This window comes from Segatella copri, assembly GCF_019249795.2.
Classification (GTDB): Bacteria; Bacteroidota; Bacteroidia; order Bacteroidales; family Bacteroidaceae; genus Prevotella; species Prevotella copri_B.
Map to the genome: position 1 here is coordinate 57,672 of NZ_CP156893.1, position 57,671 is coordinate 115,342.

The following is a 57,671-nucleotide window of genomic DNA, read 5'->3' on the forward strand; positions in this document are numbered from 1 at the left end:
AACATGACCCTCGACTGTAATGTGAGCGTAAAGGACTGGACTCCTGTAACGATAGAAGCCGACTTCAACCATACTACTTTGTGGGTAAGCAAGACGAACGCGAGCGTAACATCTACCACGGCAGACTCCATCGACTATAAGTCGAACGTAATGCTGACAGAGGCAGATTTCGGTTGCGATGAAAAGGTAACAACATCCAGTGGTGAGAAAGAAATTGTGTTGACCAAGCTAGATGCAGTGAATCATAGAATCACATTCAAAATCAACGAGGACATTAAGTTCTCCGAATATAAAGGAAAATACAAGGGTACGGCAAAGGTTTGGATTAAGGCTGGTAACATCAAGAAGTATCTCGATGTAGAGTATGATGCCTCTCCTTATTTTGAGGTAAATCCACAGGAAGTAACCATCTATTGGCGTAGCGACAGTACCAAAGTGGTACAGTTTAAGACCAACCTGGGCGGTTTGGCTTTCACCGGTAACGCCTCTTTCACCGGTAACGCCTCTTCCACCGTAGGTAAGTCAACCATTGAGGCATCTTGCGATAAACCTGATACTTCAGAAGGAACCTTCAAGATTAAGGCAACCAGTAACCCTGTTACCACGACAGTACATTACCTCACCGTGAAGCCAAAGGAATCTGCAGAAGGCTTCAACTTTGTCAAGAAAATCAAGGTAACGGTAAAGCCTGCAGTAGGTAACTATCGTATCAACTTTAGAGCCATCAACGACAGAATTCCATACGCCGGCACAAGCGACCCGAACAAATCTAACGTGACAGGAAACTTCTTGGGTGTTTTAGCCGAGGGAGGCAATAACAACTGGAACGACGGATGGTTTGAAGAGAGCTGGACAGGTGACAAGAATCAGGCACAAACAAAAAACCATTGCATCTACGTATATACCCAAATAGGTGAAACGGAGAATGCCATCACAGGAAAAGGATGGATATATACAGAAAAATGGGGTGGCAAAGATGATTCAGGTTGGCCAGGAGACTATATGAACGACGACAAAACCAATACGGGGTGGTACTACAAAGACTTCAGTGTAAATGCTGTGCAGAAACATACACAGCACGGAGCCACTGGTGACAGAAAGATAAAACCGGGCGAAACGCTGATAATGTTTAGCAACAACTACAACAACAGCGTAGGTTACTCTGTGCATCGCTGCCCACAACACTTGGAACCAGGTATTCCACTCTTCGACTATGAGGACTGCGAGGGTTGGATTGTCTATGATCCTACATCAGACCCTACTTGGAACATATATGATGCCATGCCAACTATTGAGAACATCAAGTTTACCATTTACACCAAATTCCAGACTTATGGATGGTTTAAGGTATATGGTGTCGCCCACGAAAACAATGGCAAAAGAGAACAATTCACTATTTTCGACAAAGAAAATAATAAAAGTTGGAGTTGCACTAATGCCGGCAATGGTTGGTATGAGACTGTGATTACCCTCAAGGCTGTTAAGGGAGACCACGAGAAGGACATCAGAATTATGAAAGATAATCAAATTTCTGACGACAAATCCATTCTCCTTTTCAATGGCAACAGCTATGAGAAGCATAATGACACAGGCTATTACGATGGCTCCTCTTGGCACGCTGGCAAACCATCTGAGGTGAATTAAATAAGATTAGAATCAGATTTGAACACTGTTATAAATCAGTTTAAGCAATGAAGAAGATCAAACATTTAATGATATGGATAGGATTGCTCCTCAGCCTTGTTTCCTGCAAGGATACGATGGAGGCTATCGGACTCGGCGGGGATGAAATCCCTGCCGAGGGACTTGTCTTGAACCTTCAATTGACCAACTTCACCAAGCAACAGATTGGTACAAGAGCGGGGGCCTCGGAGACATTCAATTCGCTCTGCGCTGTATTCTATGGAGATAATAACGAATACTTAAGCAAGACAGATTGCAGCAAATCTACTTTATCACAGCAGTCTGATGGCAGCTACAAGGTAAGGATAACCAATGTACCTGCTGGTACCAAGAATGTACATCTTGTAGCCAATGCCAGCGACATGACGGAGAGAGAGGCACAAAACTTGCAGTCTCTCACTGTTGCAGAGAAGAGAGACCCTCAGCTTGATGCCCCTATCTGCTGGGGTAAAATTTCAATTGATAGTCTTTTGAAAGCTAATCCTTCTGTGACGATGTTGCGCCAATGCGCCAAGATTAGTTTGGAGATAGACAAAGGCATCCAGAGTTATTTCACCAATGCAGGCTTATACGTCTATAACATGGCAACCAAGGCAGCCATAGCTCCTGCCAATTATATTGAGCCTAAGACCGATGACTTGGCAGAATCTACTGATCTCAGTGAGGAAGCCAACCCATTGGACGACGATACCGCAACCACCGTGGCAGTAAATGAAACTTCTGCAGGCAAGGCAATGGTGATTATCAAGGCGAATTATAAGGATAGTGAAGGACATGATAGAGAAGGATATTATAAGGTGGCACTCTACAAGGATGCCAACAAGACAACCCAATATGCCTTGCTCCGCAACCACCATTATACCATCAAGGTAACCAAGGTAAACGACTATGGCTTCTCTACGCTTGAAGAGGCTAAAAAGAGTCTGCCAGAGAATAGATTGGAAGTAGAGGTAGTGGACGATAACCCAGAAATCACCCAAATGATAGCTTGCAAAGACTATGAACTGGGAGTGAGCGATTATCAGGAGGTAGATGCAAGCACTACAAAGGCTATCGTAACCATTGTTACTACCTTGCCAGATGCAACGAGTAGTGATGATTGGCTGTATAGTGTCCAGAAGAAAGCGTCTTGGATAATCGCTTGTGATCAAGAGACTGTGAATGATACACCAGAGACAGGCAGAAAGTCTTCTAAAGGTAAGAAATATACCTTGAAGCTTACGCTTACAAAGAATAACCAATCAGAGGAACCACGTATAGGCACCATCACCGTTACTTATGGCGACCTTTCTCTTGATATAACCATCAAGCAGGCTGGTTTTGATTTTAGAAGAAAGGATCCTGCTAGAATCGTAACCATGCAGTATAATAACTCCACCGTAGCTGCCAACTATTTCTACTGGTTGGACAATGGTGTGCAAGGCATCACTCCTGAAGAAATGCAAGGGGCTGTGAGAAATGATGGTTTGCATTTCTGCGTGGGAACAGCCGATATCACGTATCTTATCCCTAAACTTAATGGTGATCAGATTACTAAAAAGGATGATAAAATCAAAGTGGAAGAAGATATAGGTAAGTGGAAGGTAAGCCTTGCCAATACTACGGTAAATGAAGATTTGTGGAAGTCTTCATTTACCATCACCAACCAGGCTGGCATCGAGATCACTTATCCTGTTTATCATACTGGTATCTTCCATAAGATAGATGAGAATTCCAAGGTATATAAGGATTATCAGTTGGCAGAAAACGGAGATAACGAGAAGAAGGTGAAGGGCTGGTTCTATTATGGTGTGGTAAAGGTAGAGGGAAAGAAGGCCGATGAAACCACCACTACTTATTATATGTTAGACCGCAACCTAGGTGCATCCAACAATGGTTACTATGCCCCAGATGTGGTGGCACTGGCAAAGAACAAGAAAGCCATTGGTGGCTATTTCTGTATCTCTGAAAAAAAGAGCACCAGCGATGCCACTCAGGATCTCTCCAGCACCTTGGCACCAGCAGGCTATACCATTCCAACTGATGCCGTGTTCGAAGAATTAGTTAATGCAGGCAATCTGGAGGTGGTACCACAGTCCACATCGTTAGGAGAAACCTACAACTGCGTGCGTATCAAGACGGTGGATTCCGAGTTGCCATACATCTATCTGCCTATGGGTGGATTCTTGGAGGGCGAGAGCCATAAGAACCCTATCCATGTAAATCTCTGGACCAAGACTTTGCTGTCAGGTACGCAGGGCTTCGGTACCAACAGTCCTGAATATGGTTTCTGGTATAGATACTTTGATGTTTACAACAAGAGGAAAGGATTATCCAATATGAGATTTGTGAGTGGTAGCAACGGCATGAACAATGGCCGCTACAAGGCGATGCCAATACGCCTGATTCTGAAATAAACATCAGATAAGTGATAAATACAATAACATCTTTTACTTATATATAATTAAAGTATAAAAAACAGCTGTTTTACAAAGAAGAGGGTGTGTCATAAGCCACACCCTCTTCCTTGATTCTTAGCTTCACTCAAATCTGCAACTTCATTTCATCAATACGAACGCCAAAATCATCCATATAGCGCTTGTATATATAAGAGGCAACTTGTAATATTCCCATCATAGTCATTATTCATTTTATAGTTTATTGCCGCAAAGTTCCGCTTTTTTATTGAAACCACCAAAGAAAACCACAATAAATCTGCAAGTTATATCAATCCAAAACGTTTCAACAACTTCATGGAAATATTCTCATAAGAACAAATAGCCTTTTTTATTTCTACCAAATCATTCTTATTAATTTTTCCCTTCATCTTATCTATTGAAAACAATTCTGCAAATCGTTCCTTTGAAATTCTTTTAAAATCAGAGCAATCGACAAATCTATCTTGGTCACCCAAAAACTCATACTCAGAAGCCTTCAATAAATAGTGCAATTTCCTTCTACTTTCAGGAAGGTGCTTATTGATTTCTGAGTTGATAAGTACAAAACCAATCGCATTTCCTTCTTGGTCTTTACCCACAACTACAAAGAACTTCTTTCTCCCTTCATCTCCTTTATTTTTAGGAATAATACCTTCTCCTTTTGTCAGGCAAAGACGATAAACTTCACCCTCCTCAACTGTATCAAGGAGTAAGTTTTGAAGCTGATTATCATTTCCCAGCAATTCTTTGAAGTTCACCATAGCCTAAGCCTCCAAAATAGAATCTATAAATTCCTGTTCCTGGAGATACTCTAAAAACTCATTAGAAGCATCACCTGCTTTTGCAATATTCAGAGAGGTCATAACAGCATTATGATTTTTATCCCATGCCTCATGCCAGGCAGAATCATGAGATAGCTCAGACAAAGTCTTGGTATCCATATTTTTGTATTTATCAATGGCAGCATCCAACGCTTCTATCTCAGCTTTACTCAATTCGTCCAAGTCAGGCTTTTCGCCAGCTTTCACAAAAAACCAAGCGCATTCCCCACCAGCAGGTAACAAAGAATCGCTAATAGCTTTGACATCCTTATTGTTTCCCTTGCCATTCATTAATTTCAAGGCATCATAAAGATGAGAGGGAACCGGTCCGTGTTCCATGGCGATAAAAGTATCCTTAACTAAATGTTGACCATATTTTGCATAGAGATTCCTTTCCGCAAAATAGATAATCTTAAACAAATGAATGAAATCCGTTTCACCACATTTGTCTAAGACATACAAAGCTACCGCTTTAAGCTTAGCGATATCCTCCGCCGACATTTTATTCATACTTCTCATAATCAATTCCTTCTATATTTAGCACTTCTGCCGCAAAAATACGCTTTTTCCTCGAAACCACCAAGAAAATCACAAGAAATTTGCAAATTATCAGCAGATAACCACGAAAATCTGTAAACGATAAACTATTAACTGTAAACTATAGACTGCTATTCCCAGGCGGTCCATCCCGCACAACATGGCGAGGGCTTTGATGCCCCGCCAACCTTAGAGCGTAGCGGTTCCGAGCGACGAGGAGGAGCGGTTTCCTCCCTCTTCCCTGAGGGTGAGAGGGTCGGGGTGAGAGGTGGAGCCTTCCTTAAGGGTAAGGAAGGACGGGTAGGTTTTCGAAAAAACTCCCTTTGGCTAAAGATTTTGCAAATGAGCGCAATGAAAGTTTGCTTTCAAATTGCCGAGTGCAGCTAATCTTATCTAAAGGGAGACGGAGGGATTCGAAAGACTCCTTCTTTAACGGTAAGGAACCTTATATCCAAGGTTTCAGGAAAGCGAAACAAGCAGTTATATCATTCATTCAACTATTAATCTTTATTAAATTATGAATACTATCGCCCCATTTTACGTCATAATGATGTATATTTGCAATCAGAATGATTATCAATTAAACATTATAAGCTTATGGCACAGATAGCAATGACAGTCCGTATGGACAACCAGCAGAAAGCACAGTTTGATAAACTCTGCGAGCAATTCGGCATGAGTGCGAATACCGCTATCAACATCTTTGTTAAGGCAGTAATTCGCAGTAAGAGCATTCCCTTCTCCATTCAAGCAAAGAATGAAGAAGAAGATGAAGTGACTGCAAAAGCAAAAGCTGCGTTCCAGTATATGTGTGACACAGCAAGAGAGAATAACATTGATATGTCACTTGATGAGATCAATGAAGAAATCAGAGAAGTCAGACGATTAAGAAAAGAACGCAATGGTATATGCAGTCATTGATACGAACATTATCGTGTCCTCGTTTATAACCAAGAACCCTTCTTCATCAACAAGAAGGGTCATTAATAGTATGCTCAGTGGTAAAATTAAGCCATTGTATAATGAAGAAATCTTGGATGAGTACTTTGATGTACTAAATAGGTCAAAATTTCATCTAAGTGAAATCAGAATCCATGAGTTATTGAACTTTTTTAAGCAATACGGCATTGATTCTTCCCGTTTTCCTTATGATGGCACCATGCCAGATGAGGACGACCGAGTCTTCTACGAAGTCTGCCTGAGCAAGGAAGATTCCTTCCTGGTTACCGGTAACCTCAAGCATTTTCCAAAAGAACCGCAGGTAATTACAGCTGCAGAAATGATGGAAATCTTAGACAACGAACTATAAGCGCATTTGAAATTTAAGCATTATGATGCAGAACAAATTATTCCGTGATTGCCTCGCTGCGATACCTGCCGAGCAAAAGGCTGAGTTCGATTTGTCTTTCGGTATTGCCGAGCGCATTAGTGAGATTCTGAAAGCCAAGGGTCTCACCCAAAAGGATTTCGCCCGCTTGCTCAACAAGCGAGACACAGAAATCTCCAAATGGCTAACAGGCAGACATAACTTCACGACTCAAACCATTGCTCGTATAGAAACAACTCTAGGTAGTAAACTCATCAGCATAGCCCATTGATTGGGCTATGCCCTATTTATAATATCTGCACAGCCATTCATAAATATTCCAGTAATAGGCATTTTCATTTTTCGTACTTAATATCTATTGTTTCATTACACCCTATCGTTATCTGACAACAATCCATTCCTTCTTTTTGACATCATAATAAATCTTGTCACGATATACATCCAAAAGCATTAATGCAGAATCAACCTTATTTGCTTGAAGATAATAAGACTTACCATCATCTATAACTTTAATTCCATATTCATGCTTTATAAGTTTCATTTTATTCTCTAAGACTGAAATTTTCCGTAACAGTTGATAGTTTTCATTTATTAATTCATTTGAATCTAGTGAGCCATTAGTTTTATGCTGTTTCGAGTTCCTGTTGGTGTCGATTCCAAGGGTTCTTACCATTTGCTCATAATTCTCTATAATTGCATTTTTATCACTGACATCTTTTTTCAAACTTAAATTAGACAAATTAACGATAGCTGCAAATGCAACTATTAGAATACAAAATATGCAAGAAATCATAGCAACAATTCGAGCCTCTCTCCTAGCTTTTTCTGTTGTAGACTTAAACTCTTCCATCAACTCATTTGCCCGTTTTTGGTACTTTGATACATCTATACCAGTAGCCTCCAATTGCCCCAATTCTTCCATAATGTCATTATACGTTCTACTTTCCATGTATTGTATCGTTTGAATATTTAATAAACTTTTCTTTTAACTCATAATAAGACTTCAAGAAGTTCTCTTTTTGCTCCAAGTATTCTCTTTGATGCTTAGTTTCTATTTCCGTTATTTCACGAGTCATCATTATTTTCTCGTAATATGTACCTAACCAAAAACAACTCGTACAAGAAACAAAAAAGAAAGAACCTACAACCTTATATTTCTTTATGACTGCAGTCAACTGCTCAATATTTGCTTTTTTCTTTTGCATCACATTGTTATGTATTAAAAAGGCAAATCCTTTCCCTGTTTTTCATCAATCATAGGCTCAAAGCCATTGACAGGAACAGGATTCTTGGGAAATGCAGGTTTATGGTTCAAACTATCCAAACCAAAAATAGAGCAAAAAGTGACCTTGTCGTCATCCACAATACTTACGATGTTTCGATAGTTTGTTGAAGAAGTATAAGAACGGACACTATTGACAGAATGGTTCACTAAAGAGAGGCTTTGACTATTTTGAATTAATACCACCTTATCAAAAAATTCCAAGATACACCCACTAGGTACAATACAGCTAGACAAAGGCTTGTCTATAATATCCTTATCAAATTTTGCAAAATTTGTACTTCTCGAAGATATATAATAAGAATCTGCCAATCCATTTGCTCTTACCGTAGCATTGAGTATTGATCCATCACTCATTACAAAGAAGCCCTTCTGCGAACTATTGAAACTATAAACTATATCTTCTTTATCTATGTTAGATTTATTAAAGAGAGTTTCCATACCATAGACTTCTGTTCCAAACTGCTTTATAATTTTCCTTTCAGAAATTTTAGCCTTGGAATAAAAATGTTTCTCCGCTGTGTCTTTTTTCAGCAAATACTCATTTCGATAATAGTCAAACTCAGAAGTACCCTCATAATTCATCAAATCAGTTGTCATCCAACCTGTACGTAGAGAGCGTTTACATTGAGGATGCCGCTCATCAAGCCTAAACTTTGAATCAAAATCTAAGATTTCACCAGTCAAAAGCCCATCCCAATCAGCAGAGATAACAACAGAGCCATAATTAGCATTCACCCCAATCACTTTGCCATCATAGCATTTTTCCAAATGAGAAGGATTTATCTGGTAGTTATCTTCCAAGTTCAGTCGAGATTCATACAGACCATCCTTGCATCCAAGAAACAACCGATAGCCATAGAGTCGTATATCCAGAGGTATGGATGAATATTCACCGATGCTTTTACACTCTTCTTGAATATCTTTAAAATTTAATTCAAATTCTATTTCTTTGGCAGCTTTCAACCAAATTTTTTCTACCACCTCTCTTATCTCTGTTACACCAAATATAATCTTGGCAGCTTCACCCTTAGAGTACTCATTATGTAAGAATATCAATTCTATCAAACTAGAGTACTGAGGATATTCATATTTTAAGCGATTTACAACCTTATGATAAGAAACGTATAGCAATTGTCCATCTGCCATAACAAGAAATAGATACCCACCATAGAGATAACAATCTATAGCTTCCACATTAATTGAAAATTTAACGACAGGATTCATAAGATATGTTTTAAAAGTTTACGATAAATTCCTTTAGAAATTACATTGATGGAGTACCAATGTTCCACAAGTTCATCTCCAATATATTGGCTATTGGTAGGGTAACCATGCCATGCGTCTTGTGCATTAGGAGGAATCGGGAAAAAGGCAAGACGTTCACCAGTTTGACCAAGTAAGTTTTTTCCTTGATTCAAAATGGCATAAAGACCTTTACCATCATCATTCATCCATCTTTTATCTATCACCTTTATGTTCTCAGGATATGGCAAACCAGTATGAACATCTGCCAAATTGAATATAGAGTACTCAAAATTAGCATCATCAACCCATCTAGTCTTATCTTTCCTTTTTGCAGCTTTATAGCTATGATAAGGAGCAGGTTTATAAACATGTCCTTGTCCGTTTGGACCAAAAACAATCCCATGATTTTCTTTTTCCCTTTTTCTCATAACCAAATTGTATATTCTATTCAGGCTACTAAGCTCCCATCCTCGAAAACTAGTTCAAAAAAATGGGGAGAGTAGAGCCGTTCACCGTATATTTATTATTTCTTGTTCTTCATCCTCCAGAAGAAGTGCCAAGTACGGAACAATGGTTCACAAAGCGCTTCAGCAGGATAATATCGAACGAAGTGCATATTCCTCCATATCTTCAGGAAATACTTCTTCCTCATACTCTGATGCGTAAACCTAGCATACTTTGTAAAGTGCCTACCGAAGTTACCACCATCCAAAATCTCTGCCAACAGCAACCTCCCACGCTTCTCATCAATTGGCACTATCATCTTATCCTCAGCCAATCCAAGCACCTCATGAAGCACAAACATTACCGCCCCTGCGAACTTCCACAATCCCAAATACTTCAGTTCTCTCTGTACCACATCCAAAGCAGTAGAGGCAGAAGAATCTGTAGTGAAAGCAGAACTGACAGAAGTAATAGAAGAACCTGAAGAACAGGAAACAGAACCCGTATCCCCACTAACACCCCGGCGGTCCCATCCCGCACAATCTGGCGAGACCTTTGATGGTCCGCCATCCTTAGAGCGTAGCGGTTCCGAGCACCGAGTAGGGCGGTTTCCTCCCTCTCCCCTGAGGGTGAGAGGGTCGGGGTAAGAGGTGGAGCCCTCTTTAATGGTAAAGAGGGACGGGGTGATTTTAGAAGAATTTTGATAGACTTTATAAAAGTCGCAAACAACGTAGTAATAGTCAATGATTTGCCTCATTCCAATCCCTTCGTCAAAGAAATGGTGATACAGATGCGTCAGCTGATAAATCACATTAAATGCTGTCGTTGGCACAGCAATATCCCCTGCCCCATCGGGCAGACTCACAATATGCGAGCATTACAAATCCGCATTCCTTCGAAACCATTTCTGCAATCTAGCATGATAGATAGGATTATTCATGGAGCAAGGAAAGAAATGCAACTCTACAGGCACACCATCCAAGGAAGTCTCTAGATGCTGCAGTCTGATATCATCTTCCAGTTCAAACTTCTTTTGAGCATATTCCATAATCCTCTCCATACTAACATCAATCCAAACATCAATATCTCCAGGAGTACGTGAATAAGGATTCGGATACATCAAGGCATTCCCCTGCCCTTTCAGAATGCAGCACCTCAATCCATCCTCCCTGAGCATAGAAAAGAGCTTGCTCGCCACAGCATTCACCTTCATGTTCTACCTGCGAATCTGTTGCGCCTTACCCATCCAAGTCATCAGCAGTTCCCTCCCTATCGGGTTCTGCTTCAACTCCTCAGGATACTCCTTTCCCAGTCTCTCAATACCCTCAAAACAAAGCCCCAGCAGAGCTTGCTTAGAAGCAAAGGAATACAGCTCCTGCCAGTCCATACCAGTAATCACCCTACTCATATTCTCCTTACTTCCAAGGCAATACTTCAGAAAAGCGAAAATTGCAGTTATATCATTCATTCAACTATTAATCTATAATTAAACTATCAATACTACTCCACCTTTTCACATCATAATGATGAATATTTGAAACCAGATCATTTTCCGAGAAGAAAAGTTCAAAATTATCATTTCTGTTCATAAATATTCATATTTTAGAAAAACCTTTAATAAAAAGAATTTAGTTACATGAACTGGTTATACGTTCTATTTCTTCAACTAGCTTCAAATATATTCTTTCCTGAGCCGATTTTTCAAGCTCAGAAAGTGTAGTTTTTGGATCATTAATAGCCTGGAAATCTCCCAATTCCGTCTTTTCAAAAAGACTAGGTTCCACAAGCAGACACAAAATTATTGTATCTTCTCCCTATTGCATTCTTCCATTTTCTCTAGTATTTTTTGCACGATGAAGAGTTCTTTCACACTCTTTCTGCCAGTCTCGCCATTCAGCGAACCCAGGAAGAGTAAAGGTGACAGCAGGAGTACCACAGTGTAGGATATTAATCTATTTTGTAATTTCATGATAAGGGTCAAAGAAGAGAGGATAAATTACACCATACAACCCTTGCATAAAGTATATTCTAGGCGAACGAACACCACTTTCTCTTGAAGCCATTTGCTTCTTATCCGTATATAGTCCAAAATGAAAGATGATTGGCTGTCCTTCAGTTATACCAAGTTCCAATTTATCCAAAGCCGACTTCAAAGGCTTGTGTAAAGCAGAATGCCTACGTAAGCGAAAGCCATCATCCATCAAAAGTTCATCAATGGTTCGACCAGAAATATATTTCATGCAGTCAAAGTACTCAAAGGTATCTTTTTCAGAGAAATTCTGATTAAAACCATATTCTGTATCTCCCATATCAACAAATTCATAGCTGATGCGAATCGGTAACAGACAAGAATTCCTGACGTCATCATTACTGATGACATTCCAAGGTTCTACAGATAAATCATCTCGCAACTGTTCGATGTCATCATCAAAAATCTCTATACTCATGCCGTTACCATACCTTTTCTGCGTTCTACATTCTTGGCATGACGCTCAGCATAATAGCTATACATCGTGTCCAATGACAGAGGATTTACCGAGCGTTCATAAGGTTTCAGCCCCTCGCGTTTCTCACACCAAGGCAATTCAGAGTGAGTCAAGAATATGAGGTAATTCTGTGATTTGCTACCATATTTCAGTACTATTTGTTCCAACAATTGGATTTCATCATCGCCAAGCCCTAATTGCTTAGTCACCTCGCCGAGAGCTTCATCTATAACATCCTCAGTTGTTTCAAAATCTGCTGGTGTAAGATGCTCACACATGTTTCTATTCTTCCACATATTATATATAGTAGGGTAAACCGGACCATTTACCCATGCTTGCGGAACATCTGCAAACAGTTGTCTTTGGCGACCAAAGAACACCATACTCCAAGCTTGCGCATAATAAAGCAACTTTTGGAGTTTCAAAGGGCTAACCGTCATCTGTTTCGTCAACAAAGACAAAGCGATATAGCGTGCAACCTTTTTTATATCGAATATTCTTTCATTCATTATAACCTTCTCCTTTTAAACGTTTAACTCTGCCGCAAAAGTACGCTTTTTTCTCGAAACCACCAAGCAATTAACAAGAAATCTGCAAGTTATCAGCAAATAACCACGAAATCAACCGTAAACTATAAACTATTAACTGCTATTCCCTACCTCAGCAAGCTATAGTAAGGCGGTCCCATCCCGCACAACCATGGCGTAGACCTTTGATGGTCCGCCAACCTTAGAGCGTAGCGGTTCTGAGCACCGGAGGGCGGTTACATCCCTAATCCCTATGGTAGGGATTTAGGGGTTGGGTATAGGGTAAGGACCCTCCCGCGGGGGAGGGACAGGTGGGGCATCAACAATACATCTCCTCATAATACTTCTGATACTCCCCAGAAGTAACATGATCCATCCATTCCTGGTTCTCGAGATACCACTTCACCGTTTCTTCGATACCCTCCTCAAACTGGAGAGATGGCTCCCAGCCGAGTTCCTTCTGCAGTTTTCTAGAGTCGATGGCATAACGCATATCGTGACCCTTTCTGTCTGTTACATAAGTAATCAAATCCAAGTCAGCACCCTCAGGGCGACCGAGCAATCTATCAACAGTCTTGATAACCACCTTGATGATATCGATGTTCTTCCACTCGTTAAAACCGCCGATGTTGTAAGTCTCGGCAATCTTACCCTTGTGGAAAATCATATCGATGGCACGGGCATGATCTACTACATACAACCAGTCGCGCACGTTCTCACCCTTACCATATACTGGCAATGGCTTGCGATGACGGATGTTGTTGATAAACAGCGGAATCAACTTCTCAGGGAACTGGTATGAACCATAGTTGTTAGAGCAGTTGGTCACGATGGTTGGCATACCGTATGTATCGTGGAAAGCACGGACGAAGTGGTCTGAACTTGCCTTAGATGCTGAGTATGGAGAGTGAGGATTGTACTTGGTAGTCTCTACGAAGAACTCCTCGCCGTAAGCCTCTTGGTTCTTATCGCTGGATGCCTTGGTAGTGAAAGGAGCAGGAATACCCTCAGGATGAGTCATCTGCAATGCACCGTAAACCTCATCAGTAGAGATGTGGTAGAAGCGCTTACCCTCGTATCCTTCAGGAAGACTCTCCCAGTAAATCTTTGCCGCCTGAAGCAGAGACAGGGTACCCATCACGTTGGTCTGAGCGAAAGTGAATGGATCCTTGATACTTCTATCTACGTGGCTCTCGGCAGCGAGATGGATAATGCCATCCACCTTGTAGTCCTGCAGCAGTTTCAGCATCAGGTCAAAATCACAGATATCACCCTTTACGAAAGTATAGTTAGGCTTATCCTCGATGTCCTTGAGGTTAGCCAGATTACCTGCGTAAGTCAACTTGTCGAGGTTGATGATGTGATACTCAGGGTATTTGTTCACGAAAAGTCTTACTACATGTGAGCCGATGAAACCAGCACCGCCCGTGATTACAATATTTTTCATTCTAATCAATGTATATATTCGAACACAAATTACACGAATCATTCAGGAGAAACTATAACCTCTATATTCGTGTTATTCGTAAGATTCGTGTTCAAAAAATTAATATTCCAAATTCTTTTTTAATGTTTGCTCTTTCTCTTCAAGAATTGAAAGGAGATATTTGCCATAGTCATTCTTCAACATTGGCTGAGCATTCTCACGCAACGTATCACTATCTATCCATCCTTGGCGATAAGCAATACCTTCCAAGCAAGCTACCTTCAAGCCCTGTCGCTTCTCCAAGACTTCGATATATGCTTAGCTACTTCCACCACCTTGTTAGGATAGAAGTATAAGCCCACTACAGCATAATTGCTCTTCGAATGCTCAGGCTTCTCTTCGATACTCAGGCAATTGCCTTGCTCATCAAACTCTGCCACGCCATATCGCTCAGGATCACTTACACGATAGCCAAATACAGTAGCTTTGTTATTGATAATATATCATCGGTTTATCGAAGATAGGAATCAGCTGCTTGCTGATACCCTTTGTAATAGGATACAAACGAGTACCGCTACCACCTGCTAATACGATTCCTTTCATATTTATTGATAATTATTTTAAACCCTGTCTGTCATTATCCTCGAACCAGTCAGCGAGAACTTCCTCAAAACTCCACTTAAACTGATAGCCACAGTTCTTCAACTTCTCACCACAGATATTAGTAGAAATCTGGAGTTTCTTTACTCTCGCAGGACAGATACCCATTGGCGAACCAAGAAGCATGGCAGCTCTTGCCATAGGCATGATAACCCAGTTAGGAATATCAGGCACAAACTGAGTCAATCCAGTTACCTTCTTCATAGCCTCAACGATATGCTGAATGGTATAAGCAGGTTCGAAGCAACAGTTATAAATCTCCACGCCCTTAGCAGACTTCACGTCTGCCCCATTCGTGTTATTCGAGTTATTCGTGTTCACCCCTTCTTCCACCTTCCATAGCATGAAGCGAACCAATTCCTTTACATAGATACAAACCTTGATAGTATCCTTTCTGCCAGGGTAAGCAAACTTATGTCCACGGATAGCCCAATACAATCTGGTGAAATTACCATTTCCCTCCGAATACCACACTAGGGCGAACAATGGTAAGCAGGCGATTTGATGCGCCAGAAATGGAAAACATAGATTACCTTTGCAATTTGAAAAGCAGAACTGAAATCTTTGTACCGATTGGTTAGCTTAGAACAATATTTCTAATTCGCCTTACATTTTGTTTTTCGTACTCATCGAGTAACTCATAACCTGCATCATTCTGATGCGAATAAAGCTTATCAAAATAATCTATTACAGCAAAGGGAGCACCTGCATCACTCGCCTTTCGTCCATAAGGCGTATCAGCATTATACTCCATTCGCATCAAAAGGCTATCAATACCGACAATTTCTCTAGTTTCAACATTTCGTTCCTGTGCCAAGGCATATTTATAACAGACATTAAAAAGTCCCAAATACTTGACAACTTGATACCTCAACGTATTAAACACGAATTTTGCAGCATACCTTACAGCTTCATCTACACCCATGGAGTTTATATAATAATTCACAGATCCAACAAAACCTTGCTTCAAAAAGACCGAAACAAGATTAGTCATTAGACAATATCGGTCTCGTTGAATTTCAATAAGTTTTAAAAGTTCCCCCTGCTGAGGTAAAATAGATTTTATTTTACCAAATATAACCTCCAAACCACTTTTCTTAATATATTTTGATCCATTATAAGATGAAATAAAACTACGCATTTCCTCCTTTTCTTGTTCTGTCATTCTTTTTACTGACTGAAACAAATAGTACTTGTCCTTTGGCGCAATCGTCTTATATACATCCAATATTTGACTTGGTAATTCTCCGCTATTTGCCATGTCAGCAATCCATTTCTTTTCAGAGATTTCTCGTTCTGTTAGATAGCAATTATCTATAAAAGGAATATCAACTGATGTCTTTGGAGTATTACGGTCAAAGAACTTATGTCCTAGCTCATCTGTCGCTTCATTTTTTATGGTTAAGAATTCCTTATCAAAAACAAACACACGCCCCATATAATGGTGAATAAACCTTCCAGCCCGCCCTTCAATATTTTTGGCATCGAAAGGTTTCAGTTCTTTCCTACCTTTTTTATGAGATAAAACAACCATGTTTTTTGCAGTTGTATTCACCCCTTCTGTAATTGTTGTTGTTGAGATTAAGACTTTAAGGACACCATTGTTGAACAAATCTATTATTTCGTTTTGAATATATTTTGGCACAAGCCCATGATGCACCCCTATGCCTTTTTTCAATGCCATGGTTACAATCCATTGCGCCCCCTTCTTATTTTTAAACAAGTTTTCTAAATGTTGCAAGAACATACCCATGTTTTCAGACTCAACATCAGGTAGTAAATCATCTGCTAAAAGTTCCCTTGCATAATTCTCTACTTGAGCTTTTGTTGCTGTATAAACTATAACATTTTCATTATTATTAACCAAAGAGCACACTAATTCCTTAAAACGTTCTTTTTTGCTTACTGAGGTAAAATTTATTATAGTTTGGGTATCTGGTAATTTTATTTTCTTCGACGATTTCAACTCTACCTCTTGTTTTCCTACGATTTCTAATGTCCCATAATCAACAAAAGACATGCCACCCCAATGAAGAAACCTTTCTATGGAAGACTCTGGATTATTCTCGTCAATTTTGATATATGGGCCAGTTAATAAGCAATCTCTACTGCACTCCATACCAATTTGAGTCGCAATTCGATAAGCAACATCCCTTTCATTTTCTCTTTGTTCATCATCTACCAAATACTCATTATCAATTTTATAAACTTCGTCAACGAAAAAGAAATCGAACTTTAGTTCTTGATGCTTATCCATAAAAGACAAGAATCGTTCTGGAGTATAAATAAACAAGTTATGATGTTCCTGAAGTTCAGTATCACTCAGGGTATGTACTTTATATCCCTGTTTAACCCATTGATAAGATGTACTATTATATATCTTCAAGAGATTTTCAGAAAGCAACGCTATTGTTGGAAATATAAAGCAAACATTATCATATTGCATCTTTCGCAGAATTTCATAAATCAAGAAAGTCTTACCAAACGATGTTGATGCAGACAAGAAGTAACGATTACTTTTGCCATTTTCAAATCTATTTAAGACATTCATTTGATACTTATGCAATTGCACATCATCCGCAACACATAATGATGCCTCTCCAACAAGTACCGGCAAATCCTTGATATGGAGATCCACTTCAGACTGTTCTAAGTCATGCTGAAATTTACTCAACATAACATAGTATTGAGGAACTCCAGCTTCATTTGCTATATATCTAAGGAAATGCAAATCGGAACTTGATAACTCATTGCCTTTTATCGAGTCAAAGTACACACAGACTTTTTGCACCAAATCTGCATCTACATTTTCTCCTCGCCTCTTTGCATATATTAGCTTAATTATATTACTTGCTGATTTGATAATATCCATTTTCTTACTTGATCTTTAATATCTTTTGCTACGCTCACAGGTAGCAAGATGAAAAACAACGAATATTCTAAAGAAAAATTTATGTTTAACTGAGTGAATCTATTATTTGTATAGTCAACTACACTCTTTATAATTTCATCATAAGACTTGCCTTCATCATTAAAAACCACGAGCATCGGATACACAAAAGACATTCCATTATTACGTGCTACCTCTGCCAAGTTAACTGTAGGGTTATTCCTAAAGGCATCTAGTATTGGAGAAATTGACACTTTAGAATTTACAAATGTCTCAAAATCCTCCATTGCGATAAAATTTTTATTTAAGTAATCATCAGAAAGACTAATGTTTATTTTTTCTAGAATTTGATTTACACCAGTCCTAAAAGACTTATGAAATTTCACTTCTCCAAACCAGAGTTCTATACTTCCATCTGATTTTAGCAACATTTGATAAGTATCAAATCCTTTTGTTTCTGAACTTTCTAAAGGATTATAAAAATGTCCTCTTGATATAAAAGTTTCTGCACCATAGAAATGTTGCAGCATAAGAAAAAGTAAGACTTCGCCATAAAATCCATACTTAAGTTGTTGTTCCTCTGTTGCAGCACGATCAAACTTCATTCTACTAATTAAAGCTCTTTTTTGAAGGGTATCTAGCTTAGTTAAATCAATAGAACTCTCATCGAAAGAATATTCAATAATACCATAATAAATAATCTTAGACAAGTCGCCATCAGAAGTCAACACTTGATAACATTTGTCTGACAATGTTGAAACTGTAATCTTAGGAATTGAACTTCCTGTATTGGGCAATGAATATTTTAATCCTATACAATGCTCCATTAAACTTTTTAGTGAATCTCTCATCTTTCAATACTGCGTTAAATTAACATTTAATCGTCTGTAAATCAATAACTTATATTAATAAATGCTTATGAAAACTTAACTATAAAAAGTTGGTCAAGTCGCTGATTTTCAGTAACTTTGCAAATCACGACAAACGCAAAATTATATGAATACAGGACTTGACCAATATATGGATATCTTTAAAGATGCAGTTGAAGATTCGGCTGCAAAGTTAACAAAAAGTTTCGAGAAAATACTCATCGAGGTGATAATTTTGTTCATGGTAATACCAAGAAAGATAAATTTCACCCAAATGGGGAGGTATGGCTCGCATGTTGAGCAAACCTATCGCAACGCATTCGGCTTAAAAAAGTCGAAAAGCATTGACTGGCTCAAACTTAATGCCTCACTTGCCAAGCGCTTCTTTGGTAAACAGGGAAGATGGGCTATTGCCATTGATCCCAGCTACATCAGCAAAGCTGGCAAGAAGACTCCACATATCGGTCGTTTTTGGTCGGGATGTGCACAGTCTGTTAAACATGGTCTCGAAATCATGGGTATTGGCCTCATTGATATTGATACCAAAGACTGCATGATGTTAAAAGCACACCAGTCGCTAAGTAATAAAGAACTGAGTCTTAGAAACAAGACTATGGTAGTTTTCTATATCAGCGTCATTAAGCGTTACCGCAAGGAACTTCTCAAACTCTCAACCCTCATAGTTGCAGATGCTTACTTCTCTACAAGTACATTTGTTAATGGGATAAAGAAAGAAGGGTTCTCTTTGATAAGCCGCTTTCGTGACAATGCTTGTCTCTTTTATGTCTATGCTGGTCCACGTACTGGAAAACGTGGTCGCCCAAAGACCAAGGATGGCAAGATTGATATGAAGAATCTTGACCTCACTCGAATGGAGAAGATGGAGATGAAAGATATAGAAGGAACAGCTTATACTTTGATAGCCTATTCCAAGGCACTCAGGTGTAAAGTTAGACTTGTCATCTGGCAGATGCCGAATGGCAAGAAGAAACTATTCTTCTCTACAGACACCTCACTTTCGGGTGAAGAAGTACTTCTTTATTATAGAACCAGGTTCCAGATCGAATTTTGCTTTCGTGACGCCAAAGGCTATACTGGTCTTATGGACTGCCAGGCTCGCGATAAGTGGAAACTCGATTTTGCTTTCAATGCTTCGTTCACATCACTAAATGTTGCCAAGGTAACTATGAAGGAGATGGGAATGGAATATTCTATGTCTTCATTCAAGTCACTGATGACCAACATTTATCTGGTGAAACGAATTTTTAAAGCAAGCGGGTACACCCCGAACCGAACTTTAATTAGCAAGATTTTCAAAGATTTCTCGTGCTTACAGCGTATAGCTGCTTAGCACATTATTGAATTATTAACGAACTATTGAATATTATGATTATAGTGTAAAAAACTATCAATTAATCTCATAAATCAACCTATCATTCTTTATAGGTTAGAAATAGCAGTTTCCCAACTACGTCATAAACCAATTGAAGAGTTTCCTTTTGTTGCAGCATACCCTCCAATCACGGCTTATGATTATTTCATTTTCTAAAATTTATATGATTGATTAATGTAAACTCAAAAATTTCTCATGACAAGCAACTCGCATCAAAAAATGTTTTTCTTTATATCTCAGCATACTTGCACTTATAACACCTTCCTTAACTATGGTCGCAAGGAAAAGAATGTCACCATCAATGTGTACATTTTCGTTATCAGCCTTTCGCTTTAATAATTTACTAAAGATACCTATAGCATACGAAACAGATGGGATAACAGATAATACAAATCTGCGAACATTCTTTAAATGCTCGTTTCCTGTTGATTGAGGTAGCAATTCCGATATATCATGAAAGTTTTTACCTTCCATATACGCAATTGTCAAATCTTTCAGTTTGTCTATATCTAGGTCGCCTATGTAAAGCGAGTTTTCCTCTTCTATTTGAAGTATTCCTTTTATCACTTCAACTACAGTTGGATTTGCCATCAGAGATTCAAGAATCCCATCACTTGTTTTGGTTAATTCAAAGAAAGCCCCGACCAATTCTACAGGACGCATTCCCATCAAATCGTCAAAAGTCTGTGCATCAACCCACTTCTGAATAAATGAAAGCGAATCCATATTAACACCATACTTTACAGATACATTCTGTAAAAAGTTATCTTTCTCTTCTGACTGTACCAGTCTGGCTAAAGCTTCGGAATCATTCTCCAAAGGTTCCTTGTTCTCTTTTCGTCTAAGATATGAGCCAAAAGAATAAGATAGTTTTCTCTTGATGTTTTTCTCGTCATCCCCTAAACGATACAACAAAATTTCTTCATCACGATTTACTGCTTTACCATAATTCAGGACCTCACCTACCATCCGCTCAATAGGATCTTTGATGACAAAACATTGATCTCCTCCGGCAAATACTCCATCTTTAATTTTTTGCCACTCTTTTCCAATAGTGTTATCTTGTATAGCAAGCACATGGTTTGGAATCAAAATTACTGCACCATATGAGTTGAATCCAGCACGACCGGCACGACCAGCGGCATTTAAAATTTCATGCGCTTTCAAAGTTTCTCTACCGCCAGTATTGACATCATACCTGTCATAACCAGCAATAATAACAACATCAGCAGGAAGATTAACACCTTGAGCTAAAGTTGGAGTTGCAGCAATTAAATGCACACCATGTTCTTGACGATAACTTTGTTCCATCAGATCACGTTCTTCTGGCAAAAGTAAGCCATGATGCACAGCACATGGAGTTTGATTCAACAAATACGAATAAGTAAAATCTCCAAGTTCCAATGTTAATTGATCAATCTTTGCTTGATTCTGTGCAAATAAAGCAGACAAATCCACCAAAGGTATTGCATCTTTAGCATTCTTTTGAATAGACTGAGCACTTCTTGGTGTATCAACAAATATCATCACTCTAAGCCCATTTTGCACAAAGGCTGAAGCAATCTGGCAAGCAACTTGATTTCTATTAGGAGTTAATTTTCTTGTTGTAGGGCTTATTCCTAACGAGATTTGATGATTCAACAACTTCACTTTACTATAATCCCTTACTTTTTGTGAATTCCAAACCGTTTTTAAACAAAACAAGCACCAAGGTGTTGCAAGCATAGAAGCCACCAATTTTTTCTTACTCTTATGCTGAGGATAAGTGCGAGCTTTATTTTGTAACTGCTTGATTTCAGTTTGTTCATACACCAAACACCCTTGCAATTGACGGGTTGGTTTCCACTTATCATCAAACACCAAGCACTCCCGATGCGTCACACTTTTCAGCCAATCCGCTATGTCATGGCTATTCTTGACCATAGCAGAAAGCAAGACAAAATCCACCTGAGGTAACTTTTCAAAGATTTCCAACATAGTAAACATGGCTGTCAGACTCCTTGAATCATTGCCACTTTCCTGAGCTCCCATCAGATGGAACTCATCAAAAACCACCAACCCTACATCATTGAACTTATCTGAAGCATCTCCCAATACTGTCAGACATCTTTCTGGAGTCATCACCACGATACTTTGCTTATTCTCCTCTTCAAAGTATTCAGAGAATTCTCCTCCTGCGAACATTTGTTCAGAAAAGTTTTCTTTGAATATAGCAGATAGTTCTCGTTTCATTTGGCTTTCCAAAGCATGGGTAGGAACCAATACGATGACACGCCTATCAGCCAAAATTGAAGAAGCAATTTTTAACTGTACAATCGTGGATTTTCCTGCACCTGTAGGATATGTGAAGATAGAGGATACTCCCAAATCTAAGAAACGATTATATATAGCAAATCCGTGATTTCTCCAAATAAAAGGTCTTCCTTGCATACACCTTTTATATAAGAAACTTTTCCATTGGTCTGCATCTACCCCTTCTGGCACAGGAATATTAATGAGGGCAGCTCGTTCCAAATGCTTTGTTACCCCCAATAGGAGCCTTGCGATTTTTCTGATGCCAACATAAGTATCTATTTGGTCAAACTTTTTTATTTGAAAACTCGATAATAAAAGAACTTGTTCTAAACGCTCAGTAGGTTTTATAGTTGTATTTCCCAAGAAATGAAGAGCTACATCCTTGATGCCCTCGCATAATTCATTCATCAGAAGATTGATGGCATACTCTTGATAATCACCATGAAATTCTTCTTTAGTAGTTTCGCTTTCTACTATTTCTTTTAATTTACCTTCCGCCAACATTCGAATATAGCGTAGCAAACTACCTTGAATATCATCAGCCGTATGAAACTTTCGTGCCACTTCTACAGCATCTGTTACAGCATCAGCTATCAAGTAATGCAAAACTGTACTAACATCAGAAGAAATATAATCCATAGAGACTACACTTTCTTCTTGTTGCTGTAAAAGCATGTCCTTCAGGGAATAAGCTGTCGCTGTCACAAAAGCAAGCGATTCAACATGCTTTTGATACAGGTCTTGAATCATCAATGCTTCAAGTCCAAAAATCAATTTGTTTAGTGTTCTAACTGTTTTGTCAAAGTCACCTATCAAAAAAGGTAACTGTCCATTGGCAAGCTGTGATTTTGCACTGACAATATGAGCATAAACACTTGAAAGCAACTGAGGCAATCGCTCAACATCAATATCATCAAACTGAGGAATATCTTTTATCAGTTTTTCTGTAATAGGATCAAACATAGGCTTAAAGAGCTTCTATTTTCTTTATAATTTTCTCAGAGAAAGCTTGCATCCACTCCCTCAGATTGTCAATATAGGTAGAACTGCCTGTACGTCTTTTAACATCACCGCTAACATGCTTCTCGTAATCTTTATAAAGCTTAGCTATATTTTCACCATCCTTATGAGATGCATCACGAGTCACGCAGATGCGGTAAACCCAATTAGCAGAATCGTTCACCTCATTCTGCAAATCAGCATATTTATCAGATATTTGTTCGAGTAAAGTTGTCGCAGAATCAAAAATCGCCGTCGTATCTTTAAAATTTTCATACTTATCGAACTCAGGAAAAACTTGCTGGGTGATTTTTCCACGTGGACTTGTCGTACACTTATCCTCGGTAATAAGAATCTTTTTCAGATGTCCATCCTTCACGACAACAGCAAATCCATCAATGCCTTGCTGAGCAGGATGATGATGAGGAGCTTGTTGGCGGAAGTTCTCGCCATGATGATTGAGATATACTATAATCCAAGAAATCATTTGGAAGATCCAACCATCTCTTTTATCTACCGTCATGCCTTCTTCCAACCGCAAGATGGAAATAATTGACTTCTTTTGGTTTTCATGAAACTGAACAGCCAGGGTAGAGTCCAAAGCATCTAGCACCTTACCAACATGACGATATTGTCCCATTAACAATTCAGCTACATGCTGTGCCAAGGTATCTTCATCTTGGATGGTAAAGTTTTGTTCTTTACATGATGGTGAACAATCAGAATCTACGAAATTAAAAAGATCTGCCATAAGCTTATATAATTGTTTTATAAAACTCTATATACTTCTTTGTAATGACTTTCCACGACTTATCACCCACAAAGTTTATCTGCCGTTTCTCACGTTTTGCTTCATCTTTGAGTAAAGCGATGATGGCATTGGCAAGGGCAGTAAACCTCCTCGCCACAAAGAATGCGAGTAAGGATATCCTCAATGTACTCACCAAAGTTCACTTTGTTCAATTTGCAACTTTCCAACAATCCGAACATAAATGCCAAATTCTGGGCAGAGAAGTGTCTTCCTGTCTGAAGCCAATTGCGTCTTCCCATAGCGATATGTCTAAAAACATCTCTCTATCACCTTATCAAAAAGTTGTGATAACTTGTATGAAAGCATCTTGCGATGGTTCCTGGTGTTTCTCCTGTAAAGGATAGTTCGTAAGTATCCGCTCAACTCCGTATTGCATAGCTCAAAAAAATGTTGTACCTTTGCACGGCGGCATCATTTTTCTAATTTTGAGACAAAAAAACGCAATTTAGCCCTCCATCAGCACAAGCTAATGGAGGTTATACCTTAATTTGACTAAATATTAAATTCATTTTTATTGTTCCTCATCTTCCCAGAACTCAGGAAGAAGAGTATAATACTTATCCTCAGGCGTAGAATCTATGTGCTTCAACACATAACAAAGCCAACGCTCAGGATTTTTATCTAGCACCTTACATGCTCCAAACAAGGAGTACATCATTGCTGCACGCTTACAGGCATCCAAGTCACGGCAGAACAAATAAGCCTTCTTTCCCATCACCATGTCACGGATCAGGCGTTCGGTATCAATGTTATCCAATGGCATGTCTGGGATGTCTATATAATTGGTCAGCTCTGTATAGTTGCGCAACATATAGTTCAATGCCTGGTATATATTGCTGTCTTTTGGCACATCCAAGATGGCACTTGCAGCCCATAGCTTGAAGTCCTCCCATAGCGGCTCGGCATGGTCCTTCCTGAACTGTGCCTTCTCCTCGCCCTCAAGTTTCTTCTCCTTTATCATTTCCTCAATCAGGTTAATGTTCTGGTAGAAGAGAATACCTATCTTTGCAAGATTAGGATTTTCCTTCAAGGCTCGTTCCATTGGTCTTCGGGCATGAACGACACAGCGACACAATATACGACCATTTATCTTCTTCAGCCAATCATAGCCGGAGTAACCATCACACATCAGCGCCAAGCAGCAAACTGGACATTACCCGATCCTTCTGCAGATTGTAGAGAGGTTCTATCTTGTCACATACACCCTGATGCCAGTCATCAACCGTTGAAGGAGCGAGTATCAAGCCATCCTGTTTCATCTTCTTTATCTGCCGGTTAAACGGCTTATGAAGGACATACTTATTACACTCTAACTGCGCCAATAACTCAGCAGACGCATAACTCTTCCAAAATACGTCCTCATAGCAAGGAGACTGCAAGAGCTTCTGCATTGGATCATCCTTGCGACGAACTACAGGACGACGATATGGCTGAACAAAGTAGCGTACTTTGGCTGGCACGATAAACTCCTGCACCTTGCCTTGGTAAACAATTACATATTCATCCTCATGTCCTATGTAGCCTTCAGGCCAAAGTACCTTTTCCTCCAAGCGAGGCATATCCTCCGGTATAGGATTTCGCCCATGCCCCTTCTGTTCCTTCTGGCTATTCAAAAGCTTCTTTATAGCCTTGCGCTTGCGATATTCCTCACAGAATTCACGGCACTCCCGGTAACGTTTCTTTTCCTCATCAGTGAACTCAACTGATGCCATTACCTTATCATAGATGGTTTCACGTTCTTCCTTACTAAAGACTACCCGCTCACGCTTTTGAGTAAATATCATTCTGACAAGAGAGGCTATCTGCTCGGTCTTAGACTTGCTTTTAGCTTCAACCTTGGCCAGTTTATCCTTGATTTCATCCGTCAAAGACTCATGCGCTTCCTTTGCCGCAAGCTGATACTTCTGCAACAGTTCCTGACCTTTGGAAGAATCCTTGTCACCAAGGGCGATGAACGCCTGCATGAACATGTCAAACATATCAGCCAAACGATTCAGCGCAGTTTTCTCGAAACGGGTTTTAGCTGCAGATATCTGCTGGCGAACCTGTTCACTTACATTTTGGGCGATTGTCTCCGCTTTCTTATCTACATCAGACTCACGCTTATCCAAAGCCTTATTACGTTCCTCCAATTCCTTGGTCTTATCTGCCAATTGAGCTTCCAACTCTTTTCTGATACGTTCTTCTGCTTCAGCAACACGGCGAGCCACCTCCTCGTCAATCAAGTCTTGACGAGTGATGCGCTCCACCTGCAGGTCATGCTCTGCATGCGCTGCCCGATCATTGGCATCGGACAACTGGCCTACGGCATTGGCATATTTCTCTGCCAAAGACGTACTTTTCCCTGTATTTTGTTGCTGTTCAAACATATCGTTTACCTTATTGTTTACCATTTTTTCCTCGCATGTCGACTGGCTCCATGCACAAGTAGTACTTCAAGTCATCCGTCAACTGACAAACTCTAGCCATAAGCCTACACTGTTATACTAATGTAGGCTCGAAGCTGTTCGATACTGATGTCAGCAGGGAGAATTAGTGTCACACCATTGGGATAGCTTAATTTTAAATAAGGATTGCGACGGTTGCGAACTTTTGCAGACTCACGCATCTCCTTCGCCTCATTGTTGCCGATTACAACCTCGGCGAACTTTGGCTTGCTGTTTAATTGTTTCTTGCCTTGTACCATAATTTGAATTATTTAAAATCATGGTGCAAAGGTACGAAACTTTATCTAGGCACACAATACGGCATTCACCGAATACTTACGGAGCAACCGCTCCACCCACTATCGTCATGATAAGCAATGAAGAGGCAAGTTTGGTCTTTGTACCCGCATCCCTCAATGCCAGCGAGAAGATAGTCGGAAACATGATGCTCTCTCCCAGATACAGGGCGAAAAACGCAATGAGAGATAAGGTTCCGCTACATACCACCACAATCAATGTGGCAACAAAGGTGAGGATGTCCCAGTACCGTAGTATAAGGATTCGCACTCGTTTCCAGACAGGTCAGTCCGCATCCTATCACAAACAGCGACAGAACGAAGAAGTAGAAACTGTTGATCCTGCTTCCCGGTCTTCTCGGTTCCATCGGAATCATCACCAGATGGTTTTCCAGGAAACGGAGAGTCATCTCATCCTGCGTACTCTCAATCTTCTCCGGCCAGAAATTGTTGTCATAATAATGACGCACCAGGCCGGGAACACAGATACCGATAGAATCCTGGGCACCAGAGATGATACCGTCGTGACGCTCCGGATTGTTCTCGAAGCAGAAAACCAGTCGGGCAAGCATCTCCGGATCTATCACCATACTGTGATGCCTGCTGGAAAAACTCCACATGACCGGAATGTAGCAGGTCATAGCAATCGCTTACAAATACTTTTTTGCATAACTTATTGAATGTTTAACATAGATTACAATTCACCAGAATGCCTGATACTCTCAAAGTTTCTGTTTGATAGCCCCTTAAAATGTCGCCACTTTAAGGGACAACCATTTATCCCTCATACCCGTTCGGATTATTCTTCTGCCAGTTCCAGCTATCTCGGCACATTTCCTCGATGCCATACTTAGCTTCCCAACCCAGTTCGGACTTTGCCTTGGCTGGATTGCAATAACAGGTGGCAATATCGCCAGGACGTCTTGGCTTGATGGCATACTTGATGGCCACACCATTCGCCTTCTCAAATGCCTTCACTACATCCAGGACTGAATAGCCATGACCAGTACCCAGATTATAAATCGCCAAACCACATTTACGCTCAATGGCCTTCAAGGCACATACATGACCGGCAGCCAAATCGCAAACGTGGATGTAATCACGAACACCTGTTCCATCAGGAGTATCATAATCGTTGCCGAATACACCCAGTTCCTCACGCTTACCTACAGCCACCTGCGTGATATAAGGCATTAGATTGTTTGGAATGCCGTTCGGATCCTCACCAATCTTACCACTCTGATGCGCGCCGATAGGATTGAAATATCTCAACAGAACTACATTCCAATCCTGATCTGCCTTCTGCACATCCATCAACACCTCCTCCAACATCGACTTAGTCTGACCGTATGGATTGGTACAATGACCCTTAGGACATTCCTCGGTGATAGGAATGATAGCAGGATCACCATAAACGGTAGCAGAACTTGAGAAGATGATATTTTTGCAGTTATGACGGCGCATCACATCCAGGAGTATGAATGTGCCCGTCATGTTGTTGTGGTAATACTCCAGAGGCTTTGCCACCGACTCACCCACAGACTTCAAACCAGCATAGTGAATCACTGCATCAAACTGATTCTCATCAAAGACCTTGTCCATAGCCTCTTTATCCAAGACATCAGCCTTATAAAACTTGATATCCTTACCAATCAGTTCAGACACACGCTTCAAAGCCTCAGGCTTAGAATTTGAGAAATTATCCACTACAACCACGCTGTGACCAGCCTTATCCAACTCGATAATAGTATGGGTGCCGATATAACCGGCACCACCACATAAAAGAATATTCATTGTATCTATGATTTTTAATTGTTCTTAATTGTTCTTATTCCACCGTCACACTCTTCGCCAGATTTCTCGGCATATCCACATCCAGTCCCTTATCCACAGCCACATAGTAAGCAAGCAGCTGCAGCGGAACCACGCTCAGCAGCGGAACCAGCGCATTCAGGGTTCTTGGAACCTCCAATACATTATCTGCTATTTCCTTCACCTGCTGGTCACCCTCAGTCACCACGGCAAGGATGCGGCCGTTTCTCGACTTCACCTCCTGCATGTTCGAGATAATCTTTTCATACAACTGATGATGCGTAGCAAGGAAAACGATTGGCATATCCTGATCTACCAGAGCGATAGGACCATGCTTCATTTCGGCAGCAGGATAGCCCTCGGCATGGATATAACTGATTTCCTTCAGCTTCAAGGCACCCTCCATCGCCACAGGATAGTTCACACCACGACCCAGATACAGGAAGTTGTGCGCATAAGTAAACATTCGGGAAATATCCTTGATTATCGGAGCCTGCTCCAATACCTTCTCCATTTTCTGCGGAATCTCAGAAAGTTCCTCTATCATCTGATAGTAGTCAGCATTGTTTAGGGTTCCCAACTCATGCCCCAAAGCCAAAGCAAGAAGCGTAAGAACCGTCACCTGACCGGTGAATGCCTTTGTACTTGCCACACCAATCTCCGGACCCACATGGATATAGATACCCGTATCCGTTTCACGGGCGATGGAAGAACCCACGCCGTTCACGATACCGAAAATCAGCGCACCCTTCTCCTTTGCCAGCTTAATCGCAGCCAAGGTATCCGCCGTCTCACCACTCTGACTGATTGCAATCACCACATCCTCAGACTCAATCACAGGGTCACCATATCTGAACTCACTGGCATACGCCACCTCCACTCTCTTGCGGAACATCTTCTCAATCAGCTGCTTACCGATCAGTCCGGCATGCCAACTGGTACCACACGCCACGATGATGATATGCTTCGCCTGAACCAGTCGGTCACGATAATCACGAAGCGCAGAAAGAACGATGCGGTTGTTCTCAGGATGTTCCTTGTCAGCAAAGAGGCGACCACTCATACAATCCTTCAGACAGTTAGGCTGGTCATAAATCTCCTTCAGCATAAAGTGATCAAAACCACCCTTGCTCAGTTTGCTGATATCCAGATCCACAGTCTTGATATCGTAATGACATGCCGAATGCTCCAGGTTGATGATGTTCAACTCCTCGCCCACTCTGATATCGGCAATCTGACCATCTTCCAGATACACCACCTTATCCGTATGCTCCACGATAGGAGTCGCATCACTGGCGATATAGAAGTTCAGATTATCCTTACCCACGCCAACAACCAACGGACTAGACTGGCGTGCTGCTACCAGATGGCTAGGATTATTCTTCTCGACAACAGCAATGGCATACGCACCGATGGCATCGTTCAATGCCTGGCAAACGGCAGAAACCAAGTCCTTGCCATTCTGCTGATAGTAGAAATCAATCAACTGCACCAGCACCTCGGTATCAGTAGTACTTTTAAACTCATAGCCCTTCTCAATAAGCTGTTCCTTCAAAACCTGATAGTTCTCGATGATGCCATTATGCACCAAAGCCAAGTCACCGCTCATGCTCACATGAGGATGCGCATTGGTAGCAGAAGGCTCACCATGGGTAGCCCAACGGGTATGGGCGATACCTACATGACCACTGCAATCCTTCTCGGCAGCCATCGCCTCCAGGTTGCTCACCTTACCCTTTGTCTTATACACATTCAGCTGGTCCTGACTATTAATCAATGCCACACCAGCGCTGTCATATCCACGATACTCCAGTTTCTTCAACCCCTCAATAAGAACAGGATAAGCATCATTCTGTCCTATATATCCAACTATTCCACACATAGTTTACTTTCTTACTAAATTATTTTTTTATTTGTTTCTTCCAATCCAGGAATCTCATGATGAGCGAGATCTGTTCCTCCCACTTATCACTCAATCTCATCGCCTCCTCCTTGCTGTAAGCAGGATGGCTTTTGGTAAATCCGCTGAAAATTTCATCAATACATATATTCCCCTCCGTTTCATAGAGGGAATTCACAAAATCAAACATCCGCGCCTCATCACTGGGATGAAACGACTCTGGATGTTCAGACAGCCAAAGATTGAATTTACTTTTACTCTCTTTGTTCATAAATTTACATTAAATATGATATACTTTTCTTTGTTAGTATGCGATATCACCTCATAAGCATTTGCAGACTCCCGCATCTTCTTCGCCTCATTGTCACCGATTACAACCTCGGCGAACTTTGGCTTGCTGTTTAATTGTTTCTTACCTTGTACCATAATTTGAAAAATTTAAAATCATGGTACAAAGGTACGAAACTTTATCTAAGCACACAATACGGCTTGCACCGAATACTTACCATGAATATTCTTCCACACTGCAAACCACGTTCTGAACAATGGTTCGCTCAATGCCTCAGTAGGATAATGCTTCACGAATCTGAGATTCCTGAGATTCATTCTGAAGTAACGATGAATCTTACTTTCACCGACCTTACTTCCCATCCTATCATCATACTGTCCGAAGTTTCCTCCTCGCATGATTTCATCAAGCAAAAAACTACCTTCCTTTTCATCCATCGGCGCTATCATTCTATCTTCTGATAGTCCGAACACCTCCTTCATCACGAACATCACAGCCTGAGCAAACTTCCATAAGCCAAGATATTTCAATTCATGCCGTAAGGTATCCAAATCTGTGTTAATCTGTGTCATCCGTGGGAGACTTTTATTAGAATCCGTGAGATTTGTGAGATCCGTGTGCCACTTCACTAACACAAAGTAGTAATCCAGAAGCTGTCTCAACCCAATACCCTCCGTAAAGATATGCCGATACAGATGAGAAAGGATATAGATAACGTTGAATGAAACCTGAGGCACATGAATCTCCCCATAACCATCAGGCAATGAAACCCGATGATTACACTGTTCGCCCATCACTTCTTCAAACCACTTCTGCATTATCCGATTATGAATCGGACAGAACATATACGAAGGAGTGAAATGCACCTCTATCGCCGTCTTCATCACAGGAAAATCAACATGATGATACCGCATCAACTGATTCGGACACACTTGATCCACATACTTCATGATTTTCCTGCGACCACCCGAAAGATAGATATCGATGTCACCGGGAGTACGCATATAAGGGTCAGGATAAAGCAACGCATTCCCCTGTCCCTTCAAGATACAGTTAGCAAAGCCCTTGTTCTCGAAGTTCTTGCAAACCTTCACGGAATCCTGAAACTGTCTGATATTCTGTTTTCGTATCTGTTCCGCCATCACCATCCATTGCATCAGCAGCTTCTGCTCTGGTGCCAACTCCTTTGGCAACCGCTGGATACCATAAAACAGCACACCAAGCAAGGCCTGCTTTTGGGCAATAGCATATATCTCCTGCCAATCCGCTTCCTTCAAGGAATCAGGAATATCCTTGGCTGAACCAATGCAGAATCGCAAGAAATCAAAGAAAATCTTTTGTTGTTTCAACATAAAGCTGTACTTTTGCACGCATGAAAGATAAATTACAAAGAGCCATCGGTCATATTATACCGACGCTCCTACTCATTATATTACTTCCTATATCGGTAGTCTTCACTCCCATTCACTGGCTTTACAAGACTATCCGAAGATTTTTTCTGCGATGAATCTTGCAGGAAACAGCAAGCCTGCCATCACATAACGCTTACGGGTATGAGGTTCCTTCCACATTCGATATACAAAGCGAAGATTTGTCCTATCCACCCATGCCGGATAATAATCAATCTCATTCTTGGAAGTTTGATGGATAAATCCACCACAGGTAAACCCGACACCCTGATAACCAGCATTCTTCACCTTTAGCAGGAACTTCTCTTGCATCAAGGCTCCCATACCAACTATCAAGAAATCTGGATTTAACTCCGTAATATGCTTTGCCTCTTGTTCCATCTCATCCTCATTAGCAAAGTACCCATTCCGATACCCCGCAAACTTAACCTTAGGATACCGCTCATGAAATATCTCTACCGCCTTCTCTACTTGCTCCCGCTTCGAAGCCACGATATAGATAGTCTTTCCATGCTTGGCAACGTAAGCAAACAACTCTGGAGCCATAGAAGTCATGTCGAAGCTTCGGCGAGTCACTTGTTTGCCATACACCATCTTGATGGCTTTAACCAACAACCCACCATCCGCAAATATACCATCCATCTTACCAAACAGTTCCTTATTATCCAGAGCTGTAAGATAAGATACTGGATTGAGGTAAGTATAAACCTTACCTTTTGTCCCAAATATCTGATTGACAGAATAGTTTTCCGTTGATAATATTTTATCTACCAATATGCTCATTATCTTTTGCAGATCTAACTATTATAAATCTTCAGCAATTCATTTGCTTCATTCTCTATGTTATATCCAGCTTTGGTAATCAGCTCATAATTATTATGGCATCTTACCTCACGACTTAATGCATAATCAAAAGAATCTATTGAGTCTGCCCAATCCTTAACCCCATCAGTCAAATCCTTCATCTTTACATCTTGACCAATATTAACATCATTCGTCACATTAGATGATATCAAACATGGAAGACCAGAAGCCTGAGCCTCAAGCACTGTTAATGGCATTCCTTCATATATCGAAGGAAATACAAAAATATCCATGGCTTGAACAATAGCTGGAATATCAGAACGTAAACCTGCTAGAATTATAGAATCAGCACAGCCACTATCAGCGACCCAACTTTCAACTTTCGAACGCCATTCGCCATCACCAACAAGAAGCAATTTAGAATTAGAATGCTTCAAATGATATTCAGCAAATACCTTTATCAAAAACTCATGATTCTTTGCATCCATGAATTTGCCTATATGCCCAACAACAAAATCCTCTTCTTTTATGCCAAACTCATTTCTTATAAGTACACGTGCATCATTATTATATTCAAACTTTGCTATATTTATTGCATTTCTCAAAATCTTATAGTTATTCTTTCCAAATAACCAATCTCCAGCCAATTGAGAACAAGCGATTGCATCGGTAAACGAGTGCATAAAGAAAGGATGTAAAACAGCATTAATAAACGGATGCTGAGTTTTGCTTGTGTGATTATGGTGAATACGCTTAGGAACTCCTGCTGCAATAGCAGCAGAAAGTTCGATTAAAGCTGTAGAACTATTAGCATGAACATGAAGAATATTATAATTCTCTGAAAGAACCCGAACAGCATTCCAATACTTCAAAACATTTCCTCTTCTTGGCAATTGAAAATATTTACTACCATATGCTGATATTTCAGAAAGCAATGAAGATTCGATTTCATTGGTCGAGGCAAAATCAATATGAATCTTTGACTTATCCAACACACGATAATAATTCATCATCACCGTAGCTAACCCACCAACAGGAGAAAATGCCGTTGTTATAATTACTAATACTTTTTTCATAAACTCATTCCACTAAGTTTTACTATACGCTCACAACTTTTTGCATCTTTATATTTAAAGATCTGATTACAAACCCAATGACGTTTATCTTTATAAACATCTCGCTCATTCGCAAAATCATCTATAAATTGTTCAAATTGCTTTTTTGTTTTAACAATATGTCCTCCCATATATGCTTCGGGATCATCATACACAAAACCACGAGTATTTTTATAGTCTTCTAGATCTGGTACAACATAGGCCTCAGGTCTATCCAATAGTAAATACTGTAAAGACGCAGAGGAGTAATCACCAATCAACCCATCTGCATGCGCCATCAATGTATACATATCATATTCAGTCTTTATAAACTCATCATGAGAATATACTCTTAAATGACTAAAATGACGTTGACAACCATTAGGTGCACTCTGAGCAGGATGCAACTTGACTATAAGAAGAATATTATATTTAGCAAGCAGCTCATTTAAATTCTCATAATCGTCATCTGCAAAAAGAGGTATTAATGTATCTAAATGAGAATCATTATAATTTAAATAATCCGATTGTCTGAATGTTGGCATCCACAAAAGGACTTTCTTATATTTACTAAAATCATAAACATTTTGTGGAACGGTCAGCAACATATCACACATTGGGTCTCCTAGACCAACAATGTTTTCTTCTTTACACTTATATGCCCTTGCATTAACCTTTATATTCAAGTCTGATGAAATAATCATATAAGTAAAAAAGAATTCGTCACCATTATTAATTTTAGTGTTTGCTCCCATGGATTTAAAATCCTCATTACCATGCTGCATGTGAATTACACACTGCTTTCTTGAAGGCTTGATAGGAAGCTGACCCGCAGTATAAAAAACATGTTTTGCATGCAAAAAAGTCCACACAGATTTAACTCCACTAACAAACGTTACATTTTCAGTATCATCAGCATAGCACATATTTTCTATGCCACAAACTATTTTATACTTTTTATCAAAGCGATTTCGGAGTAAATAATCTCTTAAAACAAGATTACAAAAGACAACCCCCTTATTGGCTGAATATAACAACACCAAATTCTCATCCTTTGGTATAATCTTATTTATTTGAGTGAAGATGGGAAAAACAAGACTCTTCAGCATCTTCTTTAATCTGACATTGTTAATCATCTTACCTTATTTAAATAATACCATTTTTTTTCAAATCATAGAATGCTGCAATTAACTTATCATAATCTTCATTCGTCAATGCTCCAATATGTCCGACACGGAAAATCGTATCTTTCATGTCACCTCCATTAGGACAAATCCACATACCATACTCATCCTTAATTTTCAAGAAGATATCGTAAGCTGAAGCGGTTGTAGGATGAAGCGGTGTTACTGCATTCGATAAAGATTCTGATACAATTTCAAAAGGCAAATCCTTTATTTTCTCTCGGAAATATGAAGCCAAAGCACCGATTCTAGCTATTTCTCCTTCAACACCACCATTAGCGTCAATCTCTTTCAAACGAGCATTAATCTGACGAAGAATACCAACAGCTGGGGTCCAAGGAGTCTGACCACGCTCCATATTCTTCAATGCTATCTGCAAATCAAAGTATTGACATACACACTTGGTGTTGTTAACACGACTAATTGCATTTGGAGAAAGAACCATTACAGAAATTCCAGGAGGGCACGCTAAAGCTTTCTGGCTACCAGTAATCATAATATCAGCCCCCAATTCCTTCATATCAAAAGGATCAGCTAAGAATGTACTAATACAATCTACAATCAAAAACAGATTATTTCGCTTACAGAAATTACTAATCAAATTAATATCATAGTGAACACCCGTTGAGGTCTCATGCTTATTAACCAAGAAAGCCGTATATCCTTGTCCCTCATATGGAGCAAGATGCTCAGCTTTTAACGCCTTACCATGTTCTAGCTTGATTTCCGTATAAGGAACATGATGAAGTTCTAGCAATTCTACAAAACGATGGCCAAAACTACCACCATTCACTACCAAAGCCTTATCATTTGGTGTAAGGGTATTCATGATAGCTGTCTCCATCGCTCCAGAACCTGAAGAAGTCAAGAATACGACTTTAGAATCATCAGAAGCTTTTGCAAACTTCTTAATGAGTCTCTCGTTCTCAAACATAACATCAGAAAATTCTGATGTTCTGAAATAAGGTACCTGTTCGGCACCTATTGCTCGTACAGCTTCACTATACTGTACAGGGCCTACTGTGAAATTAATCATATCAATAATATTTAAATTTCAAAAAAGTTTTTTCGATTCATAAATTGTTCCATCACTTGTGCCATGCAAATACTCTCTTTTCTACGCAAGCGGGCAGAAGAGAAACGCTGATTGACTATACAACTGACGAATTCCTGTATCTCATAACGCAAACCGAAACCATCCCATTTATAGAAATACTTTTTATTATCGTTCTGATTTTCATAACGTAACTCGAAATAATCCGTCTTCCACCAAGGTGCCGGCACATAAGCATATCCCTTGGTTCCCGATATTACCAAACATCCTTCAGTTTTTACACCCAATCCTACCTTAAAAGAACAAGTAGCTTTGGGATAATGGAAAACTCCACGTGTATAAACATCAATACCATTCTCCATGCGAGAATAAAGATTCAAATTCTCATAATTGATACCCATCAACTTGATTATAGGTAATAATGGATAGCTTCCTTCCTCATACATAGAACCACCCGCTTGCTTAGGATCAAATTCACGACCATTCTTGTCTAGAAGTTGTGACAAAGAAGCTTCTATGTCAACCACATCACCTATCAAACCAGACTTAATGATAACCATCAAGTGATTAAAAGCAGGACAATGAGCCGTTTTATTTGCCTCCATCAAAATAACCCCATTATCTTCAGCCAACTGATATAGTTCTTGTGCTTGAGACTTTTCTAATACTAATGGAGTTTCACAGAGCACATGCTTATGAGCCCCAATAGCGTCTTTAATATTTTGGTAATGAGAAAGATGAGGTGTTGCAATGTAAACTGCATCTACAGAATTATATAATTCTTTTACATTTTGACAAGCAATTACGTTTTCATGATTTAAAACATAATTTTTGCCATTAGTCTCATCTATATCATAAGCAGCAACAACATCAACTCCACTAACTACAGATGCTTCTGAAGGAAATCTTTCTGCCACTCGACCACAACCGATAACCCCAACCTTTACTACATCCTGCGATTCGTTACGAAGCATTGTAGATGATATACCTTGAGTTCGTGGTAGATAAACAACCTCACAGAATTCATTAAGGTAATCAAATTTTCCTTCCCAATCCGAACCTATAGCGAATATGTCAACGTTATATTTTTGTATATCATCGATTTTCTGACCGACATAATCCTCTATAATAATCTTGTCTGCATACCCAGTAGCTTTAACAGCTTCCACACGTTCCAAAACATTATTACGGACATTCAATTTACCTCTATCTCGATCAAAGCTATCATTGGTGACACCCACAATCAGATAGTCGCCAAGTTCTTTTGCTCGACGAAGGAGATTAATATGACCTTGGTGGAGAAGGTCGTATGTTCCGTATGTAATAACTGTTTTCATAATCAAAGTATAGTAAAAAATACAAAAAAATATTATCACAAGTATAAATTATACTCAGCCTATATGTACTAGTTTCTCGTTATAATATTTGTTGCAACTTAGCTAACATCATCATTATAAAAGGAGAGTCAAACTTTACTATCTTATAATATACACGATTTTTAAGAGGTAATCTATCAAAAGGATATAATGCGAAAAGCCTTTTCCAAAACTTATCTTTCAGGACATAACGAACATCATCCTTAACATTACCATTATTATGCACAAATCCAGAAATAGAATTTCTGAAATAAAGCATTTGAGATCTGAGAAGATGTAATTCATACTTCTCCTTTGGCAAAATACCAGCCAATTTCGTCTCTACTATTTCGAAAAATTTATAGTTTCTTTGATATTTTTCTCGAGAATATTGATGCGTCAAAGATGAAGGATTCATACGATATGCATAATGACATTCAGGAACATAAACCACACAATTCATCTTAGAAAATAAATCTATATCCCATATTAAATCCTCTGATAAGCATTCCCTCTCTGATAAAAATCGGATGTGGTTATCCTCAATTACCTTTCTAGAATGAATGCAACAGCAAGAAGACATCATATACTTAACATCTCGCTTACACTCAGGAAGTGGACCAACGACATCAAGCATAAAATCTAAAACTTGCTCTTTTCCTCTGAAAACCGTAAGCTTATCAACATCATGCCGCTCAGTAAACTTACCATCAACATAAAACTTGATGCCACATCTCACTTCATCAGCATTGTACTCAGTAGCTACATTGTAGAGATGTTCCATCATATCTAAATCGATAAAATCATCAGAATCAATGAATGCAACATACTCTCCAGTTGCAACATCAAGTCCTGAATTACGAGCCAAACCGAGTCCACCATTTTTCTTATGGACAACCTTCACTCGCTTATCTTTATTAGCATATTCATCACACATTTTAGGACAATTATCAGGAGATTCATCATCTACCAGAATAATTTCAATATCCTCAAGTGTTTGGTTTAATAAAGATAGCATACATTCATCAAGATATTTCTCGACATTATAAATTGGAACAATTATAGAAATCTTTGGTTGTTTCATAAAAACAATTTATTAAATTATTAAACACTAAAATTTACCTTTGATTACATACCAATAACCTGATAATTACTAAGCTATATCAAACTATACTATATTTAAAAGAATTTAATTTGACAAATAATACCGTTTGATCCTTTTTATCGAATCAATAACAAGGAAAAAACTCATATTAAAAGAACAGATATAAAGACAGATTCGACTAAATATCAAGTAAGACCCGACAATCTTAGACAAAACCTGTCTAATCATTAACGATTCTCCTGTATACCTCCCCATCATTGCCAAAGAATATATCATTCTTGTCGTAAACTTATTCTTGTAAGGACTAAATGACTTTAAATCATACCATCTCCAATATGGAAAAGATAAGCTTAATGATTTCAATCCTTTAGAAGATAAGTTTTCTTCGCTATCTTTTCTATAATACATAAGACACTTATTACTATAAACAATCGGAGCATAAGCTGCAATATGAACCCAAAAATCAATATCTTCACCCATACTTATATCATGAGCAAAAATGATAGAATTTTCGGAAACGCAAGATTTCTTTACCACAACACCACTAGTCAAAGCTATAGACCTTTTCTCTTTAACAGAATAACAAAAATAATCTATAAGTTTATCTTCGTCTGCGAAATAACTTCTAAGGTTACACTGTTTGCTAATATTATCTATTTGCTCCGAAAAGTTATTATAGCTAAAACAAATCATGTTTATATCTGCATATTTATTTAATAAATATGCAGCTTCGCTAAGATAATTCTTATTCCAAACATCATCAGCATCTAGAAAACAGATATAATCGCCTTTACAAACTGAAATACCATAATTTCGAGCTTTTGAAACTCCACCATTTTGAAGATGATAAACCTTAAAACGAGAATCTGTCTTATAACTATTCGCAATAGATAAACTTCTATCTAAAGAACCGTCATCAACAATTATCACTTCAAAGTCCTTATAAGTTTGTCCTTTTACAGAATTTAATGTCTGTGACAAATAACTTTCCTTGTTATATAAGGGTATAATAACTGAAAATTTCATGTTACATAGCTTTATTATTATAAGAATCTATTAATTTATATGATAATACCACAAAAGTCAACAACAAATTATACTGAATACCAGCATCCGGTGATAGAGATAATATCAAAAAATAACCGATGGGCAAAAATGCTAATCGTGGTTCTTTTTTATATAATAAAATAGTTGCAGACACTATCATAATCAAATATGTTATAACCCCCATTATTCCATAATCAACAGTTAAAGAGAAAAATATACTTTCTGCACCTTGTATGATAGGATTTCGAGGAGCCACTTCTTCCCAAATATACATTCTCCCATTACCCCATATAGGAGATTGCTCAAAATAAGGCAAACAAGCTTCCCATTGAAGCATTCTCATTTCAGAAGAGCTACCTGTAACAGCTTTATTTGAATCAGAGGAAATCATTGAATCAAGAATATCTCCCACATAACTAACAACAATAGGCGAAAGTAGTATACATAATCCCAGCAATATTTTAAATATATTATTCTGTTGAAATTTACTATCAGTAAACAAGCCTATTAATACACAAAATATTCCTAAGAAAGTAGCACGTGATCCTGATGAAAAGGACAAAAACATCATCAATAATAAGAGGGCAAAATAATAGTTTTGTCTAATTTTATACTTAGATCCTATTATCCACAAAATGTATGCAGACAAATAACCAAACATACCACAAGTTGAAAAATATGAGAATATAGAATTTATACGTTTAAGACCATAACGTATTGTATTTGCATCTATAACAAAATCGGATATTACACATGTATGCATTATCAAATCTGTAAAATAGTTATGTTTAAATACTTGCTCCGGTATCATAACCAAAATTGAAATCACACACATATAGCAGAGTAACTTTACTGCTGTTTTTAATTTGTTATCGTCTGTCAAAACACACCATAATATAACTGGAAAAATAAATTGAGTTATAATATTTGAAATAATTAAAACAGTATGTGGCTTTCTGCATATTGAATTAGTTACTAAATATGAAATGGCCATCAAACAAGTTGGAATTAAAAGTAACTTAGGATAAGTTTTGATATTTTTTAAATAGGGCGTCATAGGAAACAGAATTAAAGCAAAGAAAGCTAAAATATAATATAAGCTTATTTCACCAATTCCTGATCCAATATACGTTAATGGTTGTACTATAAAAGCGGTAAAAATCACTCCCTTTTTATAATCTCTTAGCAAGAGAAAAATAAAAACTAATAATAAAGCATAACTTAACATAATAACGATTCTATCTTTAATTTTATTCTTTCACTTTTTTGAAACAATACGCTATTAATTTGGAAAGGAAATTCTTCATATAAAATATCACTAATAAGAAAATCACTAAAAATCCGATTCTCCAAACTTATATCTTTCAATAAAGACTCAAATCTTGCAACTCCCCTACCTTTATTAGGCAATACCACAAATGGTTTATTAAAGATTATTGAAAAAACTGTTCCATGGAAAGAATCAGTAACTACAAAATCCGCTTGTGCAAAAGATGCGAGCCATTCTTGAATTGAAGGATATGTCAATGACTTTAATTTAGACATAGGTATTTTTGAAATATCCTTTTCTAGCTTAATCTTTCTAACAGGAAGATTAAGTCTTTTACTAATATCCTCTAATATATCTATCTTTTCTTCTGACTCATCCAAAAGATAAGAAAACACATAAGGTGAATCGCTAATTTTTAATCCATCAATTAGTTTTTGATAATCATTTGCAGAAAGCAACAATGTTGGATCTAATACATGAGTAGCTTCAATCCCCAAATGCTCTTTACATAGATTAACAGCAGTATCTTCACGTACACTGACAAAATCGAATTTTTGAACGAGTCTTTTACATTCTTCCGTTTGTTTCTTAGTAAATTCCCAGTTGTCAACACCAAAGGATGCTGCATATGCAATTCTCTTAACGTTTTTCCAGTTCTCGGTAAAATTAAGGAATGCTTGCTCTAAATGCTGATTATAAGAAGGTCTCCATACTTGGTCACTACCAACAATAAATGCATCATATTCTCCTTCTGTCAAACTTTCAAAATTTACAATTCTCCGATGTATATAAGTATTAATAAACTGATTAATATTTGAAGCAACTCTAGGTTGCCACTTACGCATAAAACCCTCATAATTGATAATAGAACGCTTCCCAACACACTTTTTAAGAATACGTCTAATATAACGATTTAAAGAGGCATGTTTATATACTAATGGTTCCTCAAGAATATCCACTTGATGCCCCATTCTTTCCAATAACGTTTGCAAGGCATAAGCCTGCAATATCCCTCCATAGTTTGTATGTAGGGGTAGTGTTATTATTCCTATCTTCATTGTGTTTTGTATATCTCATTAAAATGAGTCTCAGCATGCTCCCTGCCACAAGCAGAAAAGTAGCTTAATAAAATTGCTCATGACAGTTTGCATGTCTGAGACTCTATAAGTTATTAATTCATTATTCTATCCAAGACTCTCCATTCGCCCTTCGTAAGCATCCAACCCCTATGGCAATACAACTCCATCCCCAGTATTACTGGGGATACAGGTTATTTTAAGAAATTGGACGTGCACGGTCACTTTAGGTACGTTAAGCCATAAAATAATACAGCGTCACCACTATATAACACAGATTTCTTAGACCTATTCGGTCTCAGGTGGTAAATCTCACTCTGCTCTTAAGGATTCTATCACAAACCTTTCGAAGCTCGCCTTATAGCCACCGTCCATCGGGCAGGGATCGTCGGGATATGACTTGTGATACTCCTCTTCCATGTTGTCAAGATAGTCCATTATCTGCATCACCTGGTCTTTGGTGCAGTGATGCTTCTTCAGCGAAGAACGAAGAAGGCAGTAGGACTGGGTATGACTGGCATAACCCTCTTAGACATGCTTGACTGAATTCTCATTCATGTGGCCAGCCACCTTTAAGGTACGTACCACATTGCTACTGCCGCCGAGGATGGTATCCGTCAAAGCGCGCAGTGCCTTTTTGGTTTTTGTAAATCGTGTCATCTTTTAATATATTAAAAAATTTGAATATCTTTTGTTAAGCTATTATAAAACCATCGCCTTTTTGTACCTATATATGTAGGTACAGGATTCTTGGCGGTATCAACCTTTTTTCTTAAATTCGCAGCAGCTTTCAAGAACGAGGGCTGAAGCAATCTTAAGTTACCGATTGGTGAACAGCGGGGTGAACACTTGCCCCAAGCATTCACCTTTTCGGCTCCGGGGTGAACCCTAATAAAAAGAACTTTGTATATACAGCGCATGCTAGAAATATAAGAGTCTCTATTATAATGGGTTATATAGTGTTTTTAACACATTATTAACGCTAAAGGTTGGCATCAGGGTTCACCCTTCACCGACTTCATCGCCAGTGTTCACCCACACTCTTTCTTAGAGAACGTTGCAAACAACAGATTAGTATATTAACAACTGATAATTTTAAAAAATGGAAAAAGACCCTAACAACAGTATGAATGGGACAGCTACGATGCCATCGTACTTCCCTTGTATCAAATCTTCGGAGAGCCATCCACTCGCCGACTGGTTGTATCTCAAGAGCGTGATTACCTCTAGCCCTGAGCTACGAATGATGACTGAGACTTACCGCAAGCGCCTCGCCATCAGCAAGCAGTTTGCCGACCAGTACAAGCCTGAAATGCCTGCCATCACGGTTTCGGCACTCATGAACGGCTACGGCAGACAACTTGCCGACTTCCTCAAACCTACCTACATGCTCCAACTCGACTTCGACCATGTGAAGAAGGAAGATATGGAGCAGCTTATCCAACTGGTGAGAGGCGACAGTCATACGATGGTTGAGTATATCACCGTGAGCGGCAGGGGATTCAGAGTATTCTGTGCCTACCGTCCTGTGGATGACGACGACATCAGTGTGCTCGAACTCTTCGATGCCGTGCTGCAGAAGGCGATGGCTTACTACACTCAGCTCCTGGGGATAGCTCCCGACAAGCAGTGTGTAGACATCACCCGATGCGCCGGTCTTGCCTACGACCCGGATGCCTATTTCCGTTGGGATGCCGAGCCTTTTGCCTTGGGACCGAAGGATCTGAACCCCCTCTACACGAAGAAGGCATTGCAGGCGAAGTATTCTGCCAGGCGAAACGCCAAGGGAGGTAAGCGAAGCAGCAAGGTGAAAGAGGAGGCGAAGTCAAGCGACAAGGGTGCGCCTACCATCGAGGAAGCGGCTTCCCATATCAAGGAACTGCTCGACCTGTGGGGCTATCGGTTCGAGCCTGAGCATCACAACGAGTACGTATGGCACTTTGCCGACATCTGCATCTACTATGGCATCCCGCAGGAAGAAGTTCTGACCTACACCGACCGTGAGTTTGGCACCAGCTACGAAGATACGGCTTCTGTCATCAAGTCTCGCTACAAGCATCTGAACAAGTTTGGTATCTGGCATTTCTATCGCCATGGCGAGGGGCGCAGCGCCAAGCCATCGGTAAGGGGCATCAAGCAGTGGCTACTCACCCACTATCTGTTCCGCCGGAACGTGCTGACGGGATTTTACGAGGTGGAGAGCCGCTTCGTTTTAGACGGCAAGTATCCTGACTGGGTACGCATCGACGACAATATCGAGAACTCCATCTGGAGCGAAATGGACGAGTCGGGACTGCATCTCTCGGAGAAGACCTTGCACAACATCATCAACAGCGACTTCAGCGAGCCGTTCGACCCCTTGGACGACTACCTGCGCAGTCTGCCGAAATGGAAGAAGGGAGAGGATCCCGACTACATCGACCAGCTCGCCGACCGCATCGAGGTGGAGAACCTGCCCGACAACGAGCATACGCAGAGCCTCTTCCGCTATTTCTTCAAGAAGTGGCTGGTAGCGATGGTAGTGGCGTGGGTAACGCTGAAGGTGGTGAACCAGATGATACTCATCTTCGTGGGCAAGGGCGGCATCTTCAAGACCACGTTCTTCCACATGCTGTTGCCCCCACAGTTGCGCCAGTACTTCCTCAACGACTCGACGGGAGCCTATACCGACAAGGACTTCATGGAGGCTTTCAGCAGCAAGGCTCTGCTCTGTCTCGACGAGTTTGAGATGGTATTCGGCAAGAACCTGAGCGCCTTCAAGAGCAACATGACCAAGGTGACATTCTCCATCCGCCGACCTTACGACAAGTACCGTTCGGAGATGCCCCACCGTGGATCGCTCTGCGGCACCACCAACAGCCAGCAGTTCATCACCGACGAGGAGAACCGCCGCTACTGTCCTTGGCTGGTAAAGAGCATCGAGAGTCCGATAGAGCACCCGATAGACTACGACCACGTGTTTGCCGAGGCAGTGGCACTGGGTCAGGAGGTGATGAGCCATCCTAAGGGCGAGCCCCTGGAGTGGACATACTGGTTGACAAGGGATGACATCGAGCTGATGCGCAGTCACAACCGCCTCTTCATGGTAGCCAACTATGCCGAGGAGCAGATACTCCGTTACTACCGGGTGCCGGAGCCAGATACGCCGCTACAGTTTATCAAGTTCCGCTACAGTGCCGAGATACTGGAGAGGATAGGTGTGAACCCTGCCCTTCGCCAGAACCTGAACAACCAGAACATCGGTAACGTGATGAAGCGTCTTGGATTCAAGAAGATTCACAAGAAGAACGGCAACGGCTGGGCTGTGATAGAGAAGGAAGGTAGCGAAATCAACAACGATGCCTTCATCGATCCTAACGATACCGTGGAGGATTAAGTATCTTGGTTACGACCACTAAGTATCATGGTTACGAGTGCTAAGTATCATACTTACGGGTGGTATCTTAGTCTCCCACAGATCTCACAGATTTACACAGATACTCTCGTTGCAAGCAACGGTCTTATACACATCAACTCTCACAGTAAAGCAGATCTGTGATAATCTGTGTAATCTGTGGGAAAAATTCAACATTCAATATTATTTTTTAGTCTCCCACAGATCTCACAGATTTACACAGATAATCTTGTTGCAAGCAACAGGTACTCACTATGCCTCATAGCAAATAACTCCGAAGGAGTCGAAAATCCGTGAAAATCTGTGAGATCTGTGGGAAAATTCAACATTACAAGAAAATGGATTTACGAAGTTACACCAAGCAGGAGTTAGCCCTGCTCTATTTTCCGGATTCCGACCCGGACGTGGCAAGAGCCCATCTGATGAGATGGATTGTAAGATGCACCCAGCTCTACGAGCAGCTGCTGAAGAGTGGATACAACAAGAGCTGCAAGGAGTTCAATCCTCTGCAAGTATCCTATATTTTCTTCCATTTGGGAGAACCCTGATATTTATCAGTGATAATCGGTGAGTATCGGTGAGCAACAATGAGCATCGGTGAGTTGGGAAAATGAAATGTTGTATCTTTGCAATGTGATTCGTAACCATCTATATTTCCATACACCCTCTGAACCACCTTTATGTAAAGGCGATTCAAGAGATGTTAAAAATAAAAAATGATTGGATTTAACATTTATTTTTGCATAAAGCAAGGCAAAAGTGCCACTTTTTCTGCTGTACAAACAGGCTTGGCAGTAAGACGACTAACTAGCTCCTTGATGTAACACCCAGGAGATAACTTGTTCATATTACAGCTTTCTATGACAGAAAACATGAAGGCATAGTCAAGCGCAGAATCTTCACTGCCGATGTTCAGACAGTTTTTAAGATTCAGCTTGATGTGTCTCATCATTTGTTCTGCCAGGTTGTTAGACAACTCAAGGTTGCCATCCTGCAAAATGGTTTGCATTGCCGACCATTCAGTCTTGATATATTTAAGAGCCTTCTTTGTCAAAGCGCCCAAGCCTTTGTAATTCGATCTAGCAAATCGCTCAAACTTCTCTTTGATTCGGTCCATGATAGGCTTGCTCCTTTGAAGCCTTTCCACAAGAACCTGGTCGGCTGTTAAACCTGCCTTCTTGCAGTCATGCTCGATTCCAAATAGTCTACCTATCTCATCGATAAACCACATAGACAAGGAATGATTCTCTTCCAAGGACTCTACGAACTTTCGCCTTATATGTGTCAGGCATGCTGAACGATGTTGATCAGGATGAAGTTCATCATCGTCATACACCTTATATACTACATAACCGTCAGTAGTAAAGAAGCCGATAAAGTTGTCCAAGAACTGACGGATTGCCTTGAGGCCACGACTCCCATGCTCGTATATAAACCACACGAGCTTCTGAACATTAGCCTTGATTCCCCAAAAATAACGCTTCAAGTATTTACGGACACCTTCATCTGTCTTCACACCAACAAGACCTGAGGTCTCATCAATCATCCAATTGTGAGTCTTCTTGATAGTCGCCTCCCAGACATCTTTCATTTCCTTGCGGATATAAGAGATTATCTTATGTACGATGACTCCCAAGGTTTTCTCGTTCATATTCAATCCCATATGAGATAGCTTCTCTACAATTCTCGTAAATGGAGTATTGTAAGCGAAATGCTCGGTAAGAACATAAGTTATCAGTTCCAAGTCAAAGGAAACACCTTTAATCAAGCGGGTATTAGGACGAGTGACTCCACCTCCATGCCCAGGAACATAATAGCTTGCCACCTCGTAGAAATGCTCTTCGTAATGCTCAGGAATACGAATCAACTCACGATACCACCAAGTCTCCACTTCCCCATCGCGTTTCACAAAGTGTCCTCCTTCAGGAAGGGTAAAATACTCATGAAGCATATGATAGATAGGAGCAGTCGTATATGGCTTGTTCTTCTGATAATCTGTGCGAGTAGAACGCTTGTCCAATGCTTTTTTCTTCTTTTTTGCAGGAGTCTGGTCACCTGATGCAGAAGACGGAGTAGATGGAACGTCATCATTGGAATCTTCAGGCCAATCAGACTTTTCTTCTTCTCTCGTAACCTCTTTGCCAGACTTCAGCAAATTCTTTTGCTCAGCATTACGCTTGAACCGTTGGCGCTGGCGATAACGGGCCAGCCATTGTGCCTCCGATGCAGAGAGCGAAGACTTTTCAAGCATCGAAGTGAGCTTTGTAATCTTCTCATTCAAGGAAGCTATCAAGTTATCCGATGCCTTCTGGTGGTTGGCGCTATCCTTCATAATACGCTTTACATTTTCCAGGTTCTCCTCTCGCAGATGCTTAAGTTCCTCCTTATGGCGCTCAGCCTGTTCCTTCATCTGCTGCATATAGAAATCCTTCATATTGTCCTGCTGAGCCTTGAAGAACTGGCGATCCTCCTCACGCTGACGTTCGAAATCGGCACGCAAGGCTTGATCGTGAGCTATCAAATCTACCTGCCCACGATTCGCTGTTGCCATCTCATCCTTGAGACGAGCTATCTCAGCATAAGCAAAACGTAACTTCATTTCGTCATTCATGCCTACAAAGGTACTACTTTTTTCTGACATATGCAAGTTTTTTCGAATATTTTTTATAACTAAAATACTAATAATCAGATAGTTGAGCCATCAAACAACATCTTCTTTTATCTGCATTTTAGTGACTTGAACACCCTCTGTAAGCGTAACGAAGTCGCTCCAGCAAATTTTGTAGCAGGAACGCTGTTCGTCGAATACAGGCAAAAAGAATTTTTCATCATCCAAGCGGATTTTTGTCAATTCAAAGCGGCGGCGACCACGATAGAGAATCTTCATTGTACGAAGATTCTTCGACATAAATATAAAAACCGATTCCTCGATATAAGGATCAAGCCCCATTTGGCTACGAACTACTTCTGTGAGCGTATCGATATCCTTACGCATATCCATAGGACCAGAATAAAAATAGTACTTCTGTCTACTTGTAAAGGATATCATTTCAGCCAACTATTTTGTGCAACAAAGCTGTAATCTCATTTACACTTGTCTCGCAAAGTGACAACTCCATCCCATTGCTGAACGATATGTGCATCGAGACGATACTGTATGTCGGGATAGAAGGAGCAGCCACAGGCATGGTCGGTTCTTCTGGCTTGCAAGAGTCCACACTTGAAGAAGCTGAGTTGACACTTGCTGCCGACTCAATCTCCAAGGGAACAAGAGACTTGTCACCATTAGGAGAAGCTGCCAACTTAGACTTGCTATTCCAAAAACACTTACGATAGTATCGAAGCACATTAGGATAAACATAACTACTGTCATCACAAAATTGTTTGAGAGAACGACCACGACCATACATCTCGAACTCACGAATGATGGCTGCGTAATCAACTTTTGCTTTCTTCTTATTTTCCATTTGTTACCATTTTTTAATCGGCAGCAAAGGTAATACTTATTTTTTAGCGGGCAATATGGAGAAGTAGATGGTTACATGTGATTCAGAAAGAGTCTCCCACAGATCTCACAGATTTGCACAGATTCTCTTCGTTGCAAGCAACGGTACTCACTAAGGCTCACAGCAAAGACTCCGCGAGGAGTCAAAAATCTGTGAAAATCTGTGTAATCTGTGGGAAAACAAAAACTCCGCGAGGAGAAAATTTCGTGAGATTCGAGAGATTCGTGTTCAAGAATCAGGCACTGCGCAGCGCCCACTCAACATTAACCATTAACACTTAAAAACTTATGTTGCTTTACGTACTAAAACTAAATCAGAACGCCAAGATGCCAGAGGCATACGGCAAGTATTACGCCTATCCAGTCATCACTCAGACGGTAGGTATCGACGGCCTGGCCGAACACATGGCTAGCCACAACACTCCTTTCTCTAAGGGAGCCATCAAGGGCATGATTACCGATATGGTATCGTGCATCAAGGAACTCACCTTGCAAGGTTTCGCTGTGAAGATTGACGACCTCGCCATCTTCTCCATCGGCATCCGCAACAAGGAGGGAGCCGCCTCAGAGAAGGAGTTCACCATCGCCAAGAACATCGAAGGTTTCCGTCTCCGTGCTCGTGGCACCGGTGAGTTCAGCGCCAAGACCATCAACCTCGGAGCTACGCTGAAGAAGGCCTCTGCTCTGTTAGGTGATGGCACCACCCCGGATACCACTCCGGATCCCGGGAAGGATCCCGGAAAGGATACCCCTGGTGGTGACAACACCGACCAGGGCGGTAGCGGAACCACTGGAGAAGGAGGAAGCGACGGCTTAGAGTAGCCCTACCCGCCTCGCATCTGAAACAAGAGAAAGCGCATCGGCAGGATGCAGTCCGGAGTAATCCGAGGGCCCCATCAGGAATGAGTTCATCACTCACCATTCAACATTGTCAAATCATCGCCCTGAACGGATACTTGCTCATCCTGCCCGCTTCCTCTCTTTTATCTCCCACAGATCTCACAGATTTACACAGATAATTCTTCGTTGCAAGCAACAGTTTTATACTCATCAGGTCTCACTGCAAAAAACTCCGAAGGAGTCTATAATCTGTGAAAATCTGTGTAATCTGTGGGAAAATTAAACATTAATCACTAACAACAATGAAAAAGGAAACAATCCAGAAAGTCATCAACTTCGTCATCACCGTCCTCACTGCCGTTCTCAGCTCCTTCTGTGTGCAGAGCTGCAAGTGATATTTTAGTTCTCCCACAGATCTCACGGATATACACAGATAATCTTGTTGCAAGCAACAGTTATCACCAAACCTCAATGGAAAAACTCCGAAGGAGTTAAAAATCTGTGAAAATCTGTGTAATCTGTGGGAGACAATTATTAACCCTTTAAAATCCATAGAATCCAATGAAGAATCAAAGAAAAATCGATTTGATTGTGGTACATTGCAGTGCCACACGTATTAACCAGGACTTCCCAGTAGAAGCCTTAGAAGCCTGCCACAAGGCCCGTGGTTTCCACTCCATCGGTTACCACTATTACATTACGAAGGATGGCGTGGTCTATCCCTGCCGTCCAGAAAGCGAGGAGGGTGCTCACGCCCGCCACTACAACGCCCATAGCATCGGAATCTGCTACGAGGGTGGGCTCGACGAGAAAGGAAGCCTGCCGACACTCGCACGCCAGCCCAGAAAGCATCTCTGGAAGATCTCCTCTACAGTCTCGTCCTCGACTATCCCGATGCCGAGATTCTAGGTCATCGTGACCTTCCCTGGGTTCGCAAGAGCTGTCCTTGCTTCGATGTCAAGGAATGGCTGAAGGAAATCGACTTCCATCTCTAGAAAGCCCAAACAGTTCCCAGAAATTCGTGCTATTCGAGTTATTCGTGTTCAAAATCATCCCAGCTTATAAGTCCTAAAAAGCTTATGGGTTGGGATTTTTTCTTTGTTTATTCACATCATTTCCCCAACGCTTTCTTTACCGCCTTTACGCCAGCATCGCCTAAGACTTGCTTTACGGCAGCCTTCGTCAGCATCTTCGCCTTGCGTATCACCCTTCGATACAGAGGTATGTGCAAACAGATAGCTACAGCTTGTCTTACAGTCGCTCCCTGCCAAATCAATTTAAAGAATAAAGAGCGTTTAGGATTCAACCATGCATAAGGAGAGAAACCACCATTTGCCCTACTAACCAAAGCATACGACGATTCCCACTTTTCCATTTTAACCTTTTGCAAGAACTCTTTACCCTTAGGGGTATTTATGAGAACCAAACTCACACCTTTATCATCATCGAATGAAGGATTAAATTTATCAATACCCCAAAAATCTCCCAAGGAGATATCACTATGATGCTTTCCATCTTTACATTTGCAATCATGACAGGAAGGCCTCAAATAGAGGTTTGAAAGAAATCCCTTCATATATACATTATCATAATGTATATCGGACGACAAAACGGTATTTTTTCCAGCCACTCACCGTCTTATCTCTAAATTTAATGTCCCCTATGGGGGACTTTGCATTTAGAGATTGATACAAAACGGTATTTTTTCCAGCTGCCGCCTTCAGGCGGCTTTTGATAAATTCTTCTTCACTATAAGTCTCGGCTAGATATTGTCTCCAAACTCCTGGGCTAGGAGCTCCATGACAAACAACATCTATAGTCAGTAAGTTAGGATATACCTTATGCCTGAGAAATCCATGTAAACCTGCTATTTGGCAAGGAGTGCCAACAAACATCACTTTTCGACCGCATTTCAAAAACTTTTCAGCTTCCTTATATGTGTTTTCTATTCTGCTCTGCAGATATTTGCTCATCATCAAAGCATAAAGTCCTGATATATTTTCAACGCCGACATGATGCACTTCCCAATTTGAATCATAATCAGCACCGAAAACAATACCACCTTCATTGATGATACTTTTAGCTAATGGAAGGAATAATCCACCCGAAGAACTACCAAGTCTTTCCTCCGTATTTGTGTTTTTTGCAGCAATTACCTGTAAAGGGAAAGTCTCCTCTTGCGGATTAAGAATGGGACAAATCTTCTCACACAACCCACATTCCACGCAACTCTCTTCATTTACATAAGGATAGAGGAAGCCTTCTTCATCTTCAGTAAGAGAAATGCATTGTTTTGGACAACGCTGTACGCAAGCAGAACAACCACAACAATTTTTTTTATCTGTTATATGTATCATCACTTTGAAAATTTATGTAGCATACCAAGAGCTTTAGCCTTAACAAATACTCGTTCATTGCTTGACAAGCCCAACGTATATGCTGTTAATGAAACTGAAAGTACACATACTATTCCAACTATGAAAAATCTAATCACCGTATCTTCCATATTAAAATAGACAAAAGCCGGAAGAATTACCGAAACTGCGATTACCCAAAGTACTGGTGAATAGATATATCTTAAATAATCTCTGATTCTAATTCCAATTAAAGGACGAAGCAGGAACATTCGTACAACCTGCGTCAAAGATTCCATCAAAAAGTGTACTATGAATACAGAATATGCAGGAAGTCCCAACCGGAGAGATATATACGAAATAGGTAATATCATCAATAATATTGTTCCACAAATCGCCTGATACTTACGCACTTTACCTGTAGCCTGATTTGCTATAATCAGAGGATTAGACAAGGTATAAATCAAAGACGTACATATCATAATGCGCAAGAAAACAACTGTATTATCTGGCACTATCTTCAGCCACACTGTCAATATGAATTTGGTTTCAAAAAGGACTGGCAAAGACAGGAAGAAGAGAAGAAAGAATGAGAAACGTGCACTGCGATACATCAACTTGTGCATTTCCTGCATTTCTCCCTGTGCATATGTTTTGGTAATTTGAGGATTAAGTGCCATTTGGAAGTTGCCGACAAACTGCTGAACAGCATTCTGTACCTGAACCGCAATACCACGGGCAGCATTAACAACAGGTCCGAAGAAAACATTCAGCAGCATGTTCAAGCCTTGTCCGAAAAGTACAGCTGCCAAGTTACCAAACATACTCCAACCGGCAAAACCAGTCATTTCCTTAAATAATGCTTTATCCCATACGTGCTTGTATTTGGTTTCTTCAAAATGCTTGTTACAATAATAACTATAGCAAAATCGAATCAATATCTGTATCGCCAAGAGCAGGAAAGCATACAAGACTAACTTGTCAAATGAGAACACTAACAGCATATAGACAATAGCCAACTTTAATACCACCTCCAAAATGGAGATATAAGCAAAAGCCGACATTTTCTCATGAGCGACAATATCCGCATTATAGGGTACACTTATAATCATAAAGACTGCATCTACGATAGTGCACTGCAATACCCAAAAGGCTGCATCCATTCTATCAGCAGGTATCTGCATTTTATTATATAAGAACCACAAGCCGATGGTTTCTCCCAATAACACGATTACACCTGCTATCAGCGTATGAATCTGAAGTGTAGTACTAAATACGGTCTGCAATCTATTCTTATCCCCTTTACCCAAGGCAAAGGTGATATATCGTTGTGTAGCTGATGACATGGATCCATTAATGAATCCGAACATAGCAACAATTCCTCCAACCACATTATATATACCATAATCCTCTACTCCCAATGTATTCAAGACAACTCTGCTCGTAAACAGAGACACCGCCATCATAAAGAGCATACGGAAGTAAAGAAGAAGCGTATTCTTTGCTATTCGCTTGTTGTTATCTGATGTTTGATTTGACATATATTACTTTCCAAATTCTTTAATTCTCTGTTCTTTTTTCAAAGAACAAACAAGCAGTTGTCCATTCTTCTCGGCTACGATATAGCCATCCAAGCCTTGAACTACTACCTTGCTTTCATCGGCTGCATGAACTACGCAGTTCTTGCATTCATACAATCGGATTTCCTTGCCCAAGCTGCGGCGATATAACAATACCTTTCGATGTAATCGTCCTGGATTGGAGAAATCTTATTGTTGAGTTTCTCCACCTTCTCTGGGATTACATCTACTGCTGTTACATGATGGTGCTGAGATAATAGCGTTGCTATACTCAGACCGACGTAGCCGGTACCGGCTACTGCTACTTTTATATTCTTAAAATCATTCATCATGAAATTATTTTTTCTTAGTTATAATATTCCAAAGTCTTCCACTCCCAACGCATTCAGTATGACTCGGCTCGTGTACAGCGACACCACCATCATAAAGAGCATTCGGAAGTAAAGCTACAGCGTATTCTTCGCTATTCGCTTGTTGTTATTTGATGATTGAGTTGACATATCTAAAACTTTGTTCATCATTACATTTCGTACTTCCTAAATTTTATTGTATTAGGCTCTCCGTCGCTCATAGTGGCAATGCTAACAGGCGACAAACTATCTGCAAATGTTTCATCAACTATCATAAGATTTTGTTGCATGATAGAGTTTAGCATCAAATGCCTATCCTGAGTGAGATTATGATCGACGATGCAACCTTCACCAAATAACATGAAGAATGGATCTACTGGATATATAGGAGAAAAATTCCTAAAAAGAGTGCCAAGAATATATTCTTTGAACAAGGAATAGGTCTTGTTGACTACAACACAGTCTATGTTGGGATATAGTTCAGGATTCCCTTGTTTGTCATGCCTATAAGTGTTGGCGGTCAGCAATCCTTGCGCCTTGGGACTCTTTAGCGCCATCAAAGCTTGATGTATCCTGTCATCCCAACAAATGACCAATAAATTGACCTCTTTTTCCCCATTGCTCTTGCTAAATTTCTTATTAGCATCCACAAGAAAGTCCTTTATCTTGTTGTCAAGACAGCCACGGACTGGCATCTGATCCTTATCTACCACCTCTTGATAATTAGGAATACGAGCATCTATCATCAAAACAGAAGGATTCTCTCTAAGCAATTTTGCAATTTCTTGGTCTTCCTGCACCAAGTTTGCAGATTTCACCTCCACATTGAACGTAAAATCTTGCATCTTGATAGAAAACTCAACATTCTTATCAGAATCATCCCTAACTCGATTTTCATAGACAAATGACTTTGGGTCAGAACTACGACAGATGAAGGTGTTCATAACAGACAGTTCACAGAATGCAGAGATGAGATTATGAAGGTTAAAGGTTTCTTTGTCAGCAGCAGAAACCTTATTGATTATCATATCTCTATACGCTTTCTCGCTATGAAATGCTAGGAACTGCAATGGCCGTGCAATAGCTGAGACAGAATTGATAGCCCAAGCACCTTCTGCCATGAGATTCATTTTGAAACTACCTGTTTCATCAAAGAAATTGTCCGCAATCATCTTCAAAGGGTGATCAGGGCAATACTTGCGGAACGCCAAAACTATATCTTTGAGATTTATTTGCATGATTGGTAAACCACTAATACAGCGTCCCCACTATTTATCAGCGGGTTAGCCGTACCTGTATTTTTGAATAAAGTTTTGATTTTCTAAAATTTAACTATCAAGCGATGGCTTGGGATGTTTTCGTTACCTCCGCATCCGTACCATCTTCAAAATGGCGAACATAGTCACATGGCAGGAACGAGGCCTCAACCTCCTCGCCACAAAGTATGCGAGTAAGGATATCCTCAATGTACTCACCAAAGTTCACTTTGTTCAATTTGCAACTTTCCAACAGCCCGAACATAAATGCCAAATTCTGGTAAATCGAAAACCTACTCGTCCTTCCTTACCGTTAAGGAAGGCTCCACCTTTCTCACCAAGCCTCTCTTCCCTCAGGGACGAGAGGATGTAACCGCCCTCCGGTGCTCAGAACCGCTACGCTATAAGGTTGGCGGACCATCAAAGGTCTACGCCATATTGTGCGGGATGGGACCGCCTGGGAGCTGATGATTTTAGCTAGCTGTAAGCTCTATCTGAAATCATTACTTTATCTGCTACCATCGGTATATTAATGATTGCCAAAATATTGTATACAGAATTAATTTCGTGTCTTATCTCTGTACCATCTAGAGGTATCATAAAGTCTAAACTTACAATTAGAGCAAGCGGAAACCAGATCATCTTCTGAGATCTTTCCAAAAACAAAAGAATAAAAACTTGGATTAGATGCACGATCAAATTCTCTTGCAATTTGCTTTTTCCAATCATAATTTATACCTTCTCTGTATTTTGAGAACATATCAGATATGAAACTTGCTACATTCTCCAGAATAGCAATGTCATCTTCATCCTCAAGATTCAGCTTTGATAGCAAATCAACAAAGAAATCGGACAATCCACTGTTTTTGGGAACAATTAAACCATATGAACTTCTTATTGCATCATAATTATCATCAAAGAGTTGTTCTGTAGATGTCTGAACAAACATCATATTTCTACCCGTTCCATATCTACGTTGATGTTTATCCGTATAAACAACAATCCATTTGTCTTCTTTTCCTTTAAGAGACCAATACAAATCCAATCGACGTTGTTCTTCATTAATACTAATCTTGGCAATTTCAAATTTTGATAAGATTAAATCGTCCATCAAATTATAATATCTCTGCTTGCAAAGAAGCATGTCTATATCTTTCAGGTGAGCCTGTTCTTCTCCATACAATGTCTTTAATAAAGAAATTGCAGACTTGTCGGTTGACTTTATTTCTTTCAACAGTCTGTTCGCTGCAGCAAAAGCCTCGCTCTCCATTGTCCAAAAATGCCCATTAGATTCCAAATCTTTCAAAGAACAAAATTTTCGTTTATCTTCTTTTTCAATAAGAAGAATCTCAGATTCGGATAATTTTTCTTTCAATATTTCTCTATCAGAAAAGTCTGTCCTGTTATATTGGTCTTGACGAAGCAAAAAGGCATTTAAGAGCCAAGTCATTTCTTCGGCAACCCATGTCACAGAAAAATCTTTTTGAAGGTCTTTCTGCTGCGTTTCTATATTATTGAGATATAATCCATAGATTGCTTCCAACATTTTCGACACACTGGACGAATTTACGTTAGAGCGGGCCACATTTGTTTTTGGAGCCTCCTTGCCTGTCATATTAGCATAGGCTACAAAAGGATGGCCATTATACCCAGGAGTATTCTCATCGATTCTGATACCTTCAATACTCATTCCCCATGGAGTTACAACAGTATCTTTCTGATCTAGCCACATATTGCTGGCTTCTACCATTGAATACTCCTTCATAAAGGAATTATACGACAGCAATATGGCTAATTCTATGCCATTATTATTATAATCTTTTATTTTATACTTTGTATCCGACAAGGATATTCCCTTAGCCTTTAATACAGATTCCAACAAGTGCTTTGGTGACAAATATCCAATCTGCCTGTCCGCACCAGCCTCATGATAGTAGAACTCACAGTTTGGTATAAGAATCCATGTGGCAAGAATTTGTTCTGGAGCAAACTTTTTGACAGACGGACGCACTTTTAATTTAATAGAAGTTCCTGTCTTACTCGTAATCTTCAAGTTCGAATCTTTTTCCGCACCATGCTTCAGTAAATACTTTCCATGGACATTTCTTATTTTCAAAAGAAGAGGCTTCTCCTTTTCGTCCATTTGTGTCAAAATA

General features: G+C 39.9%; 55 protein-coding genes and 7 pseudogenes (2 of these 62 cut by a window edge). 11 read left to right on the forward strand and 51 right to left on the reverse strand.

Annotation, left to right across the window (positions count from 1 at the left end; genetic code table 11):
* A protein-coding gene (locus KUA48_RS15310) for a fimbrial protein (protein WP_369503347.1) crosses the window boundary here: on the forward strand, positions 1-1,644 show its 3' portion. The gene continues 1,146 nt to the left of window position 1, outside the view; 1,644 of the gene's 2,790 nt are visible here — the last part of the coding sequence; its start codon lies beyond the left edge, outside the window; it ends in the stop codon at positions 1,642-1,644.
* A gap of 47 nt (positions 1,645-1,691) precedes the next feature.
* Positions 1,692-4,079, forward strand: coding sequence for a BACON domain-containing protein (locus tag KUA48_RS15315; protein WP_218433304.1), 2,388 nt, complete (start codon positions 1,692-1,694; stop codon positions 4,077-4,079).
* Between the two features lie 305 nt (positions 4,080-4,384).
* On the opposite strand, the gene KUA48_RS15320 is transcribed toward KUA48_RS15315, so the two are convergent.
* Entirely contained in the window at positions 4,385-4,861 is a 477-nt protein-coding gene (locus KUA48_RS15320) for a type II toxin-antitoxin system PemK/MazF family toxin (RefSeq protein ID WP_118255752.1), read from the reverse strand.
* A gap of 3 nt (positions 4,862-4,864) precedes the next feature.
* A complete protein-coding gene (locus tag KUA48_RS15325; RefSeq protein WP_228112469.1) occupies positions 4,865-5,440 on the reverse strand; it encodes a Panacea domain-containing protein in 576 nt (191 codons plus the stop codon).
* Positions 5,441-6,055: 615 nt separating this feature from the next.
* Here KUA48_RS15325 and KUA48_RS15330 point away from each other — a divergent pair.
* The 3 genes from KUA48_RS15330 to KUA48_RS15340 are packed head-to-tail and all read left to right on the forward strand — an operon-like array spanning position 6,056 to position 7,056.
* Positions 6,056-6,379: a type II toxin-antitoxin system RelB/DinJ family antitoxin gene (locus KUA48_RS15330; protein WP_153088085.1), complete on the forward strand. Its 324-nt coding sequence runs from the start codon at positions 6,056-6,058 to the stop codon at positions 6,377-6,379.
* Positions 6,360-6,767, forward strand: coding sequence for a putative toxin-antitoxin system toxin component, PIN family (locus KUA48_RS15335; protein WP_153072968.1), 408 nt, complete (start codon positions 6,360-6,362; stop codon positions 6,765-6,767). The genes KUA48_RS15330 and KUA48_RS15335 overlap by 20 nt, the downstream gene beginning before the upstream one ends.
* A gap of 22 nt (positions 6,768-6,789) precedes the next feature.
* Positions 6,790-7,056: a helix-turn-helix transcriptional regulator gene (locus KUA48_RS15340; RefSeq protein ID WP_218433306.1), complete on the forward strand. Its 267-nt coding sequence runs from the start codon at positions 6,790-6,792 to the stop codon at positions 7,054-7,056.
* Positions 7,057-7,164: 108 nt separating this feature from the next.
* On the opposite strand, the gene KUA48_RS15345 is transcribed toward KUA48_RS15340, so the two are convergent.
* From KUA48_RS15345 to KUA48_RS15415, 15 genes and pseudogenes are all read right to left on the reverse strand, one after another.
* Positions 7,165-7,734 (reverse strand): hypothetical protein, encoded by a 570-nt coding sequence (locus KUA48_RS15345; RefSeq protein ID WP_218433308.1) that lies wholly within the window; start codon positions 7,732-7,734, stop codon positions 7,165-7,167.
* The gene (locus KUA48_RS15350; protein ID WP_153103089.1) at positions 7,724-7,993 is read right to left on the reverse strand and encodes a hypothetical protein; all 270 of its coding nucleotides are present in this window, start codon (positions 7,991-7,993) and stop codon (positions 7,724-7,726) included. The genes KUA48_RS15345 and KUA48_RS15350 overlap by 11 nt, the downstream gene beginning before the upstream one ends.
* An 11-nt stretch (positions 7,994-8,004) precedes the next feature.
* Positions 8,005-9,294, reverse strand: coding sequence for a hypothetical protein (locus KUA48_RS15355; protein WP_153073464.1), 1,290 nt, complete (start codon positions 9,292-9,294; stop codon positions 8,005-8,007).
* Complete coding sequence (locus KUA48_RS15360; protein WP_218415067.1) at positions 9,291-9,743, reverse strand: hypothetical protein; 453 nt, start codon at positions 9,741-9,743, stop codon at positions 9,291-9,293. Before KUA48_RS15360 ends, KUA48_RS15355 begins: the two co-directional genes overlap by 4 nt.
* Positions 9,744-9,838: 95 nt before the next feature.
* Entirely contained in the window at positions 9,839-10,516 is a 678-nt protein-coding gene (locus KUA48_RS15365; RefSeq protein ID WP_218415068.1) for a hypothetical protein, read from the reverse strand.
* A gap of 120 nt (positions 10,517-10,636) precedes the next feature.
* Positions 10,637-10,972 carry a nucleotidyltransferase family protein gene (locus KUA48_RS15370; RefSeq protein ID WP_218433310.1) on the reverse strand — a complete coding sequence of 112 codons (336 nt, stop codon included), beginning with the start codon at positions 10,970-10,972 and terminating at the stop codon, positions 10,637-10,639.
* A 3-nt stretch (positions 10,973-10,975) separates the two neighbouring features.
* Positions 10,976-11,227, reverse strand: coding sequence for a hypothetical protein (locus tag KUA48_RS15375; protein WP_153073758.1), 252 nt, complete (start codon positions 11,225-11,227; stop codon positions 10,976-10,978).
* Positions 11,228-11,557: 330 nt separating this feature from the next.
* Positions 11,558-11,728, reverse strand: a complete 171-nt coding sequence (locus KUA48_RS15380; protein WP_218415401.1) for a hypothetical protein — start codon at positions 11,726-11,728, stop codon at positions 11,558-11,560.
* Positions 11,712-12,206 (reverse strand): hypothetical protein, encoded by a 495-nt coding sequence (locus tag KUA48_RS15385; RefSeq protein WP_218415400.1) that lies wholly within the window; start codon positions 12,204-12,206, stop codon positions 11,712-11,714. The genes KUA48_RS15380 and KUA48_RS15385 overlap by 17 nt, the downstream gene beginning before the upstream one ends.
* Positions 12,203-12,754 carry a Panacea domain-containing protein gene (locus KUA48_RS15390; protein WP_153073756.1) on the reverse strand — a complete coding sequence of 184 codons (552 nt, stop codon included), beginning with the start codon at positions 12,752-12,754 and terminating at the stop codon, positions 12,203-12,205. The genes KUA48_RS15385 and KUA48_RS15390 overlap by 4 nt, the downstream gene beginning before the upstream one ends.
* 337 nt (positions 12,755-13,091) lie before the next feature.
* Positions 13,092-14,219, reverse strand: coding sequence for a dTDP-glucose 4,6-dehydratase (locus KUA48_RS15395; protein ID WP_218433312.1), 1,128 nt, complete (start codon positions 14,217-14,219; stop codon positions 13,092-13,094).
* Between the two features lie 99 nt (positions 14,220-14,318).
* Positions 14,319-14,801: pseudogene (locus KUA48_RS15400) on the reverse strand (sugar phosphate nucleotidyltransferase).
* A gap of 12 nt (positions 14,802-14,813) precedes the next feature.
* Positions 14,814-15,372: pseudogene (locus tag KUA48_RS15405) on the reverse strand (NAD-dependent epimerase/dehydratase); the annotation flags it as partial.
* Between the two features lie 63 nt (positions 15,373-15,435).
* Positions 15,436-17,730 carry a helicase-related protein gene (locus tag KUA48_RS15410; RefSeq protein ID WP_256624477.1) on the reverse strand — a complete coding sequence of 765 codons (2,295 nt, stop codon included), beginning with the start codon at positions 17,728-17,730 and terminating at the stop codon, positions 15,436-15,438.
* Positions 17,700-18,599, reverse strand: a complete 900-nt coding sequence (locus KUA48_RS15415) for a DUF1837 domain-containing protein (protein ID WP_218433314.1) — start codon at positions 18,597-18,599, stop codon at positions 17,700-17,702. Before KUA48_RS15415 ends, KUA48_RS15410 begins: the two co-directional genes overlap by 31 nt.
* A 145-nt stretch (positions 18,600-18,744) precedes the next feature.
* On the opposite strand from KUA48_RS15415, the gene KUA48_RS15420 reads away from it, so the two are divergent.
* Positions 18,745-19,968 carry a transposase gene (locus tag KUA48_RS15420; RefSeq protein WP_369503344.1) on the forward strand — a complete coding sequence of 408 codons (1,224 nt, stop codon included), beginning with the start codon at positions 18,745-18,747 and terminating at the stop codon, positions 19,966-19,968.
* A 213-nt stretch (positions 19,969-20,181) separates the two neighbouring features.
* Here KUA48_RS15420 and KUA48_RS15425 read toward each other — a convergent pair whose 3' ends face one another.
* The 22 genes and pseudogenes from KUA48_RS15425 to KUA48_RS15530 form a co-directional block, all read right to left on the reverse strand.
* The gene (locus KUA48_RS15425) at positions 20,182-23,268 is read right to left on the reverse strand and encodes a DEAD/DEAH box helicase (protein WP_218433779.1); all 3,087 of its coding nucleotides are present in this window, start codon (positions 23,266-23,268) and stop codon (positions 20,182-20,184) included.
* A gap of 4 nt (positions 23,269-23,272) precedes the next feature.
* Complete coding sequence (locus KUA48_RS15430) at positions 23,273-24,055, reverse strand: hypothetical protein (RefSeq protein ID WP_218433781.1); 783 nt, start codon at positions 24,053-24,055, stop codon at positions 23,273-23,275.
* A gap of 101 nt (positions 24,056-24,156) precedes the next feature.
* Positions 24,157-24,354: a hypothetical protein gene (locus KUA48_RS15435; RefSeq protein ID WP_218433783.1), complete on the reverse strand. Its 198-nt coding sequence runs from the start codon at positions 24,352-24,354 to the stop codon at positions 24,157-24,159.
* 272 nt (positions 24,355-24,626) lie between these two features.
* On the reverse strand, positions 24,627-25,244 hold the full coding sequence (locus KUA48_RS15440; protein ID WP_218433784.1) for a transposase: 618 nt from the start codon (positions 25,242-25,244) through the stop codon (positions 24,627-24,629).
* Positions 25,237-26,508, reverse strand: coding sequence for a transposase (locus KUA48_RS15445; RefSeq protein ID WP_369503345.1), 1,272 nt, complete (start codon positions 26,506-26,508; stop codon positions 25,237-25,239). The genes KUA48_RS15440 and KUA48_RS15445 overlap by 8 nt, the downstream gene beginning before the upstream one ends.
* Before the next feature lie 80 nt (positions 26,509-26,588).
* Positions 26,589-26,801 carry a hypothetical protein gene (locus KUA48_RS15450; protein ID WP_118256019.1) on the reverse strand — a complete coding sequence of 71 codons (213 nt, stop codon included), beginning with the start codon at positions 26,799-26,801 and terminating at the stop codon, positions 26,589-26,591.
* Between the two features lie 278 nt (positions 26,802-27,079).
* Positions 27,080-27,175, reverse strand: a pseudogene (locus KUA48_RS15745) (glucose/galactose MFS transporter); the annotation flags it as partial.
* A 439-nt stretch (positions 27,176-27,614) separates the two neighbouring features.
* Positions 27,615-28,631 carry a UDP-glucose 4-epimerase GalE gene (gene galE / locus KUA48_RS15460; protein ID WP_218433639.1) on the reverse strand — a complete coding sequence of 339 codons (1,017 nt, stop codon included), beginning with the start codon at positions 28,629-28,631 and terminating at the stop codon, positions 27,615-27,617.
* A 34-nt stretch (positions 28,632-28,665) separates the two neighbouring features.
* Positions 28,666-30,531: a glutamine--fructose-6-phosphate transaminase (isomerizing) gene (glmS, locus tag KUA48_RS15465; protein WP_218433640.1), complete on the reverse strand. Its 1,866-nt coding sequence runs from the start codon at positions 30,529-30,531 to the stop codon at positions 28,666-28,668.
* 19 nt (positions 30,532-30,550) lie between these two features.
* Positions 30,551-30,820 (reverse strand): hypothetical protein, encoded by a 270-nt coding sequence (locus KUA48_RS15470; RefSeq protein ID WP_218433641.1) that lies wholly within the window; start codon positions 30,818-30,820, stop codon positions 30,551-30,553.
* Between the two features lie 200 nt (positions 30,821-31,020).
* Positions 31,021-32,190 (reverse strand): nucleotidyltransferase family protein, encoded by a 1,170-nt coding sequence (locus KUA48_RS15475; protein WP_218433643.1) that lies wholly within the window; start codon positions 32,188-32,190, stop codon positions 31,021-31,023.
* A gap of 129 nt (positions 32,191-32,319) precedes the next feature.
* Positions 32,320-33,033: a WecB/TagA/CpsF family glycosyltransferase gene (locus KUA48_RS15480; RefSeq protein ID WP_218433659.1), complete on the reverse strand. Its 714-nt coding sequence runs from the start codon at positions 33,031-33,033 to the stop codon at positions 32,320-32,322.
* A gap of 11 nt (positions 33,034-33,044) precedes the next feature.
* Positions 33,045-34,127 (reverse strand): glycosyltransferase, encoded by a 1,083-nt coding sequence (locus KUA48_RS15485; protein WP_218433645.1) that lies wholly within the window; start codon positions 34,125-34,127, stop codon positions 33,045-33,047.
* Positions 34,124-35,254 carry a CDP-glycerol glycerophosphotransferase family protein gene (locus KUA48_RS15490; RefSeq protein ID WP_256624509.1) on the reverse strand — a complete coding sequence of 377 codons (1,131 nt, stop codon included), beginning with the start codon at positions 35,252-35,254 and terminating at the stop codon, positions 34,124-34,126. Before KUA48_RS15490 ends, KUA48_RS15485 begins: the two co-directional genes overlap by 4 nt.
* A 37-nt stretch (positions 35,255-35,291) precedes the next feature.
* A complete protein-coding gene (locus tag KUA48_RS15495; protein WP_218433649.1) occupies positions 35,292-36,365 on the reverse strand; it encodes an alanine--glyoxylate aminotransferase family protein in 1,074 nt (357 codons plus the stop codon).
* An 11-nt stretch (positions 36,366-36,376) separates the two neighbouring features.
* Complete coding sequence (locus KUA48_RS15500) at positions 36,377-37,720, reverse strand: Gfo/Idh/MocA family oxidoreductase (RefSeq protein ID WP_218433650.1); 1,344 nt, start codon at positions 37,718-37,720, stop codon at positions 36,377-36,379.
* Positions 37,721-37,799: 79 nt separating this feature from the next.
* Entirely contained in the window at positions 37,800-38,822 is a 1,023-nt protein-coding gene (locus tag KUA48_RS15505) for a glycosyltransferase (RefSeq protein ID WP_218433651.1), read from the reverse strand.
* A gap of 105 nt (positions 38,823-38,927) precedes the next feature.
* Positions 38,928-39,869 carry a glycosyltransferase family 2 protein gene (locus KUA48_RS15510; RefSeq protein ID WP_218433653.1) on the reverse strand — a complete coding sequence of 314 codons (942 nt, stop codon included), beginning with the start codon at positions 39,867-39,869 and terminating at the stop codon, positions 38,928-38,930.
* A gap of 1 nt (position 39,870) precedes the next feature.
* On the reverse strand, positions 39,871-41,118 hold the full coding sequence (locus KUA48_RS15515) for an O-antigen ligase (RefSeq protein ID WP_218433654.1): 1,248 nt from the start codon (positions 41,116-41,118) through the stop codon (positions 39,871-39,873).
* Complete coding sequence (locus KUA48_RS15520) at positions 41,112-42,218, reverse strand: polysaccharide pyruvyl transferase family protein (protein ID WP_218433655.1); 1,107 nt, start codon at positions 42,216-42,218, stop codon at positions 41,112-41,114. The genes KUA48_RS15515 and KUA48_RS15520 overlap by 7 nt, the downstream gene beginning before the upstream one ends.
* Before the next feature lie 330 nt (positions 42,219-42,548).
* Positions 42,549-42,686 (reverse strand): hypothetical protein, encoded by a 138-nt coding sequence (locus KUA48_RS15525; RefSeq protein ID WP_153073599.1) that lies wholly within the window; start codon positions 42,684-42,686, stop codon positions 42,549-42,551.
* Positions 42,687-42,764: 78 nt separating this feature from the next.
* Positions 42,765-42,896 carry a hypothetical protein gene (locus KUA48_RS15530; RefSeq protein WP_256615098.1) on the reverse strand — a complete coding sequence of 44 codons (132 nt, stop codon included), beginning with the start codon at positions 42,894-42,896 and terminating at the stop codon, positions 42,765-42,767.
* Positions 42,897-43,338: 442 nt separating this feature from the next.
* On the opposite strand from KUA48_RS15530, the gene KUA48_RS15535 reads away from it, so the two are divergent.
* Both KUA48_RS15535 and KUA48_RS15540 read left to right on the forward strand, forming a co-directional pair.
* The gene (locus KUA48_RS15535; protein WP_218433656.1) at positions 43,339-45,612 is read left to right on the forward strand and encodes a VapE domain-containing protein; all 2,274 of its coding nucleotides are present in this window, start codon (positions 43,339-43,341) and stop codon (positions 45,610-45,612) included.
* Positions 45,613-45,968: 356 nt separating this feature from the next.
* The gene (locus tag KUA48_RS15540) at positions 45,969-46,178 is read left to right on the forward strand and encodes a DUF4248 domain-containing protein (protein ID WP_082231238.1); all 210 of its coding nucleotides are present in this window, start codon (positions 45,969-45,971) and stop codon (positions 46,176-46,178) included.
* A gap of 185 nt (positions 46,179-46,363) precedes the next feature.
* Here the strand turns inward: KUA48_RS15540 and KUA48_RS15545 are convergent, their stop codons facing one another.
* The 3 genes from KUA48_RS15545 to KUA48_RS15555 are packed head-to-tail and all read right to left on the reverse strand — an operon-like array spanning position 46,364 to position 49,097.
* Complete coding sequence (locus KUA48_RS15545) at positions 46,364-48,271, reverse strand: IS66 family transposase (RefSeq protein WP_218433790.1); 1,908 nt, start codon at positions 48,269-48,271, stop codon at positions 46,364-46,366.
* 60 nt (positions 48,272-48,331) lie between these two features.
* A complete protein-coding gene (gene tnpB, locus KUA48_RS15550; RefSeq protein ID WP_256624524.1) occupies positions 48,332-48,679 on the reverse strand; it encodes an IS66 family insertion sequence element accessory protein TnpB in 348 nt (115 codons plus the stop codon).
* 1 nt (position 48,680) lies between these two features.
* Positions 48,681-49,097: a hypothetical protein gene (locus tag KUA48_RS15555; RefSeq protein WP_119230129.1), complete on the reverse strand. Its 417-nt coding sequence runs from the start codon at positions 49,095-49,097 to the stop codon at positions 48,681-48,683.
* A 326-nt stretch (positions 49,098-49,423) separates the two neighbouring features.
* On the opposite strand from KUA48_RS15555, the gene KUA48_RS15560 reads away from it, so the two are divergent.
* The 3 genes and pseudogenes from KUA48_RS15560 to KUA48_RS15570 all read left to right on the forward strand — a co-directional run bounded on the left by KUA48_RS15560 (position 49,424) and on the right by KUA48_RS15570 (position 50,970).
* Positions 49,424-49,957: a DNA-binding protein gene (locus KUA48_RS15560; protein ID WP_218433737.1), complete on the forward strand. Its 534-nt coding sequence runs from the start codon at positions 49,424-49,426 to the stop codon at positions 49,955-49,957.
* Between the two features lie 320 nt (positions 49,958-50,277).
* Entirely contained in the window at positions 50,278-50,370 is a 93-nt protein-coding gene (locus KUA48_RS15565) for a smalltalk protein (protein ID WP_153073602.1), read from the forward strand.
* Positions 50,371-50,536: 166 nt separating this feature from the next.
* Positions 50,537-50,970: pseudogene (locus tag KUA48_RS15570) on the forward strand (N-acetylmuramoyl-L-alanine amidase).
* Between the two features lie 116 nt (positions 50,971-51,086).
* Here KUA48_RS15570 and KUA48_RS15575 read toward each other — a convergent pair.
* The 9 genes and pseudogenes from KUA48_RS15575 to KUA48_RS15615 all read right to left on the reverse strand — a co-directional run.
* Positions 51,087-51,350 carry a hypothetical protein gene (locus tag KUA48_RS15575; protein ID WP_256624520.1) on the reverse strand — a complete coding sequence of 88 codons (264 nt, stop codon included), beginning with the start codon at positions 51,348-51,350 and terminating at the stop codon, positions 51,087-51,089.
* 54 nt (positions 51,351-51,404) lie between these two features.
* Positions 51,405-51,551: pseudogene (locus tag KUA48_RS15580) on the reverse strand (F420H(2):quinone oxidoreductase); the annotation flags it as partial.
* A gap of 10 nt (positions 51,552-51,561) precedes the next feature.
* Positions 51,562-52,332 carry a Coenzyme F420 hydrogenase/dehydrogenase, beta subunit C-terminal domain gene (locus tag KUA48_RS15585; protein WP_256624519.1) on the reverse strand — a complete coding sequence of 257 codons (771 nt, stop codon included), beginning with the start codon at positions 52,330-52,332 and terminating at the stop codon, positions 51,562-51,564.
* Positions 52,332-53,870 carry an MATE family efflux transporter gene (locus tag KUA48_RS15590; protein WP_218433738.1) on the reverse strand — a complete coding sequence of 513 codons (1,539 nt, stop codon included), beginning with the start codon at positions 53,868-53,870 and terminating at the stop codon, positions 52,332-52,334. Before KUA48_RS15590 ends, KUA48_RS15585 begins: the two co-directional genes overlap by 1 nt.
* A gap of 3 nt (positions 53,871-53,873) precedes the next feature.
* Positions 53,874-54,044 (reverse strand): annotated as a pseudogene (locus KUA48_RS15595) (mannose-1-phosphate guanylyltransferase); the annotation flags it as partial.
* Positions 54,045-54,061: 17 nt separating this feature from the next.
* Positions 54,062-54,238, reverse strand: a pseudogene (locus KUA48_RS15600) (NAD-binding protein); the annotation flags it as partial.
* A 191-nt stretch (positions 54,239-54,429) separates the two neighbouring features.
* On the reverse strand, positions 54,430-55,497 hold the full coding sequence (locus KUA48_RS15605; protein WP_218433740.1) for a hypothetical protein: 1,068 nt from the start codon (positions 55,495-55,497) through the stop codon (positions 54,430-54,432).
* Between the two features lie 97 nt (positions 55,498-55,594).
* Entirely contained in the window at positions 55,595-55,753 is a 159-nt protein-coding gene (locus KUA48_RS15610) for a hypothetical protein (RefSeq protein ID WP_218433742.1), read from the reverse strand.
* A gap of 321 nt (positions 55,754-56,074) precedes the next feature.
* On the reverse strand, positions 56,075-57,671 hold the 3' portion of the coding sequence (locus KUA48_RS15615; protein WP_218433744.1) for an ATP-binding protein. The gene runs 1,457 nt beyond the window's last position; only the last 1,597 of its 3,054 coding nucleotides appear in the window; its start codon lies beyond the right edge, outside the window — the gene reads right to left on this strand; its stop codon occupies positions 56,075-56,077.

Bases quoted from the DNA above. Each gene is read 5' to 3' on its own strand.
- KUA48_RS15515 (WP_218433654.1), bottom strand. From the start codon at position 41,118: ATGTTAAGTTATGCTTTATTATTAGTTTTTATTTTTCTCTTGCTAAGA.
- KUA48_RS15415 (WP_218433314.1), bottom strand. From the start codon at position 18,599: ATGAGAGATTCACTAAAAAGTTTAATGGAGCATTGTATAGGATTAAAA.
- KUA48_RS15365 (WP_218415068.1), bottom strand. From the start codon at position 10,516: ATGAGGCAAATCATTGACTATTACTACGTTGTTTGCGACTTTTATAAA.
- KUA48_RS15560 (WP_218433737.1), top strand. From the start codon at position 49,424: ATGTTGCTTTACGTACTAAAACTAAATCAGAACGCCAAGATGCCAGAG.
- KUA48_RS15370 (WP_218433310.1), bottom strand. From the start codon at position 10,972: ATGAAGGTGAATGCTGTGGCGAGCAAGCTCTTTTCTATGCTCAGGGAG.
- KUA48_RS15485 (WP_218433645.1), bottom strand. From the start codon at position 34,127: ATGAAAAAAGTATTAGTAATTATAACAACGGCATTTTCTCCTGTTGGT.
- KUA48_RS15425 (WP_218433779.1), bottom strand. From the start codon at position 23,268: ATGTTTGATCCTATTACAGAAAAACTGATAAAAGATATTCCTCAGTTT.
- KUA48_RS15540 (WP_082231238.1), top strand. From the start codon at position 45,969: ATGGATTTACGAAGTTACACCAAGCAGGAGTTAGCCCTGCTCTATTTT.
- KUA48_RS15605 (WP_218433740.1), bottom strand. From the start codon at position 55,497: ATGCAAATAAATCTCAAAGATATAGTTTTGGCGTTCCGCAAGTATTGC.
- KUA48_RS15380 (WP_218415401.1), bottom strand. From the start codon at position 11,728: ATGAAATTACAAAATAGATTAATATCCTACACTGTGGTACTCCTGCTG.
- KUA48_RS15495 (WP_218433649.1), bottom strand. From the start codon at position 36,365: ATGATTAATTTCACAGTAGGCCCTGTACAGTATAGTGAAGCTGTACGA.
- KUA48_RS15360 (WP_218415067.1), bottom strand. From the start codon at position 9,743: ATGAGAAAAAGGGAAAAAGAAAATCATGGGATTGTTTTTGGTCCAAAC.
- KUA48_RS15435 (WP_218433783.1), bottom strand. From the start codon at position 24,354: ATGGGAAGACGCAATTGGCTTCAGACAGGAAGACACTTCTCTGCCCAG.
- KUA48_RS15505 (WP_218433651.1), bottom strand. From the start codon at position 38,822: ATGAAACAACCAAAGATTTCTATAATTGTTCCAATTTATAATGTCGAG.
- KUA48_RS15335 (WP_153072968.1), top strand. From the start codon at position 6,360: ATGGTATATGCAGTCATTGATACGAACATTATCGTGTCCTCGTTTATA.
- KUA48_RS15325 (WP_228112469.1), bottom strand. From the start codon at position 5,440: ATGAGAAGTATGAATAAAATGTCGGCGGAGGATATCGCTAAGCTTAAA.
- KUA48_RS15340 (WP_218433306.1), top strand. From the start codon at position 6,790: ATGATGCAGAACAAATTATTCCGTGATTGCCTCGCTGCGATACCTGCC.
- KUA48_RS15450 (WP_118256019.1), bottom strand. From the start codon at position 26,801: ATGGTACAAGGCAAGAAACAATTAAACAGCAAGCCAAAGTTCGCCGAG.
- KUA48_RS15375 (WP_153073758.1), bottom strand. From the start codon at position 11,227: ATGAATGATATAACTGCAATTTTCGCTTTTCTGAAGTATTGCCTTGGA.
- KUA48_RS15545 (WP_218433790.1), bottom strand. From the start codon at position 48,271: ATGTCAGAAAAAAGTAGTACCTTTGTAGGCATGAATGACGAAATGAAG.
- KUA48_RS15585 (WP_256624519.1), bottom strand. From the start codon at position 52,332: ATGATACATATAACAGATAAAAAAAATTGTTGTGGTTGTTCTGCTTGC.
- KUA48_RS15330 (WP_153088085.1), top strand. From the start codon at position 6,056: ATGGCACAGATAGCAATGACAGTCCGTATGGACAACCAGCAGAAAGCA.
- KUA48_RS15575 (WP_256624520.1), bottom strand. From the start codon at position 51,350: ATGGAAAAGTGGGAATCGTCGTATGCTTTGGTTAGTAGGGCAAATGGT.
- KUA48_RS15315 (WP_218433304.1), top strand. From the start codon at position 1,692: ATGAAGAAGATCAAACATTTAATGATATGGATAGGATTGCTCCTCAGC.
- KUA48_RS15530 (WP_256615098.1), bottom strand. From the start codon at position 42,896: ATGACACGATTTACAAAAACCAAAAAGGCACTGCGCGCTTTGACGGAT.
- KUA48_RS15445 (WP_369503345.1), bottom strand. From the start codon at position 26,508: ATGGTAAACAATAAGGTAAACGATATGTTTGAACAGCAACAAAATACA.
- KUA48_RS15565 (WP_153073602.1), top strand. From the start codon at position 50,278: ATGAAAAAGGAAACAATCCAGAAAGTCATCAACTTCGTCATCACCGTC.
- KUA48_RS15395 (WP_218433312.1), bottom strand. From the start codon at position 14,219: ATGAAAAATATTGTAATCACGGGCGGTGCTGGTTTCATCGGCTCACAT.
- KUA48_RS15475 (WP_218433643.1), bottom strand. From the start codon at position 32,190: ATGTTGAAACAACAAAAGATTTTCTTTGATTTCTTGCGATTCTGCATT.
- tnpB (WP_256624524.1), bottom strand. From the start codon at position 48,679: ATGATATCCTTTACAAGTAGACAGAAGTACTATTTTTATTCTGGTCCT.
- KUA48_RS15420 (WP_369503344.1), top strand. From the start codon at position 18,745: ATGAATACAGGACTTGACCAATATATGGATATCTTTAAAGATGCAGTT.
- KUA48_RS15555 (WP_119230129.1), bottom strand. From the start codon at position 49,097: ATGGAAAATAAGAAGAAAGCAAAAGTTGATTACGCAGCCATCATTCGT.
- KUA48_RS15440 (WP_218433784.1), bottom strand. From the start codon at position 25,244: ATGTGTGATGGTTACTCCGGCTATGATTGGCTGAAGAAGATAAATGGT.
- KUA48_RS15410 (WP_256624477.1), bottom strand. From the start codon at position 17,730: ATGGATATTATCAAATCAGCAAGTAATATAATTAAGCTAATATATGCA.
- KUA48_RS15390 (WP_153073756.1), bottom strand. From the start codon at position 12,754: ATGAATGAAAGAATATTCGATATAAAAAAGGTTGCACGCTATATCGCT.
- KUA48_RS15520 (WP_218433655.1), bottom strand. From the start codon at position 42,218: ATGAAGATAGGAATAATAACACTACCCCTACATACAAACTATGGAGGG.
- KUA48_RS15385 (WP_218415400.1), bottom strand. From the start codon at position 12,206: ATGAGTATAGAGATTTTTGATGATGACATCGAACAGTTGCGAGATGAT.
- KUA48_RS15345 (WP_218433308.1), bottom strand. From the start codon at position 7,734: ATGGAAAGTAGAACGTATAATGACATTATGGAAGAATTGGGGCAATTG.
- KUA48_RS15430 (WP_218433781.1), bottom strand. From the start codon at position 24,055: ATGGCAGATCTTTTTAATTTCGTAGATTCTGATTGTTCACCATCATGT.
- galE (WP_218433639.1), bottom strand. From the start codon at position 28,631: ATGAATATTCTTTTATGTGGTGGTGCCGGTTATATCGGCACCCATACT.
- KUA48_RS15490 (WP_256624509.1), bottom strand. From the start codon at position 35,254: ATGCTGAAGAGTCTTGTTTTTCCCATCTTCACTCAAATAAATAAGATT.
- KUA48_RS15590 (WP_218433738.1), bottom strand. From the start codon at position 53,870: ATGTCAAATCAAACATCAGATAACAACAAGCGAATAGCAAAGAATACG.
- KUA48_RS15320 (WP_118255752.1), bottom strand. From the start codon at position 4,861: ATGGTGAACTTCAAAGAATTGCTGGGAAATGATAATCAGCTTCAAAAC.
- KUA48_RS15500 (WP_218433650.1), bottom strand. From the start codon at position 37,720: ATGAAAACAGTTATTACATACGGAACATACGACCTTCTCCACCAAGGT.
- KUA48_RS15470 (WP_218433641.1), bottom strand. From the start codon at position 30,820: ATGAACAAAGAGAGTAAAAGTAAATTCAATCTTTGGCTGTCTGAACAT.
- KUA48_RS15535 (WP_218433656.1), top strand. From the start codon at position 43,339: ATGGAAAAAGACCCTAACAACAGTATGAATGGGACAGCTACGATGCCA.
- KUA48_RS15355 (WP_153073464.1), bottom strand. From the start codon at position 9,294: ATGAATCCTGTCGTTAAATTTTCAATTAATGTGGAAGCTATAGATTGT.
- KUA48_RS15510 (WP_218433653.1), bottom strand. From the start codon at position 39,869: ATGAAATTTTCAGTTATTATACCCTTATATAACAAGGAAAGTTATTTG.
- glmS (WP_218433640.1), bottom strand. From the start codon at position 30,531: ATGTGTGGAATAGTTGGATATATAGGACAGAATGATGCTTATCCTGTT.